Origin of the sequence: Subtercola sp. YIM 133946 (genome assembly GCF_036553535.1) — a bacterium.
Classification (GTDB): domain Bacteria; phylum Actinomycetota; class Actinomycetes; order Actinomycetales; family Microbacteriaceae; genus Subtercola.
Window position 1 is genome coordinate 1 of record NZ_JAZHPE010000016.1, and the last position, 57,671, is coordinate 57,671.

47 protein-coding genes (1 of these 47 running past the window's edge) are annotated in these 57,671 nt (G+C 70.3%); 31 read left to right on the forward strand and 16 right to left on the reverse strand.

Annotation, left to right across the window (positions count from 1 at the left end):
• Positions 1-253 precede the first annotated feature (253 nt).
• The gene (locus tag V3W46_RS05250) at positions 254-1,831 is read right to left on the reverse strand and encodes a long-chain-fatty-acid--CoA ligase (protein WP_331782046.1); all 1,578 of its coding nucleotides are present in this window, start codon (positions 1,829-1,831) and stop codon (positions 254-256) included.
• Positions 1,832-1,941: 110 nt separating this feature from the next.
• Here V3W46_RS05250 and V3W46_RS05255 point away from each other — a divergent pair, with 110 nt between their 5' ends.
• The 3 genes from V3W46_RS05255 to V3W46_RS05265 are packed head-to-tail and all read left to right on the forward strand — an operon-like array spanning position 1,942 to position 7,719.
• Positions 1,942-3,234 carry an O-acetylhomoserine aminocarboxypropyltransferase/cysteine synthase family protein gene (locus tag V3W46_RS05255; RefSeq protein WP_331782047.1) on the forward strand — a complete coding sequence of 431 codons (1,293 nt, stop codon included), beginning with the start codon at positions 1,942-1,944 and terminating at the stop codon, positions 3,232-3,234.
• Positions 3,234-3,845, forward strand: coding sequence for a CoA-binding protein (locus V3W46_RS05260; RefSeq protein WP_331782048.1), 612 nt, complete (start codon positions 3,234-3,236; stop codon positions 3,843-3,845). Before V3W46_RS05255 ends, V3W46_RS05260 begins: the two co-directional genes overlap by 1 nt.
• Positions 3,846-3,894: 49 nt before the next feature.
• Positions 3,895-7,719 (forward strand): AfsR/SARP family transcriptional regulator, encoded by a 3,825-nt coding sequence (locus V3W46_RS05265; protein WP_331782049.1) that lies wholly within the window; start codon positions 3,895-3,897, stop codon positions 7,717-7,719.
• A gap of 21 nt (positions 7,720-7,740) precedes the next feature.
• On the opposite strand, the gene V3W46_RS05270 is transcribed toward V3W46_RS05265, so the two are convergent.
• Entirely contained in the window at positions 7,741-8,568 is an 828-nt protein-coding gene (locus tag V3W46_RS05270; protein ID WP_331782050.1) for an ABC transporter permease, read from the reverse strand.
• Entirely contained in the window at positions 8,565-9,668 is a 1,104-nt protein-coding gene (locus V3W46_RS05275) for an ATP-binding cassette domain-containing protein (protein WP_331782051.1), read from the reverse strand. The genes V3W46_RS05270 and V3W46_RS05275 overlap by 4 nt, the downstream gene beginning before the upstream one ends.
• Before the next feature lie 191 nt (positions 9,669-9,859).
• On the opposite strand from V3W46_RS05275, the gene V3W46_RS05280 reads away from it, so the two are divergent.
• The gene (locus V3W46_RS05280; protein WP_331782052.1) at positions 9,860-10,783 is read left to right on the forward strand and encodes a sulfurtransferase; all 924 of its coding nucleotides are present in this window, start codon (positions 9,860-9,862) and stop codon (positions 10,781-10,783) included.
• A gap of 147 nt (positions 10,784-10,930) precedes the next feature.
• On the opposite strand, the gene V3W46_RS05285 is transcribed toward V3W46_RS05280, so the two are convergent.
• Positions 10,931-12,742 carry a thioredoxin domain-containing protein gene (locus V3W46_RS05285; protein ID WP_331782053.1) on the reverse strand — a complete coding sequence of 604 codons (1,812 nt, stop codon included), beginning with the start codon at positions 12,740-12,742 and terminating at the stop codon, positions 10,931-10,933.
• Positions 12,743-12,823: 81 nt separating this feature from the next.
• On the opposite strand from V3W46_RS05285, the gene hrpA reads away from it, so the two are divergent.
• The 3 genes from hrpA to V3W46_RS05300 all read left to right on the forward strand — a co-directional run bounded on the left by hrpA (position 12,824) and on the right by V3W46_RS05300 (position 19,192).
• Positions 12,824-16,873, forward strand: coding sequence for an ATP-dependent RNA helicase HrpA (hrpA, locus tag V3W46_RS05290; RefSeq protein ID WP_331782054.1), 4,050 nt, complete (start codon positions 12,824-12,826; stop codon positions 16,871-16,873).
• 45 nt (positions 16,874-16,918) lie between these two features.
• Complete coding sequence (locus V3W46_RS05295) at positions 16,919-18,127, forward strand: MFS transporter (RefSeq protein WP_331782055.1); 1,209 nt, start codon at positions 16,919-16,921, stop codon at positions 18,125-18,127.
• A 240-nt stretch (positions 18,128-18,367) separates the two neighbouring features.
• Positions 18,368-19,192, forward strand: a complete 825-nt coding sequence (locus V3W46_RS05300; RefSeq protein ID WP_331782056.1) for an aldo/keto reductase — start codon at positions 18,368-18,370, stop codon at positions 19,190-19,192.
• Between the two features lie 95 nt (positions 19,193-19,287).
• Here the strand turns inward: V3W46_RS05300 and V3W46_RS05305 are convergent, their stop codons facing one another.
• Positions 19,288-20,271 carry an aldo/keto reductase gene (locus V3W46_RS05305; protein ID WP_331782057.1) on the reverse strand — a complete coding sequence of 328 codons (984 nt, stop codon included), beginning with the start codon at positions 20,269-20,271 and terminating at the stop codon, positions 19,288-19,290.
• Positions 20,272-20,401: 130 nt separating this feature from the next.
• On the opposite strand from V3W46_RS05305, the gene V3W46_RS05310 reads away from it, so the two are divergent.
• From V3W46_RS05310 to V3W46_RS05335, 6 genes are all read left to right on the forward strand, one after another.
• Positions 20,402-20,830 (forward strand): transferase, encoded by a 429-nt coding sequence (locus V3W46_RS05310; RefSeq protein WP_331782058.1) that lies wholly within the window; start codon positions 20,402-20,404, stop codon positions 20,828-20,830.
• A 157-nt stretch (positions 20,831-20,987) separates the two neighbouring features.
• The gene (locus V3W46_RS05315; RefSeq protein WP_331782059.1) at positions 20,988-21,668 is read left to right on the forward strand and encodes a Pr6Pr family membrane protein; all 681 of its coding nucleotides are present in this window, start codon (positions 20,988-20,990) and stop codon (positions 21,666-21,668) included.
• Positions 21,669-21,878: 210 nt separating this feature from the next.
• Positions 21,879-22,397 carry a hypothetical protein gene (locus V3W46_RS05320; protein ID WP_331782060.1) on the forward strand — a complete coding sequence of 173 codons (519 nt, stop codon included), beginning with the start codon at positions 21,879-21,881 and terminating at the stop codon, positions 22,395-22,397.
• Between the two features lie 40 nt (positions 22,398-22,437).
• Positions 22,438-24,141 (forward strand): histidine kinase, encoded by a 1,704-nt coding sequence (locus V3W46_RS05325; protein WP_331782061.1) that lies wholly within the window; start codon positions 22,438-22,440, stop codon positions 24,139-24,141.
• Positions 24,138-25,028 carry a response regulator transcription factor gene (locus V3W46_RS05330; RefSeq protein WP_331782062.1) on the forward strand — a complete coding sequence of 297 codons (891 nt, stop codon included), beginning with the start codon at positions 24,138-24,140 and terminating at the stop codon, positions 25,026-25,028. Before V3W46_RS05325 ends, V3W46_RS05330 begins: the two co-directional genes overlap by 4 nt.
• On the forward strand, positions 25,021-25,461 hold the full coding sequence (locus tag V3W46_RS05335; RefSeq protein ID WP_331782063.1) for a MarR family winged helix-turn-helix transcriptional regulator: 441 nt from the start codon (positions 25,021-25,023) through the stop codon (positions 25,459-25,461). The genes V3W46_RS05330 and V3W46_RS05335 overlap by 8 nt, the downstream gene beginning before the upstream one ends.
• Before the next feature lie 196 nt (positions 25,462-25,657).
• Here the strand turns inward: V3W46_RS05335 and V3W46_RS05340 are convergent, their stop codons facing one another.
• The 4 genes from V3W46_RS05340 to V3W46_RS05355 all read right to left on the reverse strand — a co-directional run bounded on the left by V3W46_RS05340 (position 25,658) and on the right by V3W46_RS05355 (position 29,577).
• The gene (locus tag V3W46_RS05340) at positions 25,658-26,419 is read right to left on the reverse strand and encodes an SOS response-associated peptidase (protein WP_331782064.1); all 762 of its coding nucleotides are present in this window, start codon (positions 26,417-26,419) and stop codon (positions 25,658-25,660) included.
• 127 nt (positions 26,420-26,546) lie between these two features.
• A complete protein-coding gene (locus V3W46_RS05345; RefSeq protein WP_331782065.1) occupies positions 26,547-27,788 on the reverse strand; it encodes a glycoside hydrolase family 3 N-terminal domain-containing protein in 1,242 nt (413 codons plus the stop codon).
• Complete coding sequence (locus V3W46_RS05350) at positions 27,785-28,396, reverse strand: gamma carbonic anhydrase family protein (RefSeq protein WP_443069936.1); 612 nt, start codon at positions 28,394-28,396, stop codon at positions 27,785-27,787. The genes V3W46_RS05345 and V3W46_RS05350 overlap by 4 nt, the downstream gene beginning before the upstream one ends.
• Positions 28,393-29,577 carry an acyl-CoA dehydrogenase family protein gene (locus V3W46_RS05355; protein ID WP_331782066.1) on the reverse strand — a complete coding sequence of 395 codons (1,185 nt, stop codon included), beginning with the start codon at positions 29,575-29,577 and terminating at the stop codon, positions 28,393-28,395. The genes V3W46_RS05350 and V3W46_RS05355 overlap by 4 nt, the downstream gene beginning before the upstream one ends.
• A gap of 58 nt (positions 29,578-29,635) precedes the next feature.
• Between V3W46_RS05355 and V3W46_RS05360 the strand changes: the two genes are divergently transcribed.
• Together V3W46_RS05360 and V3W46_RS05365 are read left to right on the forward strand one after the other, a co-directional pair.
• Positions 29,636-31,417, forward strand: coding sequence for a glycoside hydrolase family 15 protein (locus tag V3W46_RS05360; protein ID WP_331782067.1), 1,782 nt, complete (start codon positions 29,636-29,638; stop codon positions 31,415-31,417).
• A 13-nt stretch (positions 31,418-31,430) separates the two neighbouring features.
• On the forward strand, positions 31,431-32,279 hold the full coding sequence (locus V3W46_RS05365; protein WP_331782068.1) for a DUF72 domain-containing protein: 849 nt from the start codon (positions 31,431-31,433) through the stop codon (positions 32,277-32,279).
• Between the two features lie 177 nt (positions 32,280-32,456).
• Here V3W46_RS05365 and V3W46_RS05370 read toward each other — a convergent pair whose 3' ends face one another.
• The 3 genes from V3W46_RS05370 to V3W46_RS05380 are packed head-to-tail and all read right to left on the reverse strand — an operon-like array spanning position 32,457 to position 37,100.
• Entirely contained in the window at positions 32,457-34,730 is a 2,274-nt protein-coding gene (locus V3W46_RS05370) for a transglutaminase family protein (RefSeq protein WP_331782069.1), read from the reverse strand.
• Positions 34,727-36,058: a DUF58 domain-containing protein gene (locus tag V3W46_RS05375; protein WP_331782070.1), complete on the reverse strand. Its 1,332-nt coding sequence runs from the start codon at positions 36,056-36,058 to the stop codon at positions 34,727-34,729. Before V3W46_RS05375 ends, V3W46_RS05370 begins: the two co-directional genes overlap by 4 nt.
• Before the next feature lies 1 nt (position 36,059).
• Complete coding sequence (locus tag V3W46_RS05380) at positions 36,060-37,100, reverse strand: AAA family ATPase (protein WP_331782071.1); 1,041 nt, start codon at positions 37,098-37,100, stop codon at positions 36,060-36,062.
• Positions 37,101-37,271: 171 nt separating this feature from the next.
• Here V3W46_RS05380 and V3W46_RS05385 point away from each other — a divergent pair, with 171 nt between their 5' ends.
• The 5 genes from V3W46_RS05385 (at position 37,272) to V3W46_RS05405 (ending at position 41,926) form a co-directional block, all read left to right on the forward strand.
• Complete coding sequence (locus V3W46_RS05385; protein WP_331782072.1) at positions 37,272-37,610, forward strand: DUF7882 family protein; 339 nt, start codon at positions 37,272-37,274, stop codon at positions 37,608-37,610.
• A 9-nt stretch (positions 37,611-37,619) separates the two neighbouring features.
• Positions 37,620-38,603 (forward strand): bacteriorhodopsin, encoded by a 984-nt coding sequence (locus V3W46_RS05390; protein ID WP_331782073.1) that lies wholly within the window; start codon positions 37,620-37,622, stop codon positions 38,601-38,603.
• A gap of 120 nt (positions 38,604-38,723) precedes the next feature.
• Entirely contained in the window at positions 38,724-39,788 is a 1,065-nt protein-coding gene (locus V3W46_RS05395; protein WP_331782074.1) for an ABC transporter ATP-binding protein, read from the forward strand.
• A complete protein-coding gene (locus tag V3W46_RS05400) occupies positions 39,788-41,455 on the forward strand; it encodes an ABC transporter permease (protein WP_331782075.1) in 1,668 nt (555 codons plus the stop codon). The genes V3W46_RS05395 and V3W46_RS05400 overlap by 1 nt, the downstream gene beginning before the upstream one ends.
• Positions 41,456-41,926 (forward strand): GbsR/MarR family transcriptional regulator, encoded by a 471-nt coding sequence (locus V3W46_RS05405; RefSeq protein WP_331782076.1) that lies wholly within the window; start codon positions 41,456-41,458, stop codon positions 41,924-41,926.
• 98 nt (positions 41,927-42,024) lie between these two features.
• Here V3W46_RS05405 and V3W46_RS05410 read toward each other — a convergent pair whose 3' ends face one another.
• Together V3W46_RS05410 and V3W46_RS05415 are read right to left on the reverse strand one after the other, a co-directional pair.
• A complete protein-coding gene (locus V3W46_RS05410) occupies positions 42,025-42,402 on the reverse strand; it encodes a DUF202 domain-containing protein (protein WP_331782077.1) in 378 nt (125 codons plus the stop codon).
• On the reverse strand, positions 42,399-42,746 hold the full coding sequence (locus V3W46_RS05415; RefSeq protein ID WP_331782232.1) for a YidH family protein: 348 nt from the start codon (positions 42,744-42,746) through the stop codon (positions 42,399-42,401). Before V3W46_RS05415 ends, V3W46_RS05410 begins: the two co-directional genes overlap by 4 nt.
• Positions 42,747-43,329: 583 nt before the next feature.
• Between V3W46_RS05415 and V3W46_RS05420 the strand changes: the two genes are divergently transcribed.
• The 6 genes from V3W46_RS05420 (at position 43,330) to V3W46_RS05445 (ending at position 49,783) form a co-directional block, all read left to right on the forward strand.
• A complete protein-coding gene (locus tag V3W46_RS05420) occupies positions 43,330-44,268 on the forward strand; it encodes an MTAP family purine nucleoside phosphorylase (RefSeq protein WP_331782078.1) in 939 nt (312 codons plus the stop codon).
• Positions 44,265-45,785, forward strand: a complete 1,521-nt coding sequence (locus tag V3W46_RS05425; protein ID WP_331782079.1) for an NAD-dependent epimerase/dehydratase family protein — start codon at positions 44,265-44,267, stop codon at positions 45,783-45,785. The genes V3W46_RS05420 and V3W46_RS05425 overlap by 4 nt, the downstream gene beginning before the upstream one ends.
• A gap of 199 nt (positions 45,786-45,984) precedes the next feature.
• Entirely contained in the window at positions 45,985-46,749 is a 765-nt protein-coding gene (locus V3W46_RS05430) for a glycosyltransferase family 2 protein (RefSeq protein WP_443069941.1), read from the forward strand.
• Between the two features lie 126 nt (positions 46,750-46,875).
• Complete coding sequence (locus V3W46_RS05435) at positions 46,876-47,613, forward strand: TIGR04282 family arsenosugar biosynthesis glycosyltransferase (protein WP_331782081.1); 738 nt, start codon at positions 46,876-46,878, stop codon at positions 47,611-47,613.
• Positions 47,610-48,356, forward strand: a complete 747-nt coding sequence (locus tag V3W46_RS05440) for a class I SAM-dependent methyltransferase (RefSeq protein WP_331782082.1) — start codon at positions 47,610-47,612, stop codon at positions 48,354-48,356. The genes V3W46_RS05435 and V3W46_RS05440 overlap by 4 nt, the downstream gene beginning before the upstream one ends.
• A 155-nt stretch (positions 48,357-48,511) precedes the next feature.
• Positions 48,512-49,783 (forward strand): LCP family protein, encoded by a 1,272-nt coding sequence (locus V3W46_RS05445; RefSeq protein WP_331782083.1) that lies wholly within the window; start codon positions 48,512-48,514, stop codon positions 49,781-49,783.
• Between the two features lie 102 nt (positions 49,784-49,885).
• Here the strand turns inward: V3W46_RS05445 and V3W46_RS05450 are convergent, their stop codons facing one another.
• Both V3W46_RS05450 and V3W46_RS05455 read right to left on the reverse strand, forming a co-directional pair.
• A complete protein-coding gene (locus tag V3W46_RS05450; RefSeq protein WP_331782084.1) occupies positions 49,886-50,341 on the reverse strand; it encodes a hypothetical protein in 456 nt (151 codons plus the stop codon).
• Positions 50,341-51,786, reverse strand: coding sequence for a molybdopterin-dependent oxidoreductase (locus V3W46_RS05455; protein WP_331782085.1), 1,446 nt, complete (start codon positions 51,784-51,786; stop codon positions 50,341-50,343). Before V3W46_RS05455 ends, V3W46_RS05450 begins: the two co-directional genes overlap by 1 nt.
• A 39-nt stretch (positions 51,787-51,825) precedes the next feature.
• On the opposite strand from V3W46_RS05455, the gene V3W46_RS05460 reads away from it, so the two are divergent.
• The 5 genes from V3W46_RS05460 to V3W46_RS05480 all read left to right on the forward strand — a co-directional run.
• The gene (locus V3W46_RS05460; RefSeq protein WP_331782086.1) at positions 51,826-53,289 is read left to right on the forward strand and encodes a glycosyltransferase 87 family protein; all 1,464 of its coding nucleotides are present in this window, start codon (positions 51,826-51,828) and stop codon (positions 53,287-53,289) included.
• A gap of 125 nt (positions 53,290-53,414) precedes the next feature.
• Positions 53,415-54,086 (forward strand): hypothetical protein, encoded by a 672-nt coding sequence (locus V3W46_RS05465; RefSeq protein ID WP_331782087.1) that lies wholly within the window; start codon positions 53,415-53,417, stop codon positions 54,084-54,086.
• Positions 54,087-54,186: 100 nt separating this feature from the next.
• On the forward strand, positions 54,187-54,948 hold the full coding sequence (locus tag V3W46_RS05470) for a dienelactone hydrolase family protein (protein WP_331782088.1): 762 nt from the start codon (positions 54,187-54,189) through the stop codon (positions 54,946-54,948).
• A gap of 220 nt (positions 54,949-55,168) precedes the next feature.
• Positions 55,169-56,824, forward strand: a complete 1,656-nt coding sequence (locus V3W46_RS05475) for an ABC transporter substrate-binding protein (RefSeq protein ID WP_331782089.1) — start codon at positions 55,169-55,171, stop codon at positions 56,822-56,824.
• Between the two features lie 50 nt (positions 56,825-56,874).
• Positions 56,875-57,671, forward strand: the 5' portion of a protein-coding gene (locus tag V3W46_RS05480) for an ABC transporter permease (protein ID WP_331782233.1). 247 nt of this gene lie beyond the right edge of the window; 797 of the gene's 1,044 nt are visible here — the first part of the coding sequence; it begins with the start codon at positions 56,875-56,877; its stop codon lies beyond the right edge, outside the window.

Genomic DNA, 57,671 nt, shown 5'->3' on the forward strand with positions numbered 1-57,671 from the left:
CACTCATCGCCGCTCTGTCGCTCGCCGCGGTCGACCTGCTCACCTGAGCCGACACACGAGGGGTTTCGATACGCAGCTGCGCTGCTACTCAACCAACGGGCGGGGTCAGCCGCCAACCGGAGCCGACACACGAGGGGTTTCGATACGCAGCTGCGCTGCTACTCAACCAGCGGGCGGGGTCAGCCGCCGACCTGAGCCGACACACGAGGGGTCTCGATACGCAGCTGCGCTGCTACTCAACCAGCGGGTGGGGTCAGCCGCCGACCGGAGCCGACGACTCTTCGCGGGCGACGTAGGCGGCCACGAGCTCGCGCTTCAGAATCTTGCCCGACGGGCCGAGCGGCAGCGTCTCGACGATCTCGATGTGCCGCGGGTACTTGTACGCCGCCACGTCTTCGCGCACGAACTCGGCGAGTTCGTCGGCGGTCGCCGCCGCTCCGGCTGCCAGTACGATCGACGCCACGATCTCCTGCCCGTGGGTTTCGTGCGGCACGCCGTACACGGCGACCATGGCGACCGCCGGATGCCCGGCCAACACCTCTTCGACCTCACGCGGGTACACGTTGTAGCCGTTGCGCAGGATCATGTCTTTGGTGCGGTCGACGATGGTGATGTAGCCGTCGTCGTCTCTGCGCCCGAGGTCGCCCGTGCGGAACCAGCCGTCGACGATCGCCTTGGCGGTGTCGCCTGGCCGGTTGTGGTACCCGTTCATCAGGTTGTGGCCGCGGATGACGATCTCGCCGAGCTCGCCGCGCGGTAGCATGACGATGCGGTCGGCCGTCTCGGCGTCGGCGATCTCGACGTCGACGCCCCAGATGGGCGTTCCGACGGTTCCGGGGCGGGGTGGCACGCCGACCATGTTGAAGGTGGCGACCGGCGAGGTCTCGGTGAGGCCGTAGCCCTCGTGGATCTCGGTGCCGAACACTTCCCTGAAGCGGTCGATGACCGCGACGGGGATGGCTGCTCCACCCGAGATGCCGTAGCGCAGCGGCGGCCGGTCGGGGGTGCGGGTCGCGGCGTCGAGCAGGGCGAAGTACATCGTCGGCACGCCCATGAAGATCGTGCAGCGCTGCTCGTTCATCACCTGCAGCGCCGCGTCGCCGCTGAACTTCGGCACCATGACGATGGTCGCACCCGCCCTGAAGACGGTGTTCATGGTGCAGGTCTGCCCGAACGTGTGGAACAGCGGCAGCGCCCCCAGCACCCGGTCGCCCTCTGCCATGTCGAACGTCGTCATGAGCGACACGTTCACCTGCTCGACCAGGGCGAAGTGCGAGCCCTCCGCGCCCTTCGGGGTGCCGGTCGTGCCGCTCGTGTACAGAATCGTGGCCGTGTCGAACGGCCCGCGCTGCACATACGACTCGATCGGTACGGATGCACGTGCCTCGTCTTCGAGGCGGGGCGGCAGCTCGGGGCTGGCCTCGGGCATCAGCACGCTGATCACGGGCACCTCCGCGAGGGCGGCGCCCTTCGCCCCCTCGGCCAGCAGCGGAGCGGCGCACACGAGCAGCTCGGCGCCGCTGTCGCGCAGCACGTACTCGATCTCTTTGCCCTTCAGCAGGGCGTGGATGGGCACCACGACGCCGCCCAGGGCCAGCACGGCGTAGTAGACGCGCGGAAAGTCGGCGACGTTCGGAATGAGCATGGCGACGGCCGTGCCCTCCTTCACCCCGCGGTCGCGCAGTGCGCCGGCGTACTGCCTGGTCTGCTGCCAGAGTTCGGCGTACGTGGTCTCGGTGTCGCCCACCACGAGGGCGACGTTGTCGGGGGTTCTCTGGGCCGCCTCAACCAGGATGCTGGCTACAGAAACGGTGGCAAATCCGGTGCTCATCGGGGGCTCTCTTCGGTCGACGTTGACGTGTTCGTAGTTTAGCTTTCGTTTATTACAGAATGGGGCGGCCCGGGGCGGGGGCTGGCGAACGCTCAGGTAGCGTTGGGCTCATGGCAGATCGCGAATACGGCTTCAGAACTCGGGCAATCCACGCAGGCAACATTCCCGACGAGGTGACAGGTGCCCGCGCCCTGCCCATCTACCAGTCGTCTGCGTTCGTGTTCGACGACACGGCCGACGCGGCGGCCCGCTTCGCACTGCAGAAGTACGGCAACATCTACAGCCGGCTCGCGAACCCCACGGTCGCCTCGTTCGAGGAGCGTGTCGCGAGCCTCGAGGGCGGCCTCGGGGCTGTCGCGACCGCCTCGGGTCTCGCCGCGCAGTACATCACCTTCGCCTCGCTCGCCGGTGCCGGCGACCACATCGTGGCCTCGGCCAACCTCTACGGCGGCTCGATCACCCAGCTCGACGTCACGCTGCGCCGGTTCGGCGTCGACACCACCTTCGTGCAGAGCTCAGACCCGGCCGACTACGCGGCGGTCATCACCGACAAGACCAAGCTGCTCTTCGCCGAGACCGTGGCGAACCCCTCAGGCGAGATCGCCGACATCGAGGGGCTGGCCGAGGTCGCCCACGCCCACGGCATCCCGCTCATCATCGACTCGACCATCGCTACGCCCTACCTCAACCGCCCCATCGAGTGGGGCGCTGACGTGGTCATCCACTCGGCCACCAAGTTTCTCGGCGGGCACGGCACGACGCTCGGCGGTGTCGTCGTCGAGAGCGGGCGGTTCGACTGGCACAGCGACCGCTTTCCGCTGTTCGGCCAGCCGGTGCCGAGCTACGGCGGCCTGCAGTGGTCGGGCAACTTCGGCGAGTACGCGTTTCTCACCCGGCTGCGCGCCGAACAGTTGCGCGACATCGGCCCCGCGCTCGCCCCGCACTCGGCCTTCCTGCTCGCGCAGGGCGTCGAGACGCTGCCGTTCCGCATGCAGGCGCACGTCGACAACGCCCGTATCGTGGCCGAGTGGCTCGATGCAGACCCGCGTATCGAGTTCGTCAACTGGGCTGGGCTGCCCGGGCATCCGCACTACCAACGCGGCCTGAAGTATCTGCCGAAGGGGCCCGGTTCGGTGTTCAGCTTCGGGGTGAAGGGCGGTCGGGATGCAGGGCGCACGTTCATCGAATCGGTCGACCTGGCGAGCCACCTGGCGAACATCGGCGACGCGAAGACCCTGGTCATCCACCCGGCGTCGACCACGCACGCCCAGCTGAGCGAGCAGCAACTGCTCGACGCCGGCGTTCTGCCCGGCGTGGTGCGCATCTCGGTGGGAATAGAAGACCCCGACGACATCGTTTACGACCTTGACCAGGCTTTGACGAAAGCAACGGAGGGCAAGTGATGTCACTGACCATCGATTCTGCGAACGCAACCGGTTCGGCTGCCGACGACGACCTCATCACCGCCCAGAACGCCAACGGGCTGACCTGCTCGGTGCCGTCGAGTTCGCCGCTGGCGAAGCTGCTGAAGTCGCAGCGCACGTGGGTGGGCCCGAGCGCGAAGGAGCGCCTGAAGATTCTGCGCGCGGCCAAGTCGGTCGCGATCGTCGGCGCCTCGCCCAACCCGGCGCGCTCGAGCTACTTCGTGGGCACCTACCTGCTGTCGTCGTCGAACTACCGGGTGTACTTCGTCAACCCGAATGCCGACGAGATTCTCGGCCAGAAGGCCTACCCCGACCTGGCCTCGCTGCCTGAAGTGCCCGACATCGTGGATGTGTTCCGCAAGGCCAGCGACATCCCCGAGGTCATCGACGATGTCGTCGCCGCCGGTGCGAAGACGGTGTGGGTGCAGCTCGGCATCTGGAACGAGGAGGCCGCGCTGTACGGCGAGAGCAAGGGCCTCACCGTGGTGATGGACCGCTGCATCAAGGTGGAGCACGCGCGATTCCACGGCGGCCTGCACCTGCTCGGCTTCGACACCGGCCAGATCAGCGCGCGCAAGCAGCTGCGCTGAGCCGGGCTGCCGGGCGGGAGCTGTCAGCCCACCGGGTTACCATCTACAGGTGACGTTCACCGCCGCTTCTGAGGCGCCTTCCCCCCTGCGGGTCGCGCTGCTCGGCCCCGTCGAGGTCGAGGCACAGTCGGGCGTGTTGATCGAGCCCACCGGCGTGCTGGCGAAGCGGTTCATCGCTCTGCTCGCGCTGGCCGCGGGCCGCACGGTGTCGACGGCCACCATCGTCGATGAGCTCTGGAACGACCGCCCACCCGCCAGCGCCCGCGCCGCGCTGCAGACGCTCGTATCGCGCCTGCGCGGGGTGTGCGCCGAGGGGCTCATCGCGACCTCGCCGTCGGGGTATCGCCTCGCCTGCAGCCTCGACCAGGTCGACCTGCTCCAGGCTGAACGGATGCTCGCCGACGGCCCCTCGGGCGAACGACCCCGCCCCACCCTCCCCCAGCTGCGCGCCGCGCTCGCGCTCTGGCGCGGCGAGGCCGGCGCCGACGTCGCCGACGGCGAGCTGGGGCGCGAGCTCGCCGACCGCGCTGCGGCGGCACGACAGGCACTCAACCGCCTCTACGCCGACCGACTGTCGGCGGCCGGGGAGCATGAGCACGCGATCGGTGTGCTGCGCGGGCTTCGCGCCGAGCATCCGTTCGACGACACGATCGTGCTGCGCCTGCTCGCCGCGCTCGTCGCCGCCGGCCGCCCGGGCGAGGCGCTGACCGAGTTCGAGGCGCATCGGCGCACGCTGCGCGACCAGCTCGGCGCGACGCCGAGCGCCGACGTGCTGGCGGCGCACGCGGCACTGCTGCGGGCATCTGACGACGACGGCGGCGGCGACGCGGCGGTGGGGTCGCGGGCGACGGGCGGGCGAGCATCGGGGTCGGGGTCGGCGTCGGGGTCGGGGTCGCGACCGCCGGGGTCGGCGTCGGGGTCGCGACCGCCGGGGTCGGCCGACTCGGCTGACGACGGTGACGCTCATGGCGGCGGGGGCGGCGGGGGCCGAGATGGCTCGGGCGCGGGTTCGGGCGCCGCTGCAGGGTGGGGACCGGATTCCGTCCCTGCGACGGTGTCGGGTTCGGCTTCAGTGTCGGGTTCGGGTTCGGCCGCGGGTTCGGGCGCGGGGTCTGGCTTGGGTGCGGGTGCGGATCTGTCGGTGGGCGCGGGTGCGGATGCGTATGCGGGCCAGGTGACGGGAACAGGCGTGGGCCTGGGCGTTGGTGCAGGCGTTGGCCCGGTCGTCGGCGCGGGTGTGGGCGCGGGCGGCGTGGGCTCGGTCGTGCGGCCGCCCCTGCGGCTCGGCGTCAAGGCGCAGCCCAACGCGCTGATCGGCCGCGACGACGACCTGGTCGCGCTCAACACGATGGTCGGCGAGGCGCGGCTGGTGACGATCCTGGGGGCGGGGGGCCTCGGTAAAACCCGGCTCGCCCAGGCGCTGGCGGGCGATGAGGCGCGGGGCCAGACGGCCGTCGTGTTCGTCGAGCTGGCCAGCGTGCGCAGCCCCGACGACCTGCTCGTTGCGATCGGCAGCGCCAGTGGGGTGCGCGAGGCGCAGACGGCCACCCGGCTGTCGGGGCTCGTGAACCGCGACGACCTCGAGACCCGCATTATCACTCGGCTGTCGGAGCAGCGCACACTGCTCGTACTCGACAACTGCGAGCACATTGTCGATTCGGTTGCGGTGTGGGCCGCCCGGGCCCTCGAGCGGGTGTCGACGCTCGGCATCGTGACGACCAGCCGCTCGCCGCTGCAGATCGCGGCAGAGCGGGTGTACGCGCTCGGTCCGCTGCGCAGCGGCCCCGGCGAGCGCGCAGCATCCGCATCCGCACCCGCACCCGCATCCGCTCCCTCACCCGCACCCGCACCCGCACCCGCAGACGAAAGTGCAGTCGGCCCCGCCGTGCAGCTGTTCTACGAACGGGCCCGTGCGGCACGGCCATCCGTCGTTCTGCACCGCGAGACGGTCGAGCGGCTCTGCGACCGCCTCGACGGCATGCCGCTGGCCATCGAGCTCGCCGCCGCGCGGGTTCGCTCGATGACCGTCGACGAGATCGAGCGCCGGCTCACCAACCGGTTCTCGCTGCTGACCGGCGGCGACCGCACCGCGCCCGAACGGCACCAGACCCTGCTGGCCGTCATCGACTGGAGCTGGAACCTGCTGAACGACGTCGAGCGTCAGCTGCTGCGCCGCCTGGCGCTGTTTCCCGACGGGTTCAGCGAGAGTGCGGCCGAGGCGGTCACCGGCATCGACCCCGTGACCGACGTTCTCGACGCCCTCGTCAACCAGTCGCTTGTCGCCGTCACCGAGAGCGAATCGACCGGCATGATGCGGTACCGCATGCTCGAGACGGTTCGCGAGTTCGGTCAGATGGCACTCATCGACGCCGGCGAAGACGACACCGTGACGGCGGGCATGGCCCGCTGGGCATCGGCCTTCTCGCGTACGATGACCCCGCGGCTCGATGGGGCGACGCAGATTCCGACCTTCCGACTCATCTCTGAAGAGCACGACAACCTCGTCGACATTCTGCGCCGGGCCATCGACAGGCGTGACGGCGAGAACGCGACCTTCGTCTTCTCGCTGCTGTGCGCCTACTGGACCATCCGCGGCGCGCACTGGGAGGTCGTCGGCTTCGGCACGGCCTTTCTCGACGCGACGCGCGGGTACAACCCCGAGCTCGCCACCGGCACGGGCGATGCCGCAGCGGATGACCGGCACACCCTCGACGCGGTCGAAGCCCTCGTGCGATGCCTCGCCATGGTGGGGGCGGTCGGCATGTTCGGCGACCTCCGCACCGGAGCAACCGCACGCGCTCGTCTGCAGAGACTCACCCGCATCGACGAGGTGGGCAACGAGCGCATGCGCATGGCCGCCCGTTTCGTTCTGAGTGTCGGCAGCGAGAAGGCCCTGATGGCGCTCATGCTCGAGGCCCGCTCGACCAGCGATCCGATGACCTCGTCATACGCCTGGCTCACCAGCACGCAGTATGCCGAGAACGCCGGCGACATCGGCGACGCCCTAGACTACGGCGCGCGCGGCTTCGACCAGGCGATGCTGGCCGACGACCTGTGGACGCAGTCGATGATGGCCTCGATGCTCGCCCAGCTGCACAGCCAGTCGGGGCACCCCCGCGAGGCCCTGCGCTGGGCCGGGCGTGCGCGGGAGGGGCTCGCGGTGCTGAAGGCCGACGACGACCTGCAGCAGCTCGAGTGGCTGATCGCGATGAACCAGATCATGGTCGGCGACACCAGTGAGGCGAGCGCGGCGATCCGCTCGCTCACCGAGCGCACTGTTTCGCCCGAGGGAACCGTCTCTCCCGACATGTTCTCGCGCGACATGGTGTCGATCGGATGGTCGGGGCAGGCCGAGATCGACCGCATGAACGGTGACGTGGCGTCGGCCCTCGTGAACTTCCACCGGGCGCTCGACTTCTTCGCGTCGCCGCGCGAGCGAAGCTCCCCATGGTTCCTGATGCTCGGCAGCGTGTACCTCTCGGCCATCACGTTCGACGGCGTCGACGACCCCGACGAACTGGGCCACGCGCGCCGGTTCGCTGCGCGGTTGCGCTCGCGCATCCTGGCCACCCACCGGGTGAAGCCACGGTTTCTCGACCTGCCGGTGCTCGGCTGCGCACTCATCGGCCTGTCGGCCTGGCTGCTGCCCGCGCACCCCGGGGAGGCGCTGCCGATGCTGGCGCTGGCCGAGCGGCTCGGCTCGAGGCAGGATTCGCCGGCGCTGTATCGCGAGCTGCATTTCGCCCGGGCATCCGCTCTGTGCGGGCCCCAGGCCGTGGCCGACGCCCGGGCAGAGGTCGTGGGGCTCGACCCACGCAGAAGCGCGGCCCTGGCCTTCAGTCTGCTGAAGGAGAGCCGCGCTCTGCGCCGGTGATTCCGGTGCCGATGCGGTCTGTCACGCCTTGCGCATGTAGGCCCGAACCGTGAGGGGCGCGAACACCACGACCACGGCGATCGCGCCGACGAGTGCCCACAGCGCGTCGTAGCCGATCGCGCCGTTGTTGGTGAGGTCGCGCACCGCGGTGACGAGGTACGAGACGGGGTTGATGTTCACGAACCACTCGAGCCAGCTCGGCATGGTGTCGGCCGGCACGAACGCGTTCGACAGGAACGTCAGCGGAAACAGGATCATCATCGAGATGCCCTGGACACTCGAGGCGCTGCGGCCGATCATGCCGAAGAACGCCCAGATCCAGCTGATCGCCCACGAGCAGACGATGACGAGCAGGGCTGCGCCCAGGATGCCGCCGATTCCGCCGGCCGGGCGGTAGCCCATGATGAACCCGGTGATGAACGTGATCGTGGTGGCGATGGCGTAGCGCAGGGTGTCGGCCAGCAGGGCGCCGGCGAGCGGCGCAATGCGGGCGATGGGCAGCGACTTGAAGCGGTCGAACACGCCCTTGTCCATGTCTTCGCGCAGTTGTACACCGGTGACCACCGAGGTGGTGATGACCGTCTGCACCAGGATGCCCGGGATGATCAGGGGCAGGTAGTTCGCCACGCTGCCCGAGATCGCCCCACCGAAGATGTAGGTGAACATCACGGTGAAGATGATCGGCTGCAGGGTGACGTCGAACAGCTGCTCTGGGGTGCGGCGCACCTTGATGAGGCCGCGGCCGGCCATCGAGAGGGCGTTCGAGACGCTCTGCTTGAACGTGACATGGTTGCGCAGGTCGCGGCCCGCTCCGGGCACGATCGTGGGGCGCAGGGTGAGTGAGCTCATGCGAGCACCTTCGCTTTCGGGGAGGAGGAATCGGGGTCGGTGGGGGTGGTGGGGCCTGCGCCGGTGGGCGGTGTGCCGGAGGAGCTCTCGGAGCCGTCGGCCCCGGCGGCATCCCGAGCCCGCTGTTCGGCGTCTTCGGCCTCTTCGTCGGCGACGGAATGGCCGGTGAGCGAGAGAAAGACCTCGTCGAGCGTCGGCTTCTGCACCGACAGTTCGCGCAGCTCGATGCCACGCTCACGCAGCGCGAGCAGCAGGTCGGTGACGTCTTCGACCCGCTCGAGCGGGGCGGTGAGGCGCGAGCCCTCGGGCGAGACGACGGCGGTGGAGCCGAGCACCCGTTCGATCAGCTCGCGCGCCGTCTCGACCTCTTTCGTGTCGGCCACGCGCACCTGCAACGACGACGAGCCGACCGAGGCCTTCAGGTCGTCGGGCGTTCCTTCGGCGACGACCGTGCCGCGGTCGATCACGGCGATGCGGTCGGCGAGCTGGTCGGCCTCGTCGAGGTACTGCGTGGTGAGCAGCACCGTCGACCCCGTGGTGACGAGCTCGCGGATCGTCTCCCACATCTGCGCGCGGGTGCGCGGGTCGAGGCCCGTCGTGGGTTCGTCGAGAAAGATCAGCGGGGGCTGGGCTATGAGGCTGGCTGCGAGGTCGAGCCGCCGCCGCATGCCACCCGAGAACTGCTTGAGCGGCCGCTTCGCGGCCTCGGTCAGGCCGAACTGTTCGAGCAGCTCTGACGACTTGAGGCGGGCTGCCTTGCGCGAGAGGCCGAGCAGGCGTGAGAACAGCACGAGGTTCTCGGTGGCCGAGAGGTTCTCGTCGACCGAGGCGTACTGACCGGTCACGCCGATGAGCTGCCTGACGATCTGCGGCTCGCGCTGCACGTCGTGCCCGAAGATGGTGGCCTCGCCGCCGTCGAGTTTGAGCAGGGTGGCGAGCATGCGGATGGTCGTGGTCTTGCCGGCGCCGTTCGGGCCGAGCACGCCGTACACGGTGCCGGTGGCGACCTGCAGGTCGACGCCGTCGACCGCGCGGTTCGTGCCGAAGAGCTTGACGAGGCCGTGGGCCTCGACGGCCCAGTCGGAAGGTTGTGAAGTCATGTGAGTGCCTTTCTGAAGCGGTTCACTTGCTTGATGGCTCCACTCTGCGGCAGCCCGCTCACGCGGCGCTGACGTGCCGCTTACATGGGCCCACACGGGTCACGTGACGCTGACATGAGGCTGTTACCCGATCGTGACTCTCTGTTGCAATACACAGCCCAGTGTCGTCGGCCGCGGCTAGCGTTGAGCACGTGACCACCTCACCTGCCACCCTCACCACTGCGCCGATACTGGTGTCGCCCCTCGTGTCGACCCAGTGGCTGTGCGACCACCTCGGCTCTGACGCCCTGGTGGTTCTCGACGCCACGGTGCTCTCGGTCACCGCCTTCGACGGCCGGCAGGCGTGGTTGAGCGGCCTCGACGACTACCTCGTGACCGGTCACATTCCGAGTGCCGTGTTCGCCGACCTCCTCGAAGAGCTCTCTGACGTATCGGCGCCGTTCGGGTTCACGCGGCCGTCGACCGCGCGGTTCGAAGAAGTCGTCACCGCCTTCGGCATCACCAACGGAACGACGGTCGTCGTCTACGACAGCGCGCAGGGTCAGTGGGCGGCCAGGCTCTGGTGGCTGTTCCGGGCGTTCGGCTACGACCAGGTGGCGGTGCTCGACGGCGGCCTCACGAAGTGGAACGCCGAAGAACGACCAGTCGAGACCGGCTACACCGAGCCGGCTCCGGCCGCCGACCCGTTCTTCGCGACCGAGCAGCCGCACTCGTGGGTCGACAAGTCGTTCGTCGAGTCGGTGCTCGACGGGCGAACGGATGCCCTGCTGCTCTGCGCACTGGCTCCGCGAGAGTTCTCGGGCGAGGCCGGGCGACGCTCGAGGCCCGGGCACATTCCCGGCAGCGTCAACGTGTCGGCGACCCGCCTCATCGACCGTGAGACGAACAAGCTGCTGCGCCGAGACGCCCTGCGGGTCGCCTTCGAGCAGATCATCGACGAGGCGCTGGCGGGCAGGCGGGTGGTCGTCTACTGCGGCTCGGGCATTCTTGCCGCGTCAGACGCCCTGGCGCTCACCCTGCTCGGCGTGCCCGACGTGTCGATCTACGACGGCTCGCTGGCCGAGTGGGTGGCCGACCCGGCCGCGCCTGTCGTCGCGACGGTCGCCGCACACTGACGCTGGGTCGCCTCACGCCTCACGCCTCACGCCCCCGCTTCCCGCCTGCCGCCTCCCGCCTCCCGCCTCCCGCCCTTCACCCTGCCCGCTCGGCCCAGGGTGGCCCGCAGCGGCAGGCTTGCGGGCGGCCCCGGTGACGCGGCACCGTCAGTCGGCGGCGGCCTGGCGCAGGCGGTAGAGCTGCTCGAGGGCGGTGCCGAAACCGATCGGGCGCGACAGGGCGTCGGCGGCCACCGGGGCCAGGGCGCGCACGGCGAGATCGGCGTACCGGCCGTCGCCCGTGGTGCCGGCGAGGTCGATGGCAGCCGTCGCGAGCGCGCTCACCCCCGACGGGTAGGCGCCCTCTGATACGTCGCCCTCGATGACGAGGCCGCGCGCCGCCAGCACCGGGTCGCCTCCACCCGGAACAGCGAACACCGACCGACTCGCGCCCGGCGCCTCCGCGACTCCACTCGAGGGCGCATCGCCTGCGCCCGTCGAGGCTGGCGAGTCGGCAGCAGCCGCGTCGGCGACGCCCGGCGAGGGCACTGTGTCGGAAGCGGCCGGGGTCGGGACGGTCACTGCGTCGAGGAGGGCTCGGCCGAGGGCGGCGTAACGGGGGTCGCCTGTGACGGTGGCCAGACGGCCGAGGGCGGTGGCGAACATTCCGTAGTCTTCGAGGGTCGCACGGGCATCCGAGGTTCGTTCGCCGAGGGAGGCGCGCAGCAGGGTGCCATCGGCGCGGCGGTGCCGGGCGAGCAGGTACTCCGTCGCGGCCACGGCCGCCGCGACCCAGCGCTGTTCGCCGAACACTGCGCCCGCGCGGGCGAGGGCCGCGATGGCGAGACCGTTCCAGCCCGTCAGAATCTTCGCGTCGAGCTTCGGGGCGGGCTGGAAGGCCCGAGCGGCCGCGTCGAGCGCGTAATAACCGCCCTCCGATTGGCGGCCGTCGACCAGGCTCTCTGAGTCTTGCGCCGACGCGAAGCCGCCACCGTCGATCTGCAGAACGTCGAGGAGGAAGCCCGCGACTCCGGCCGCCGCCTGCGCTGCCCACGGTTCTGCGGCCGGCTTCGTGGCGGCTGTCGTGTACACGTCGAGCAGCAGCGCGTTGTCGTAGAGCATGCGTTCGTAGTGCGGCTCGCTCCAGTTCGCGCGGGTGGCGTAGCGGAAGAATCCGCCCTCGACGGGGTCACGCAGGTCGGAGGCCGCGATCTTCTCCAGCGTGCGCAACGCCAGCGGGGCATCCGCCGTGCTGAGAAAGCCGAGCACGGGCGCGACGGGGAATTTCGGGGCGCCGCCGAACCCGCCGTTCACGGTGTCTTCGTACGCTTCGAGCTCGGCGATGACCCGATCGAACTCCGCGCGGCTCGGCACCGGGTCGCGCGCGTCGTCGGCGGCATCCGCACCACCCGCGCCACCCGCACTGATCGCGGCGTTCGGATCGTCTGCGTTGCCTGACGGAGACCCGGGGTGCGCCGGGCGCGGGGCCGACAGCGCTTCGACGATGGCCGCCGCCGACTGCTCGACGTCAGAGCGCCGCAACCGCCACGCCTCGATCACCGCGTCGAGCACCTGGCTGAACGAGGCGACTCCCTGCACGGGCACCGGGGGCGAATAGGTGCCCGCGAAGAACGGCCGGCCCTGCGGCGTGACGAACACGTTGAGAGGCCAGCCGAGGTTCTGCGTGAAGGCGGCAGCGGCTGCGAGGTAGAAGGCATCGACCTCCGGATGCTCTTCCCGGTCGACCTTGACGGCGACGAACTGCTCGTTCAGCCGCGCCGCCAGCACCGGGTCGCTGAAGCTCTCACGCGCCATCACGTGACACCAGTGGCACGTCGAGTAGCCGATCGACACGAGAACGGGAACGTCTCGGCGCACCGCCTCGTCGAAGGCCGCCTCGCCCCAGGGGAACCAGTCGACCGGGTTGTCTGCGTGCGAGCGGAGGTACGGACTGATCGCCTGCGCGAGTCTGTTGGCCATGGTGACCAGCCTGCCACGGCTCACCGGGGAGCGGTCTAGCCGGGTACCACGCCGCCGGTCTCGGTCTACACTGAAGGGCTGATGATTCCCACCTCGATCTTCTTTCCACCGGAGCTGCCCGTCAGCCAGTTGCGCGACGAGATCGCCCGCACCATCGAGGCGAACCAGGTGGTCATCGTGGCCGGCGAGACGGGGTCGGGCAAGACCACCCAGCTGCCGAAGATCTGCCTCGAGCTCGGCCGCACCAGCATCGGGCACACCCAGCCGCGCCGCATCGCCGCCCGCACGATCGCCGAGCGCATCGCCGAGGAGCTCGGCCAGAGCGTCGGCGAGCTCGTCGGCTACCAGGTTCGGTTCACCGACAAGGTGAGCGCCGACACCCGCATCAAGCTGATGACCGACGGCATTCTGCTGAACGAGATACACCGCGACCGGCTGTTGCTGAAGTACGACACCATCATCATCGACGAGGCGCATGAACGCAGTCTCACCATCGACTTCCTGCTCGGCTACCTGCGGCAGTTGCTGCCGCAGCGCCCCGACCTGAAGGTGATCGTCACGTCGGCCACCATCGACCCCGAGAGCTTCTCGCGGCACTTCGGCGGGGCGCCCATCATCGAGGTGTCGGGGCGCACCTACCCGGTCGAGGTGCGCTACCGCCCGCTCGTGGCCGACAGCGAGCCGAGCGACGACGTCGACGACGACGACGCCGACACCGACACCGACTCCGACTCGGAGGCGGGCACCGGCGCCGACGGCTCGCGCCGACGCCCCGGCCAGGCCCGTGCCGCCGCCGACCGCGACCCGCTCGATGCCGTGAATGAGGCGCTCGACGAACTGGCCCGGGAGAGCGACGGCGACGTCTTGGTGTTCTTCTCGGGCGAGAACGAGATCAGAGACGCCGAGGAGTCGATTCGCGGGCGCCTCAACGCTGGTGGCGGAGGCGCTCTGGGCAGCGCGACCGAGGTGCTGCCGCTCTACGGGCGGTTGTCGTCTGCCGACCAGCACAAGGTCTTTCAGAGATCGAGCACCCCGGGCATCCGGCGCCGCATCGTGCTGGCGACCAACGTGGCCGAGACGAGCCTCACGGTGCCCGGAATCAGGTATGTGATCGACACCGGAACCGCCCGCATCAGCAGGTACAGTGTGCGTTCGAAGGTGCAGCGGCTGCCCATCGAAGCGATCTCTCAGGCGTCGGCGAACCAGCGCGCGGGGCGCAGCGGCCGCACGAGCGACGGCATCTGCATTCGGCTCTACAGCGAAGACGACTACCTCAGCCGCCCGCGGTTCACCGAACCCGAGATTCTGCGCACCAATCTCGCCGCCGTCATTCTTCAGATGATCTCGCTCGGGCTCGGCGACATCGCCTCGTTTCCGTTTCTGCAGCCACCCGACTCGCGCGGCATCAAAGACGGCCTCGACCTGCTCGGTGAGCTCGGTGCGATCAACGCCGCCGGCTCGGGTGCCGACAGGCCGAGGCGCGGAGCGCGTGGAGCGCTTGAAGCGCGTGGGAGCAGCGGCGCGCCGGCAGACAGCGAGACGTCGGCAGGCACCGTGTCGACACCGGACGCACCCACATCCGCGGCTCCGACACCGGGCGCGCCGACACCGGACGCGCCGACACCGGGCGCGCCGACGAACGTTCCGACCCTCACCCGCGTGGGCCGCGACCTCTCGCGGCTGCCCATCGAGCCACGGTTCGCCCGCATGGTGATCGAGTCGAAGAACCACGCCACCAGCCGCGAGGTGATGGTGATCGTGGCCGGTCTCGCCGTGCAAGACCCGCGGGAGCGCCCGCTCGAACGCCGCCAGCGCGCCGACGAGCTGCACGCCCGGTTCGCCGACCCGTCGAGCGACTTCCTGAGCCTGCTGAACCTCTGGAACTACCTCGAGACGAAACAGTCCGAGCTGTCGTCGAGCGCGTTTCGACGGCTCTGCAAGGCCGAGCACCTCAACTACCTGCGGGTGCGCGAGTGGCAAGACGTCTACCGGCAGCTGCGGCAGCTGAGCCGGCCACTGAAGCTCACCATCGGCGAGCCGTCGGTGAACCCCGACGGCATCCACCGCTCGATTCTGTCGGGCCTGCTCTCGCACATCGGCCTGCGCGACACCGCGAAGAAGGAGTACGTCGGCGCCCGGCAGACCCGGTTCAGCATCTTTCCCGGCTCGACCCTGTCGAAGAAGCAGCCCGAAGCGGTGATGAGCGCCGAACTGGTCGAGACCAGCCGCCTCTTCGCGCGCATGAACGCGGCCATCGACCCGTCGTGGGCCGAGCCGCTCGCGGGCGACCTCTGCAAGCGCAGCTACTCTGAACCGCACTGGGAGAAGAAGCAGGGCGCGGTGGTCGCGTTCGAACGGGTGACGCTCTACGGGGTGCCGATCGTCGCCCACCGCCGCATCCAGTTCTCGCGCGTCGACCCGGCGTACGCCCGTGAACTGTTCATCAGGCACGCCCTCGTCGATGGTGAGTGGGAATCGCAGCACGCCTTCGACCGCGCCAACAGGCGTTTTCGCACCGAGCTGGCCGAGATCGAGGAACGCAGCCGGCGGCGCGACCTGCTGCTCGACGACGAGGCGGTGTTCGAGTTCTACGACGCCCGCATTCCGCGAGACGTGAACACGGCCCGCAGCTTCGACGGCTGGTGGAAGAAGGCCCGCCACGACTCTCCCGAGCTGCTGACCATGACCGCCGACTCGCTGGTGCCCGGCGGTGCCCCCGAGGTCGACGAAGAGAAGTTTCCGACCACGTGGCAGCAGGGCGACCAGAAGCTCGCGCTCAGCTATCGCTTCGAGCCGGGCACCGACGACGACGGCGTGAGCGTGACGGTGCCCCTCGCGCTTCTGCCGCGCCTGGAACCGAGCGGGTTCGAGGCGCAGGTGCCGGGTCTTCGCCTCGAACTCGTGACAGCGCTCATCCGCTCGCTGCCGAAGAACATTCGCAAGAACTTCGTGCCCGCCACCGACTGGGCCGCCAGACTGCTGGCCGCGATGCCCGAGACGACCGCCCCGGCCGATTCGGCGTCGTTTCTCGACGAGCTCGCCCGCACGATGTCGCGCCTCGCCTTCACACCGGTCGCCGCCGGCGACTTCGATCGTTCGCGCATTCCCGCTCACCTCTCACTCTCCTTCAGGGTCGTGGATGACCGGGGCAAGACCCTCGCCGCCTCGAAGAACCTCGAGGAGCTGCAGGCCCGCTACCGTTCGACGGCTCGTGAGAGCGTCGCCCGGGCATCCCGTCAGGCCGCCGACCCCATCGAGCGCGCCGGCCTCACATCGTGGGACTTTACGGAACTGCCGCGCTTCATCGACACGAAACAGCCGGGAAGTGTCATTCGCGCGTATCCGGCGCTTGTGGAGGAGAAGTCGCAGGTGTCGATCCGCCTGATGAGCACGCAGCAGGAGGCCGACCGGCTCACTCCCCTCGGTGTGCGCGCGCTGCTGGTGAAGAGCGTGCCGTCGCCGGTGTCGTACGTGCGCGAACATCTCACCCAGAACGAGAAACTGATTCTGGCGACCAGCCCGTATTCGAGCATCCAGGCCCTGTTCGACGACTGCTTTCGGGCGGCCGCCGACACGGTCATCCGCTCGCACCACGCCGACGGGCTCGTCTTCACCCGCGCCGACTTCGAGACGGTGCGCGACGACTTCTCACGCAGGAGCGTCGACCTGATGTATTCGACGGTGGCGACGGTCGCCGCGAGCCTCGGCAGGGCCCGTGACGCCGAACGCGCCCTCAAGAACGCCACGAGCGTCTCGCTGCTGGCGGCGCTGACGGATGCCCGGTCGCAACTCGCGGCCCTGATCTTCGCGGGCTTCATCTCGTCGACCGGCACCGAGCAGCTGAAGAGCTATCCGCGTTACCTCAGCGGGGTGGAACAACGCATGCAGAAGCTGCCCGACGCCCCCGCCCGCGACCGCGCCTGGCTCACCGAGGTGCAGACCGCCATCGCCCGGTACGAGGCCGCCGGCGGAACGCTGCCCCTGCCGGCCGAGCCCCTGGTGACGCTGGGCCCGACGCTCGTTCGGGCGAGGTGGATGCTCGAAGAGCTGCGCATCAGCCTCTTCGCGCAGTCGCTCGGCACCGACGGGCCGGTCTCGCTGCAGCGCATCCAGAAGGTGCTGGCCTCCTGACCGGGGGACGAACCACACCGTCTACCCGGTACACTTGATCGAGTTGTGAACAGCTATACGAACCTCCTCAAGACCCGCGGCGTCGGTCGCATCATGGCCGCCCAGTTGCTGGCGCGGTTTCCGTTCGGCATGCTCTCGCTCGCCTTCCTGCTGCACATCCAGCGGGTGCACGACTCCTATGGTTCGGCCGGCCTCGTGCTCGCCGCGCTGTCGATCGGGCAGGCGATCGCCGGCCCGCTGACGAGCCGGCTGATGGGGCGCTGGGGCATGCGGCCGGTGATCACGTCAACCATGATCGTCTGCGCCGTGGCCATCAGCACCATTGCGCTCGTGCCGATGAGCATCCCCCTCACCATGGTCGTGGCGTTCGCCGCCGGGCTCACCATGCCGCCCATCCAGCCGGCCGTGCGCACGATCTACCCGAAGATGGTCAACTCGAAGCAGCTCACGCCGCTGTTCTCGCTCGATGCGTCGGCGCAGGAGATCATCTGGGTCGTCGGGCCGGTCATCACGACCTTCACCGCCACCCAGGTCGGCACGGTCGAGGGCATTCTGCTGGCCGTGGCGTTCCTGATCGGCGGTGGGGCGTGGTTCATCTCCAGCCCCGAACTCGGCCGCGTGCGCATCCCCCGCAGCCGCAGGCGACTGGGCGCGGTGCTCACGAAACCGCCCGTCTTGCTCGCAACGATCGTGGGCTTCCTGCTCGTGGCGACGTGCGCCGCGGTCGAGGCCGGGGTCGTGGCGACCTTCAACCACGACGGCGCAGAGTCGGGCGTCGTGCTGGCCGTCTTCGCGGTCGGCTCGCTCGTGGGCGGGCTGGCGCTCGGCCACCTGCAGATCGGGCCGTGGGCGCTCGCCCAGCGCATGCTGATCGTCGTGGTCGGCATCGGCATCTCGGCGCTCTCGCTGAACGTCTGGTGGCTCGGCGTCTTCCTGTTCATCGCGGGTATCGGAATCGCGCCGGCCCTCGCCGTGATGTTCTCGATCGTCTCGGCGAGCGTGCGCTTCAGCGACACAGCGGAGGCGTACGGCTGGGTCGGCACCGGTCAGCTCATCGGCGCCGCCGTCGGGTCGGCCCTGGCCGGGTTCATGATCGATTCGAGCGGGCCGCAGGGCGCATTCGTGGTGGCGAGCCTGCTGGCGCTGCTGGGCTTCGTCGTTCCGGTGCTCGGCCGCCGCTGGCACCCCGACCTGCGTGGGCGCGACGCCAGCCCCATCGCCGACACCGAACCTGTCGCCACCGTCACGGGCTAGGGGCGCCGGCGCCGGACGACGCCGGCTAGCGGCACCGTCACCCACCCGCCCGAAGAAGTGCACCGAGGAAGGGCCGGGGTGCCGACAGCCCGAACGGGTTCCTAGCCCATCTGCCGGCACCCCTCGGGCCCGAGCTCGACCCGGTGCCTCAAGTCGAGCTTGTCTCACATACTATCCGCGATCAGCAGCTCGGGCATCCACCCAGAACAGGGCACACCCACGGCCCTCGATAATGGAAGCATGATCTTCGCACCGACCATCGCCCTGAACGACGGCGCGCGCATCCCGCAGCTCGGGTTGGGCGTCTACAAGGCGACCGACGAGCAGGCCGAGAACGCCGTATCGGTAGCCGTCGACCTGGGCTACCGGCACGTCGACACCGCCACCCTCTACGCCAACGAGACGGGGGTCGGCCGCGCGGTCGCCGCCAGCTCGGTGCCGCGCTCTGAGCTGTTCATCACCACGAAGGTCTTTCAGGATCGGCACGGCTACGACGAGGCGCGCCGATCGTTCGACGAGAGCCTCGTGCGGCTGGGGCTGGAGTACGTCGACCTCTTTCTGATCCACTGGCCCGCGCCGGCGCAGAACCTCTACGTCGAGACGTGGCGGGCGCTCGAGAAGATCCAGGCCGACGGGCTCGCGCGGTCGATCGGCGTGTCGAACTTCCACCCCCACCACCTCGAGCGGCTGGCGAACGAGACGAGCGTGGTGCCGAGCATCAACCAGGTCGAGCTGCACCCGTGGCTGCCGCAGCGCGAGACGCGGGCATACGACGACGCGCACGGAATCGTCACCGAGGCGTGGTCGCCGCTCGCCCGCGGGCGGGTGCTCGACAACCCGGTGCTCGACGAGCTGGCGGCGAAATACGGCAAGACGCCGGCGCAGATCGTGATCCGCTGGCACCTCGAGCTCGGCAACGTGGTGATTCCGAAGTCGGTGACGCCGTCACGCATCGCCGAGAACATCGACGTGTTCGACTTCGCGCTCGACGAATCCGACCTCGCGCGCATCGCGACGCTCGAGACCGGCGAGCGCACCGGGCGCGATCCCGACTTCAACGGCTGACGCGCGCGGTTGCCCGCGCCTGACCTCACCGACCAAGGTGGGCGGATGCCCGCTCCCCTCCGCTGGCGGAGCGGGGCGGGTGCTCCCGCCCGACCTCACCAGCGCGCGTGGAGGCTCGCCCTGAAGTACCGGTCGTAGATGTCGCGCACGCCGTCGTCGAACCGCGCCCCGAGCGGCGGTAGCGACCCGGCGGCGGCGTTGGCCTCGGCCTGGCCGGGATTGCGCGCCCCCGGAATCACCGAGCTGACGCCGGGTAACTGCGCCACCCAGGCCAGGGCGGCCGCCGACGGCGAGACCCCCTCAGGAACCAGCTCGGCGAACTCCCGCGCCGCCTTCACGCCGCTGTCGAAGTCGACCCCCGAGAACGTCTCCCCCACGTCGAACGCGCTGCCGTCGCGGTTGAAGGTGCGGTGGTCGTTCTCGGCGAACACGGTCTGCTCGGTGTACTTTCCGCTCAGCAGCCCCGACGCCAGCGGCACCCGGGCGATGATGCCCACCCCGGCCGCGCGCGCCGCCGGCAGCACCTCGTCGAGCGGCTTCAGCCGAAAGGCGTTCAGGATGATCTGGATCGTCGCCGTGTCGGGCCGGGCGATGGCGGCCAGCGCCTGCTCGGTCGTCTCGACACTGAAACCGTAGTTCGCGATCGCCTCCTCAGAGACGAGCGTGTCGAGTGCGTCGTACACCTCGTCGCTCTCGAACACCGCGCTGGGCGGGCAGTGCAGCTGCACCAGGTCGAGCGTCTCGACGCCGAGGTTGCGGCGCGAGCGGTTCGTCCAGGCGCGAAAGTTGTCGAGCACGTAGTTCTCGGGCAGCTGCTCGACTCGCCGGCCCATCTTGGTGGCGACCGTGATGCCATGCCCCGGGTTCTCGGAGAGGTACCGGCCGATGAGCTGCTCGCTGCGCCCGTCGCCGTACACGTCGGCGGTGTCGAAGAAGGTGACGCCCGACTGCACCGACGCATCGAGAACGGCGAAGGCATCCGCCTCTCGAACATCACCCCAGTCTGCGCCGAGTTGCCAGGTGCCGAGCCCGATGATCGAGACGGTGCGGTGAGTTCGGCCGAGTTCGCGGTAGTGCATGACCCCAGCCTAAGCCGCGGCGCGGGTGGCGGGTCGACCACTCTGCTCGGAGTGCGCACTCCGAACCACACTGTGGGAATCGACGACGCCCTTTCGTTGTTGTGTGTAGCAAGGGTACAAGGAGACACAGTTGAGCAAGATTTACGTAGAGATCGAAAACGAGTTCGGCGAACTGGCACGGTACAAGCACCACTCCAACGGTCGCGGTTTCATTTCGGCGACGTCGGTCGTGCATCCGACCGCCTACATCGAGTCGTCGGCGTACGTCGAACCTGAGGCGCACGTGGGCCAGGGGGCATGGGTCGGCGCCGGCAGCTGGATCGACCGCGGCGCGGTCGTCGGCGCGGGCGTGTTCATCGGCGCGGGCGTGCATGTGGGCCAGGAGGCCCGCATCGGCCGCGGCGCGAAGATCGGCAGCCACACCAGCATCGGTGACCGGGCCGTCATCACCGACCAGATGCACGTCGCCCACGACACCACCATCGCCGACGGCGAGCTGGTCACCCGAACGGCGTCGCGCACCGGCTCTGCCGAGAGCGGTTTCGCCAAGGCGGCCTGAGCCGCACGGGTGGCCGCGCAACGGCACCCCGCAGCCACGCACGGGTAGCCACACAACGGCACCCCACAGGGCAACCGGCCGAGGCGGCTCGCTGCCCGAACACGCACACCACCGGATGACCGCAGGAGGCGCGTGCCACAGCCCTAAGCTGTGACACATGCGCCTCCTGTTCGTCATTCTGCGCGCGGTGGTCGCCGTGGCGATCGCCGTGGCCATCGTCGCCCAGCTGCTGCACTCCATCGAGTTTCTGCAGGGCCAGGCAGGGTTCGACCCCGCCTTCTTCGTCACGAACTTCTTCAGCTTCTTCACGATCGACTCGAACGTCGCGAGCGTCGTCGTTCTGCTGGCGGGCGTGGTGATCGCACTGCGCCGCGGCGACCGGCCCGACCCGCTGCTGTACACCACCGTGCGGGCGTGCGTCGTGACGTACATGGTGACGACCGGCATCGTCTACAACCTGCTGTTGCGCGGCATCACGCTGCCGCAGGGGCAGACGCTCGAGTGGGCGAACGAGATCGTGCACGTGATCGGCCCGATCTACCTCCTGCTCGACTGGCTGTTCGCTCCGGGGCGGGTGCCGCTGGGGTACCGGCGGCTGTGGGCGATCGTGTCGTTTCCGATCGTCTGGGTGGTGTACACGCTCATCCGGGGGCCGCTGGCGGTCGACGGGATGACCGGCAGAGCCTGGTACCCGTATCCGTTCCTCAACCCGGCCACGTCGGCCAACGGGTACCTGTCGGTGACGTTCTACGTGATCCTCATCGCGCTGGTGATCTGCGCGCTGGGGGTCGGTGTGATCTGGGTGTCGCGCCGGGGTGCGGCGGTCGCGCGGCGCTGAGGTCCCGACCACGGAGCTGAGGTCCCGACCACAGAGCTGAGGTCCCGACCACAGAGCTGAGGCCCTGACCGCAGGGCTGAGGCCCAGACCGCGGGGCCCGCGAGTCTCCACCCGGTCGCGGGTGCCCTCGCTCGAGACGCCCGAATCTCCACCCGCGGCTCCACCCCAGGGTGGTGCCGGCCAGTGACGCCGACGACGAGCATTGCTGTCATGAACATACAGATTCTCGTCAACGCACTCGTCATCATCGTGCTGGTGGGGTGGATGGGCCTCCACCAGGTCAACTGGCGCCCGGTCGAGATCGCCCGCATGTGGCGCGGTCCGCTCGTCTTGGGCGTCATCGGCGTGGTCACACTCGCCAACGGCAACGACCTCGGCAACCTGAGCACCTTCGACGTCGGGGTGCTCGTCTTCGAGATCGTCGTCTCGCTCGCGGTCGGAGCGATCATGGGCGCGATGGCGAAGTTCCGGCCGATCACCGCCGCCGGAGTCGCGATGGCGCACGACGACAGCGGTGCGACCCTCGAGAGCCGCACCGGCTGGTGGGGCTTCGCGCTCTGGGTGGGCTTCATCGCTCTGCGCATAGGCGTCGACGTGGGGGCCGGCGCGATGGGGTCGCAGATCGCGTCGTCGACCGCGGTCATCCTGATTCTGCTGGCCGCCAACCGTGCCGCGCGGTCGGCCGTGTTCGCCGCCCGCATCGGGCGCCTGAGCACCGTCTCCGCGTGAGCCGGCCGCGCCGGCGCAGGCACTGCACGAGAATGGAGCGATGAACCCGCCCCTGCGCACCGGATGGTTGAGCGTGCTGCTCAACCTCTTCGGCGTCGCGGTGGTGACGTATGCGCTGTTCGCCTCGTACACCGGTCTGCTCGGGACGGGGCGGCTTGCGCTGGGGGTGGTCGGGCTCCTGGCCTGGGTGGGCGTCGTGGTGGTGTCGGTCGTCGAGACGAGGAGCGGCTCGGCCGGGGGCTCGGGGGCAGTACCGGCTGGCGAGCGTGAGGCTGGGGCGGGCACAGTTGCGGGGTCGGCAGGAGCACGGAACGCCGAGCGTCCGGTGGGCCGGACGGGAGCGGGGAGCTGGCTGCTGCCGGTGCTCTGCGCGGTGATGGCGGTGTGCGGCGCGTTCATCGCGGCTCCGACGTTCGGGCTCGGCGTCGCCCTCACGGTAGCTGCACTGTTGCGTGTGATCGGTACCCCGCGATGGCCGCTCTGGTGGGGCGGCGCACTCACACTGGCCTCCCTCGCGCTGGTGGCTCTCGGAGCCATCGTCGGGCCGGCCGACGGCGACGCGCTCACCGCATCGCCGTCGGGCATCTCGGCCCTCGGACTGCTCGCCATCGAGGGCGGAATCGTCATCGCTGCCCTCGGCGGGCTCAGCCGCCGACAGCTGCGTCTCGCCGACTCGCAGGCCGAGGCCCTGCGCGAGGAACGCCTGGCCGCACGGGAGAAGCTCGCGGCGCTCGATGCGCTCGCGCAGCGTCAGGAGATCGCCCGCGAGATCCACGACCTTCTCGCCCACAGCCTCGGCGGGCTCGTCATCCAGCTCGACGCCGTCGACGCCCTGCTCGAGGCGGGCGAGACCGCGGCGGCCGAGATCCGGGTGCGCGACGCGCGCAAGCTCGCCGCGTCTGGTCTGAACGAGGCGCGTCGGGCAGTGGATGCTCTGCGGGAGCCGATTGCAGCACCACCGGTCGCGGCCGACGCCCTCATCGCCGGCATCGAAGACCTGGTCGCGGCCGAGCGCCGGCTCGGCGCCGCCGTGAGGCTGCACGTAGGTGGGGTGCTGGCTGGAACAGAGACGACGGCACGGGCAGCGACAGGAGCGCGGGTGGAGACGGGGGCGAAGGCAGGCGCCGGGGTGGAAACGGACGCGAGAGCAGCGACCGGGGCTGAGATGGGCGCGGAAGCAGGTGCTGGCGCGGAGACGGGTGTACGAGCAGCGACAAGCGCCGGAGCGGAAACGGACACGAGGGAAGCGACCGGCGCGGAGGCGTTGGTCATGTCGGGAGACGCCGCCGCGGCACTGCGGCGCGCCGTGCAGGAGGCGCTGACGAATGCCCGCAAGCACGCCGCCGGGGCTGCGGTCGAAGTCGAGGTGACCGCGGGCGGGGGCGGCGACGGGGCATGGGTGCGAGCCATTGTGAGCAATCCGCTCGGCGGCCCGCTCGACGCGCTCGGCAGCACCGGCGCTGCCCACGGGCTGTCCGGCATGCGTGAGCGGTTCGACCGCCTGCCGGGTGCGCGGCTGGTGGTCGGGGCATCCGGAGGCCGGTTCGTGGTCGACACTCAGGTGCCCGCCCACACGGAGGTCGGGGCATCCGGAGACCGGTTCGTCGTCGACGCCCAGGTGCCCGCCCACCCGGAGGTCGGGGCGTTCGGAGGCCCGTTCGTCGTCGACGCCCAGGTGCCCGGCCGCGCGGAATCACCCGCAGCAGACGCGCCTACGGCCGGGTCTGAGAGGCTGGGATCATGACGACGAACCCGATCCGTGTGCTCGTGGCCGACGACCAGGCCATCGTGCGCGACGGGCTGGTGACGGTGCTGTCGCTGCTGCCCGACATCGAGATCGTGGGCGAGGCGGCCAACGGCGAAGAGGCCGTGCGCCTGGCGGCACAGCACTCCCCCGACGTCGTTCTGCTCGACCTGCGGATGCCCGTGATGGGCGGTGCCGAGGCGACCGGCCTCATCGTGGCGAACCGTCCGCAGACCGCCGTGCTCGTGCTGACCACGTTCGCCGACGACGCGTCGATCGCGGGGGCGCTGAGCGTCGGGGCCCGCGGCTACCTCACGAAAGACGCGTCGAGGGGTGAGGTGGCGGCGGCCATCCGGGCGGTGGCGACGGGACAGACGACGCTGGCCCCCGAGATCGCCGCGCGCGTGATCGGCAGCTTCGCCCCGCCGCCGCCGGCCGACGGAGCGGCCGAGGGCGTGGGTGCCCCGGCGGGTGCGGGCGCGCGGGCCGACGCGGGCGCCCCAGCGGCTACGGGCGCGCGGGCCGACGCGGATGCCCCGGCGGCTGCGGGCGCCCGGGCCGACGTGGGTGCACCCACGGCCGCGAGTGTGGATGCCTCAGCGGCAGCGGGCGCGGGTGCGCTGCCGGGCATCCGGAGCCGGTTCACGCAGCTCACGCAGCGGGAGGCCGAGGTGCTCGAGCTGATGGCCCAGGGGCTCAACAACACCGAGATCGCGGCGCGCCTGTTCGTGAGCGTTGCCACTGTGAAGACGCACATCAACTCACTGTTCGCCAAGCTGCAGCTGCGGGATCGTGGGCAGGCGATAGCCCTGGCGCGGGAATCCGTCGACACTCGCCCCCCGCATGACCCACCACATGCTCGCGGTGTAGGGTCGAAAAATGCCTGAGACCGAGTTGAATCGCGACGAAGTCGCCGAACGCCTCACCCTGGTGATCAGCAGGTTGAGCCGGCGCATCCGCCCCGTCGGCGACGAGCTGAGCCACGGGCTGCTCTCGGCGCTGTCGAGCGTGAAGAACTCGGGGCCGATCAGGCCGAGCGATCTCGCCCGGCTGGAGCACGTGGCCGCGCCGACGATGACGCGCATCGTGGCCGATCTCGAGAACCGCGGCCTGGTCGAGCGAGCGCCAGACCCTCTCGACGGCCGCTCGTTTCTGCTGCGCACCACGCCCCGGGGGCTCGATGCGGTGGCGGATGCCCGTTCCGCGCGCACTGCGCGGGTGCTAGCGATGCTCGCCGAGCAGTCCGACGACGAGCTGTCGCTCATCTCGGCGGCGCTGCCCGCCCTCGAAGACGCAGCCGTGAGCGCAGTCAGCGCCTGACGGCCCGCTCCGACGTCGCCCACCCCCGACAGCCCGGCCCGACGTCACCCACCCCGACAGCCCGGCCCGACGTCACCCACACCGACAGCCCGGCCCGACGTCGCCCACCCCCGACGGCACGCCCGCGCCTCGTCGGCGCCCGTTGCAGCACGGGCGCAGGCTCGAGCAGCAGAGACTCCGAACTGCGCGTGGCCCGCTAGCCCGCGGGCGGTGTCACGGCGATCTGGTCGATGAGGGCCGCGTCGGCCGGGTCGAGGGTGCGCGAGTTGTTCACCGTGCGGGCGACCGGATACGTGGTGATCGAACGCGCCACGGCGAGCGAGCTGCGGTCGAGCGCGGCGATCACCGGGTCGGGGTCGGTGATCTTGGCCGGATCGAGCCAGGGGCTCCACAGGTCGGGCGTGAGAAAGACGGGCATGCGGTCGTGCACCTCACCCGACGCATCGGCCGCCTCGCGGGTGACGATGGTGAACGTCACCTTCCACTCGTCGTTCTCTTTGCGCACGCTGTAGAGGCCGGCCGCGGCCAGCACGTCGGTCTCGCCGTGGATGAAGTACGGCTGCTTGCCGTCGGCCCACTGCTGCCATTCGTAGTACCCGATCATCGGCACGATGCACCGATGTGAGGCGAACGCACTGCGGAACATTCCGTTCGTCGCCACGGTCTCGAGCCGGGCATTGATCGGGGCAGGCCCCTTCGGCTTCGACCAGGCCGGCTTCAGCCCCCACTGCGCCAGCTCGATCTCGCGCTCGGCTTCGTCGCTCACACCCGCACCCGCACCGGCACCCGCACCATCAGCCGGATCGCTCGATCGGGGCGCCCGCTGCCGGATGATCGGGGCATCGTCGGTGGGTGCCACGCTGTAGCTCGGACGCCACTCCTGCGGGTCGCCGCCGCGCGCGACGAACTCGAGAATCAGGTCATCGGTCTCTTTGTTCATGGCGAACCTGCCGCACATGGCTGCCCTCCTCGGTGTTCCCCTCGAGCCTACGACCCACCCCCGACACGCACACCCTCCCGCGTGCGCCGCCCGCGACGCGGTCGAACACGGCACGTCACCCGGCGAGCACGGCACGCCACCCGCCTTACTGGCCCGGGTGGCTCCGCTCCCACGCGGCCCGCTGCAGCGTGAGCACCCGCACCACCGAGGCGTCGATCTGCTGCTGCGGGATCTGCCCCGACTGCACTGCCGCCGCGATCGCGGCCACCAGCGGAGCCATGTCGACCGCGCTGTTGTAGAGCAGCAGGTCGTTGCCGGCCGCGACGGCCTGAACTGCGTTGGCCGCCTGGTCGGCGTACTGCGGCTGCCCCGAATCCTGCAGCATCAGCATGTCGTCGGTCACGGCGACCCCGGTGAACTCGAACTGGTCGCGCAGCACCTGGTGCCAGCGGGCCGACAGTGAGGCGGGTGCCGCATCGACCGACGAGTACACGAGATGGCCGAACATGACCAGCTCGGCACCGGCGGTGATTCCCGCGGCGAAGGGTGGGGCATCCCGAGCCTGCCACTGGTCGAGGCTCAGGTCGGTGGTCGGGATGCTCGAATGCGAGTCGGCCTCGGTCTCGCCGTGACCCGGAAAGTGCTTGAGCGTACTGAACACGGTGCCGTTCTCGGCACCCACCGACGCGGCGACCCGCTGGCTCGCCGCGTCGGGATCAGTGCCGAGCACCCGGTCGTAGATGAACGAAGCAGGGTCGTTCGTGACGTCGGCCACGGTGCCGAAGTTCACCGAGACCCCGGCCTGGTCGAGCAGCGCCGCGCGCTGGGTGAAGGCGTCGGCGGTCGCCTCGACCGGCATCGACTTGAGCTGGTCGGCTCCGGGAAAGGTGTCTTGGCCGAGGCGGGCGACGTCGCCGCCCTCTTCGTCGATGGAGATGAGGGGGTCGAGGCCGGGCGTCAGCCCGACGCCGGCCAGCTGGGCCGCGAGAGCCTCGGCCGACCCTGGAACGTTGCTGCCGAGCAGGAGGAAGCCGCCGGGGTGGTTGGCCTGCAGGTAGGCCTGCATCGGGGCAGGGTCGGTGCCGCCGACCTGCACCATGAACATGGTCGAGATCTCGTCGGTCAGGCTCATCGAGTGCATGCGCGTCGTGGCATATATCGTGTCGAGCTCGGCGGGGGTCGGCAGGTAACGCGTGGGGGCAGGGCTGGGCGCGGCTGTGATCGGTGGCTTCAAAGCTCCGGCCGAAGGGCCCGAGGGAGCAGCAGATGGCGCACCCGAGGTGGCGTTGGAGCCGCCTGCTCCGGGCGACCCGGCACACCCCGCGAGACCGGCGAGGGCGAGGGTGGCGAACAGCAGGGTCGCAGCGCGAGCGCGGCGAACGATCATCCGGTGACCCCGCTGGAGCCCGCCGCGCCGGGCGCGTCGGCCGCTGCAGTCCCGTCGACACCCGCCCCGCCGGAACCAGCGGCGGCGACAGCCCCACCCGGCAGCGCCCGGTGTCGCGCCGACAGCGCAACGTAGGTCGCCGCGTTGCGGCGCACCCCCGCACGCTCGTCGGCCGTGAGTTCGCGCCGCACCTTGCCGGGCACGCCTGCAACGAGCGAACCGTCGGGAATGACGCTGCCCTCGAGGATGAGTGCACCGGCGGCGACCAGACACTCCGCACCGACGATCGCGCCGTTGAGCACGGTGGCGTTCATTCCGATGAGGGTGTTGTCGCCGATGCTGCAGCCGTGCACGACCGCGCCGTGGCCCACGCTGACGCCTTCGCCGATGACCGCCGGGAAGCCCGGGTCGCCGTGCACGACCACGTTGTCTTGCAGGTTGCTGCCGGCGCCGAGCGTGATGCCCACGGAGTCGGCACGCACGACGGCACCGTAGAAGATGCTCGCCTCGGCTGCGACGGTGACCTGCCCGATCACCGTCGCCGAGGGGGCGACCCACGCGGCGGAGTCGATGGCGGGCGTGTGGCCGTCGAAGGTGACGATGCTCATGACACGGGCCCCAACCACGCGTTGGCGACGGTGGAGTGCGCTGACTCGCCGTCGGAGGGATGGAAGATGCCGGCGACCACGTCGCGGTACAGCCGGCCGAGCTCGCTCGACGAGGCGAGCGACGAGCCGCCCGAGACGCGCAGCGCCTGGTCGACCACGAATCGCGCGTTCTCTGTCGCCCGAACCTTCAGGCCGACGAGCCGCGGAAACCACTGCGCACCGTGGTTGGCCAGCTCGTCGACGTCGCGCGCGAGCGCGTCGAGCTGCGGGTAGATGCCGTCTTGCGCGATCGCGGCCTCGGCGACCTTCCAGCGGATGTCGGGGTCGTCGCTGTACGGCCGCCCGTCGTTCTTCATCGATGTGCGCCGCTTGGCTGCCTCGACCGCGAGCTCGAGCGCCCGCTCGCCGATTCCGGTGTAGACCGCGGCGAGCAGAACTTCGAAGTTGGCGAAGATGGCGAAGATCAGCGGGTCGGCCACCGGCCCGGCGGGCAGCTTGCGGAAGACCCGGTCAGGCGGCACCTCTGCGCCGTCGAGCACGGTCGTCGAACTCTGCGTGGCGCGCATGCCCAGCGTGTTCCAGTCGTCGAGGATACTGTACCCGGGCGTCTCGCGGGTGATGAACCCGTGCACCAGCAGCGGCGCCGCCGGGTTGCTGTCGTCACGGCCGAAGATGCCCAGCCTTGTCCACGCTGGCGAGAGCGACGTGAAGATCTTGGTGCCGTAATACCGGTACGAGCCGCCCGGCTGGGGTTCGGCGCGGGTGCGCGAGCCGAACAGCACGAGGTCGTTGCCCGCCTCGCTGTTGCCGAACGCGAACACCTCGCCCTCGGCCGCCTCGCGCAGCAGCCAGAAGAGCGAGTCGTCGCCGCGGTCGAGCAGCGTCTTCGCCACCCCCGTCCACACCAGGTGCATGTTGATCGCGAGCGCAGTGGCCGGCGCCGCCGTCGCCAGCCGCAGCTGTTCGCGGGCCACCCGTTCGAGGCCGAACCCCAGGCCGCCGACGCTGGTGGGAGCGAACATGCGCAGGTAGCCGACCTCCTTCAGCTCGGCCAGGTCTTCGGTGAAGAACTCGTTGGCGGCGTCGTACCCTGCGGCACGCGAACGGATGCGCTGCAGCAGCTCATCGCTGACGATGCTGCTGGCGCTGGTCAGGAGGGAGGATGCGGGGTCGAAACTCACCGGTCAAGCCTAGGCGGAGAATAAGAGAAGTAGCAGGGTGCCGGGGCAAGATGGTGACATGCCGCTCGCCATCGAAGACTACGCACTCATCAGCGATTGCCACACCGCCGCCCTGGTGGGCCGCGATGGCAGCATCGATTGGCTGTGCCTGCCCCGCTACGACTCACCGTCGACCTTCGGAGCCCTGCTCGGTGACGAGAACAACGGCCGGTGGATGATCGCCCCGACCGACCCGAAGGCACACGCCCGGCGCGAGTACACGGGCAACACTTTCATTCTCGTCACCATCTGGACGACGCCGACCGGCGTGGTGGAGGTCACCGACTTCATGCCGCACGGCGACCGAAGGGCTGACGTGGTGCGCCGCGTTCGGGGCGTCTCGGGCAGCGTCGACATGACCGTCGACCTGCGCATGCGGTTCGGCTACTCGACCGCCATTCCGTGGGTGCGGCAGATGAAGGAGGGCCACGGCCGCGACACCGTGACCTCGCTGATCGCCATCGCGGGGCCCGACGCGCTCATCTTTCGCGGGCCCGAGCTGACGGCGCGCAACCATTCGCACGGCCGCGAGTTCACCGTCGCCGCCGGCGAGATCGTCGACACGGTGATGACCTGGTTTCCGTCGCACCGCACTCCCCCGCCGGCCGCCGACGTCGACCGCGTGCTCGCCGACACGACCGACTGGTGGGAGACGTGGGGCTCGAACAGCACCCACGACGGGCCCTACAAGGCTGCGGTCCTCCGTTCGCTGCTCGTGCTGCGCGCCCTGACGCACGAAGACACCGGCGGAATCGTGGCGGCCGCGACCACCTCGCTGCCCGAGTCGTTCGGCGGCCAACGCAACTGGGACTATCGCTACGTATGGCTGCGCGACGCGTCGCTGACCCTGTCGGTGCTGCTCGACCACGGCTTTCGCACCGAGGCCGACGACTGGCGGGCCTGGCTGCTGCGAGCCATCGCGGGCGACCCCAACGACCTGCAGATCATGTACGGCATCGCGGGTGAACGCTGGCTGCCCGAACGCGAGATCGACAGCCTGCCCGGCTACGAGGGCGCGACGCCGGTGCGCATCGGCAACGGCGCAGTCGGGCAGTACCAGGCCGACGTCATCGGCGAGGTGATGGTGGGCCTGCACAAGGCGCGCATCGCCGGCGTCGACGGCAATCTCGACGCATGGGCCCTGCAGCGCGCTCTGCTGACCTTCACCGAGCAGAACCTCGACCGCAAAGACTCGGGAATCTGGGAGATCCGCGGCGAGAACCAGTACTTCACCCATTCGCGTGCGATGATCTGGGCCGCCCTCGACCGGGGCGTCAAGGCCGTCGAAGACTTCGGCATGCGCGGCCCCGTCGAGACCTGGCGCACCCTGCGCGACCAGGTCTGCGCAGAGATCGACGAGCACGGCTTCAATACCGAACTCAACACGTACACGCAGGTGTTCGACGGAACGGCCGTCGATGCCTCGCTGCTGCAACTCGCCCAGGTCGGCTTCTGCGCCTACGACGACCCCCGGATGCTCGGCACCGTCGCCGCGCTCGAGAAGCAGTTGATGCACGACGGCCTGCTCATGCGCTACCGCACCGAGACGGGGGTCGACGGGCTGCCCGCCGGCGAGCATCCGTTTCTCGCCTGCTCGTTCTGGCTCGTCGAGCAGTACGCCAAGACCGGGCGGGAAGACGACGCCCGCGACCTGATGGAACGTCTGCTCGCGCTGCGCAACGACGTGGGGCTGCTCTCGGAGGAATACGACGTGCAGGGCGGCCGCCAGGCCGGCAACACCCCGCAGGCGCTCTCACACCTCGCACTGGTGCGGGCCGCCGACGCACTCACCAAGCCGTGAGCGGGCGCCGACCGTGAGCACGTCGTTCGTGGGCATCTCGGGGTGGCGCTACCCGCCCTGGCGCTCGACGTTCTACCCGAAGGGCCTGCCCCAGGCGCGCGAACTCGAGTACGCGGCCGAGCGGCTCGACTCGATCGAGATCAATGGCTCGTTCTACTCGCTGCAGCGCCCGTCGAGCTACCTGCGCTGGAAGGCCGAGACGCCCGACGACTTCGTGTTCTCGGTGAAAGGCGGCCGCTTCATCACGCACATGCTGAAGCTGCAGAACGCCCACCAGGCACTGGCCAACTTCTTCGCCTCGGGCGTGCTGGCGCTGGGCGAGAAACTCGGTCCGTTTCTGTGGCAGCTGCCCGAGCGCGTGACGTTCGACGCCGAGGTGCTCGAGCAGTTCTGCGCCCAGCTGCCGCAGACCCGCGCTGCGGCCCTCGAGCTCGGCCGCGACAAAGACGCCCGCATGAACGACCGGTTCTGGCTCGACGACGGCCCCGACCATCCACTGCGGCACACGCTCGAGGTGCGGCACGACAGCTTCGACGACCCGGACTGCTTTCGCATTCTGCAGCGGCACGGCGTCGCACTCGTCGTTGCCGACACGGCCGGCCGCTGGCCCATGCTGCGCGAGACCGGCCTCGCCGACTTCGTGTACGTGCGGCTGCACGGGGCCGATGAACTGTACGTGAGCGGGTACACCGAAGAGGCCCTCGACGCCTGGGCCGATGAGGTGCGCGGGTGGATGACCGGCGCCACCGCCCCCGACGCCACTCCGCGCGACGTGTACGTCTACTTCGACAACGACACCAAGGTCAGGTCGCCCGTCGACGCGATGGCGCTGCGCGCGCGGCTCGCCGCTGGCCCGGCGTGAGGGCGCACGGTGGCTGCCGCGGGGCGGCGGGTGCGGCGCTGGGGGTGCGGGGCGGCGGGTGCGGGTGGCAGGTGCGGGTGGCGGGCGCAGGTGGCGGGCTCGGGTGGCGGGCTCGGAGCGGCTGATGCAGGATGGCGGGCGCGGGGCGACTGATGCGGAGTGGCGGTCTGTGGGTGCCTAGAGGGCCCGGATGCGCGCCCAGAGCGAGAGCGGCACGAACAGCGCCCGCCGGTCGTCTGCCGTGCTCGCCTGCGCGCTGATGGCGGTGATGATGGCGCGAACGTCGGCGACGAGCTCGGCGCGGCGTTCAGGCGAGAGGTCACCGGCTCCGCCGCGGGCGAACTGCTCATGCTCGAGCACCGCCAGCAGATCGGCGACGGGCTTGGCGGGCATGTGGTACAGGTGCCCGATGCGCCCGGCGAACATGCGGGCGGTCTCGCCCTGGGCCGCGTCGAACCGGTAGTCGCTCGCGGTGTCGCTGATCTCCTGCCAGCCGAGCGTCGCCGGGTCGGGGGCGTTCAGCATCTGCCGGAGCCGGCGGCGGCGGCGCAGCCGCCGCACCAGGGCCGGGCTCAGCGCCAGCAGCACGGCCAGCACCACGATGACCAGGGCGATCAGCCAGGCGCGGCCCTGCGCGGCGGCCTGAACCTGGGGGTCGAGCACCGGGTTCGCTCCCACGTCGGTCTCTGCCTGCGACTTCGGGGCGGTCGGAGCAGCGGTGTTGCCGGCGCTGTCGCGCACCGGTGCCGCCGCCGAGATGGCCGCGTAGTTCGACAGCGAGTAGGCCGGCGGCACGAGCCCGATACCCGGGGTGGGCTCGAATGAGAGCCAGCCGACGCCCGGAAACCACAGCTCGGGCCAGGCGTGCAGCTGGTCGCTGTAGACGTTGTAGGTGGTCGTTCCGTTCGGCTGCGCGGAGGTCGCGTTGCCCGGGTGGTAGCCGATCGCGATGCGCGACGGGATTCCGAGCGTGCGCGCCATCACCGCCATGGCCGACGCGAAGTGGATGCAGTAGCCGCTCTTGGCCGACAGGAACGTCGCCACCGCGGCGAAGTTGCCGCCGTCGTAGTGCCCCTCGACCGGCGCGGTGGTCGAGTAGGTGAAGTCGCCCGAGGTGAAGAAGCGCTGCAGGGCGACGGCCTTGTCGTAGTTCGACGTCGCGCCCGAGGTGGCGCTTCGTGCCGTGTTGCGGATGAACGGCGAGATGTCGCTTGGCAGCGCGACGTAGGCCGCCATGTCGTCGGGCACCGTCGTCGAGGCCGACTCGAGCTGCGCGGCGGTCGGCAGCACGTCGAGGCTGGTCGCCTGGTACTGCTGCCCGTCGGAGTTGTTGTCGAGGCTCGTCAGGGTGAGGCTGCCCGGGGTCACGTTCCAGGTTCCGTCGAGGCCGGTGACGTCGGTCACCGGGTAGGGCAGCGGCAGCCAGTCGCTGCGCAGACCACTCACGTCGAACGTGGTGGTGATGGGCGTCGTCGCGACGTCGGCGGCCAGGCCGACCGGAGCATCGATGCCCGCATCGAGCGCGTGCGAGGTGTCGGTGGCCTCGGGCTGCCAGGCCGTGTCGGTGAAGTCGTCGATGTCGACCAGCTTGAGATACAGGCTCGAGGTCGAGGTCGTCGTGTACGACAGCGAGAGCACGGGATTCGTTCGGCGCAGATCGAGGCCGAGCTGGATGCTCGGGTCGACGCCGCTCGAATACACCGACGGCAATTGAGCGGCCACGGGCTGGTGGAACGACTCGGGTGTGAGGCCGGGGGTCACCGCCGGCAGCACCACGGCGAGGAGGACGGCCAGGGCGCCGGCCACGACGGCGCGCGCCGCGTGCTGGCCCGACCTGACGGCCGAACGCAGGGCGCGCGGCTCGGGCAGGCGTGCTCCGATGCCGAAGCGCGCCGCCAGCCAGAGCAGCAGCAGGTACACGGCGGCGATGAGGGCGAAGAGGCCCGTGTCGAAGGCCTGCTGGTGGATGGCGTAGGGCACCGAGAGAATCGCCAGCGGCACGAGGCCGGCGAGGGCGGGCATCCGTACCGCGAAGATGAGAGCATCGGCCAGCAGGGCCAGCAGTCCGAACGACAGCCCGAGCAGGGCCACGATCGACGCGACGGGGTCGGCCGGGATGCTCTGCACGGCGATTGACGCGCCCGCGTCGGCGAGCGCCCGGCGCACGGTGCGAATGGTGTCGAAGCTCGGGATGAAGCCCAATAGGGCCTCGGCGGGAGCGAACATCACCGTCATCGTGATGGCCCAGGCGATGAACGCGGCGATCGAGGGAACGATGGCGGGCACGGGCAGCAGGCGCACGAAGGCCGCCACGGCGACCACGACGAACACCACGAACGCCGTGCTCCACCACCACCCGTCGCCCGACAGCAGCGCACCGATACCGCCGAGCGGCAGCGTCAGCAACAGGAAGACGAGGGGCGCCAACGCGGCCTCACGAGCCCGGGTCACAGCACGAGCCGTTCGCCGTCGAGGTTGCCCCAGGCGGCCGACGGCGGCTCGTCGGAGGCCACGCACTGGGCGATCCAGCCGGCGGCCTCGAGGGTGTCGCGCAGGGCCAGCGCCCAGTCTGGCGGTTCGGGGGTGTCGGTCTCGACCACGATGATGGCCACGGCGCCGGCGGCGAAGCGCGCGGCGGCGGCCAGCGATGCGGCGGAGGCGGCGGAGAGATTGCCGACGACCGCGAAGACGGGCGGCAGGTCTGCCCCCGCACCCAGCGCGGGGCCGAGGGCGGCGCGGAAGTCGACCGTCTGGGCATCATCGAGACCGAGCTTGGCTGCGTGCAGCAGCAGGTCGTAGCCGCCGCCCTCGGGCTCGAACCGGTCGGCGTCACCCGTGGTGTGGTCGAACAGCCGCAGGTGGAAGCCCTCCCCGAGCAGGTGCAGGGCGATGGAGGCCGACATCGAGACGGCCCACTCGAACTCCTCGGAGAACTCGGGCCGGCCTGACGACGCAGCTGTTGCGCCGGCCTCGGGCGTGCGGGCGTCGACGCCGTAACTCGAACGGGCGCGGTCGAGGATGACCACCGCATGCTGATCGTTCTGCTGGTCATCCTGCCGCACCATCAGCTCGCCGAACCTGGCCGTCGCCGACCAGTTGACCCGGCGCATCGAATCGCCGGTCTGGTACTTGCGCGAGATCACGTCGTGCTCGCCGCCCGCGCCGAGCCGGCGCGACTGGTGCGCCTGGCCCGAGCCCGAGGCGAGACGCACGGCGCCCTGCGGCAACGCGACCGTCGACGGGGTGACGAGCAGCTCATCGGCGGTGCCGATCTGTCTGCGCGCGACCGCCATGCCGAACGGGTCGGTGATGAAGAGCACGAGGGGCCCCACACTGTGCCGCCCACGGTGGCTGGCCTCGAGCGAGTAGCCGAGAACGGTCGGCTGCGGGGTGTCGGTGATCGAGCTGCGGTACGCCGGCAGGCGCGGCATCGGGGTCGGCGCGACGCCCTCGAGCGGGGCGGAGACAGCGTCGGCCCACGACACGGCGGGGCCCGGCAGCCGGCCCCAGTTGCGCACGATGACGCTCACCAGCACGTCACTGCCCGCCGCGGCGAGCTCGGGGGCGAACCGGCGTTCGACGGTGAACGGCAGGCGATACAGCGTGACGCCGACGGCCGCCAGCACGGGCAGCGCCACCACGAAGATGCCCACGAACGCGAATTCGCGCCGCTGCAGCACCTCCATCGCCACGAACAGGGCGACTCCCACCGCGACGAACGCCCAGCCGCGCATGGTCAGCCGCGGCAGAACCCGCAGCACCTGCCGCACGCGTCGCACGTCAGGCCTTCCGCGCCGCCACCAACGGCACCGGGGTGCTGGCGACGATGCGGCGCAGCACGTCGTCGACCGCCCGATGGGTTCCCGACGAACCCGGCTGGTGACCAGAACGGGTGTCGGCCAGCGAACGCCTGGTGAGCAAGACGCGGTGCGCCAGAACCGGGATGACCAGCTCATCGATGTCGTCGGGCAGCACGAAGTCGCGCCCCTCGAGGGCCGCGCTCACCTTCGCCGCGCGCACCAGGTGCAGCGTCGCGCGGGGGCTGACGCCGAGCCTGATGTCGGGGTCTCGACGGGTGGCCTGGGCGAGGTTGACGGCATACTGCTCGACCGCCGGTGAGACGAACACCGTGCGTGCGGTCTCGATCATGCGCATCAGCTGCTCGCGGCTGACCACCGCGTCGATCTGGTCGAGCGGGCTCTGCAGTTCACGGTTGTGCAGCATGGCGAGTTCGGCACGGGCATCCGGGTACCCCATCGATACGCGCACCATGAACCTGTCGCGCTGCGCCTCGGGCAGGGCGTAGGTGCCCTCCATCTCGATGGGGTTCTGCGTGGCGACCACGCTGAACGGGGCGTCGAGAAAGTAGGTCTGGCCGTCGATCGAGACCTGCCGCTCCTCCATGCACTCCAGCAGTGCCGACTGGGTCTTCGGTGAGGCGCGGTTGATCTCGTCGGCGATGACGATGTTGGCGAAGACGGCACCCGGCTTGAACTCGAATTCACGTTCGTGCTGGTTGTAGATCGACACCCCTGTCACGTCGGAGGGCAGCAGGTCGGGGGTGAACTGGATGCGGCTGACCGAGCAGCCGACCGAGCGGGCCAGCGCCTTGGCGAGGGTGGTCTTGCCCACCCCGGGAACGTCTTCGACGAGCAGGTGCCCCTCGGCCAGCAGCACGACGAGCGAGAGCCGGGCGACCTCGCCCTTGCCGTTGATGACGCGCTGGAGGTTGTCGAGAATGGCGGCCGAGAGACGGCCGAAGTCGGCCAGGTCACCACTGACCGACCGGCCCGACGGTTGCTCGTCTACGAGGTTGGTCATTGTGCTCAACTTTCGATGTGTGCGCACGATTGTAACCCGCCAATCTGCGTGGGCGGCCGAAGATTATCGGGCGGGAGCTGCCGGGCACAAGTCCCCCCTCGGCCCGGGGCGGGCGGGTCGGTGGGGGGCCCGTGGTTCGCGTAGCTTAGAGGGTATGAAGGCAACCAGCTAGTGGGTCTCCTGCTCTACGGCAGCCCCAGCATCGAGATCAGCTTCGACGACCGGGCACTGCAACACCTGCAGATCGTCATCACGGCGAAGCTGCGCCGACGCGAGAGCTTCGTCTTCTCGTGGAACGACTCGGCCGACATCGGCAGCGGGCGCAGTTCGATCTGGCTCGACCCGTCGAGCACGCTGTACTACCGTTACTTCGGCTCGCGGGTTCCGGCGATCAACCGCGAATGGATCGACGTTCTGATGGAGTCGGCGAACAGCGGCAGCGGGTTGTTCTTCCTTCCCGAGCCGGGCACCGCCGGGCATCCTGCCCCCACCCAACGACCCCGAGCATAGGACGACGCCGTGGCACCCTGGCAAGCGACCCTGACTCCCGCCGAATACCAGCTGGTGTTCTACTTTCTGACGGTGGCCGCTCTCGCCCTGTTCGCCGGGCTGGTACGTGGCATCGTGACGCAGAGCGAGGTGGGCTCGCGATTCCGGCCCGCCGTCATCGCCCGCCTGTCGATCACGGCGGTGGCCACCCTCACCTACCTGCTACTGATCCTCACCTTCGCCTCGGCCTACAGGAAGACGCCGGGCGGCTACGTGCCGGGCGACGCGGCCGAGTCGCTGTGGTCGCTGAGGTACATGGAGTGGTCGGTGAGCGTTCCGCTGCTCTGCCTCGAACTGCTCGCCGTGTGCACGGTGATCGGGGCGGGTGCCCGGCGCACGCAGTTCGCCGCGGGCGGCTCGGCGTTCGCCATGATCTTCACCGGGTTTCTCGGCGCGATCGTCATCAACGGCGGCACCGACCGGGCGACGCTGCTCACCTTCGGTGCCATCTCCTGCGTGTTCTGGGTGCTGACCAACATCATTCTCATCAGGGCCGTTCGCCGGTCGCTGCCCGGGGTGACGCCGCGGGCGGCGGGCTTGATGCGCAGCGCCACGATTCTGCTGCTGGCGGGCTGGGTTGTCTACCCGGCCGTGTTCCTCATCCAGGTGTACGGGTCGGGCGGCGGCTGGGCTGCCACCATGCAGATCGCGCTCTGCAGTGCCGACGTTCTCGTGAAGATCGGGTTCGGCACGCTCATCCAGCGCGTGGCGAAGCTGCGCACGGCCGAAGACGTTCGTGCGGGTGACGACGTGCATCCCGAGTCGATCTGGATCTCGTCGGAGAAGCAGTCGGATGCGGGGCAGCCGCTCGAGGTGCATCTCGCCCGGGGCGCCGAAGTGCACCCCCGGCAGGCGCGACCGCCGATGAGCGCGGCCGTGGCGTCGACTCAGCCCGACGTGCCGCCCGGCGCCGACCGGGTCGACGTCGCCGACGACGACGGGCTGCCGCTCTAGCGGTGCCGCTGGCCGCTGGCGGTGTCGGCTTCGCCGCTGGCGGTGTCGGCTTCGCCGGCGCTCCACGACCGCACCTTCACACTATTCACAAATTTGTGAAATGAGCGTAGTGTGCCGCGCATGGGCACAGGCACTATCGCCATCGAGACGCAGTCGCTCGAGAAGCACTACGGTCGGGTGCGGGCACTCGACGGGCTCGACCTGCGGGTCGCCGAGGGCGAGGTGCACGGTTTTCTGGGGCCGAACGGGGCCGGCAAGTCGACGACCATCCGCGTGCTGCTGGGGCTGGCCCGTGCCACCGGCGGGTCGGCGCGAGTCTTCGGGCGCGACCCCTGGCGCGATGCGGTGCAGCTGCACCGGGGCATCGCCTACGTGCCGGGTGATGTGAACCTGTGGCCGAACCTCACCGGGGGCGAGGCGGTCGACCTGCTCGGCCGCCTGCGCGGGTTCGGCGGGGGCTCGGCCGCGGCGGTTCGGCGGCGCCGCGACGAGCTGATCGAGGCGTTCGAGTTCGACCCGACGAAGAAGGGCCGTGCGTACTCGAAAGGCAATCGGCAGAAGGTGGCGCTGATCGCAGCACTGCAGACACCCGCCGACCTGCTGATTCTCGACGAGCCCACCTCGGGCCTCGACCCCGTGATGGAGGCCGTGTTCGGTCGCGAGATCGCCCGGGTGGCGGCCGAGGGCGCCACCGTGCTGCTGTCGAGCCACATCCTGTCAGAGGTCGAGCTGCTCTGCGACCGGGTCAGCATCGTGCGGGCCGGAAAGACGGTCGAGACCGGCACACTCGCCGACCTGCGGCATCTCACCCGCACCGAGGTCTCGTTCGCCAGGGGCGGGCTGACGGATGCCCAGCTGGCGTCGTTGCCGAACGCCCACGATCTGCGCACCGAGGTGGGCCGCGGGGTCGCCGAGGTGGGGCGCGGGGTCACCGAGGCGAGCCGTGGGGTCGCCGAGGTGGGCCGCGGGGTCACCGAGGCGCAGGGTGCGCGCGTCACGGCCGACGGCAGCGCGGCCGACGGCGCGACCGACGAACGCGCCGCACGCCGGGTGCACTTCACGGTCGACAGCGACGACGTGGCCTCGGTGCTGCCTGCTCTCGGCGCCCTCGGCGTGACCGGGCTCACCATCACGCCGCCCTCGCTCGAAGAGCTCTTCCTGCGGCACTACGGCGACGACCTCTGATGAGCGCCGGGCGGGCTGGGCGGCTCCAGGTACTGGTGCGGCAGCGGCTGCGACGCGATCGGGCGCAGCTGCTGATCTGGGTGCTCGGCACGGGCGTGCTCGCGGCGGGGTCGGTGGCGTCGGTGGTCAAGACGTACGGCACGCCGCAGGATCGGGCGGGCATCCTGCAGGTCGCCGTGGCGAACCCCACGATTCTGGTGCTGCGGGGGCTGCCCGACGGAACCTCCACCGGCGGGTTCGCCTTCTTCGAGCTGTTCGCGTTCCTGGCGGTGCTCGCCGGGCTGATGAGCACGTTCCTGGTCGTGCGCCACACCCGGGCAGAAGAGGAGACGGGGCGTGCCGAGCTGATCGCGTCGACGCCGGCCGCCCGCACGCTGCCGACGGTGGCGACCGTCATCGTCGGAGTGCTGGCGAACGTGGCGCTCGGGGTGGTGGTGGCCCTCGCGTTCCTGACCATCGGGGTGGGCTCGGGAACGAGCGGCGCCGACGTGGCCGGGTCGCTGCTCACGGGGGCGGCGCTGGCGGGCGTGGGCATCTTCTTCGTCGGCGCCGCACTGCTCGTCGCCCAGGTGATGCGCACGTCGCGCGGCGCGAACGGCGTCGCGGCCGCACTCGTCGGGGCGGCGTACCTGCTCGCGGGCATCGGCAACGCCGTCGGGGCGCTCGGTGGCGCCACCGGCGCGGCCGGCATCGACGTGACGAGCGCGTGGCCCAGCTGGCTATCGCCCATCGGCTGGGGGCACCAGGTGCACCCCTTCACGACGGCGAACGCGCTGCCACTGCTGCTCGACCTGGCCGGGGCGGCAGTGCTGGTCGCCTCGGCGTTCGCCGTGCAGGCGTCGCGCGACAGTGGTGCGAGTCTGCTCGGTGCACGGGCCGCACGGGCATCCGCTCGCCGCCTGCTCGCCTCACCGCTCGCGCTGGCGTGGCGGCTGCAGTGGCCCACCATCGTGGGCTGGGCGGTCGGCGGCGCGGCCCTCGGTGCGCTCGTCGGCGCCCTGGGGCCCGCGGTGCAGTCGGCGGTGAACTCCGATGCGGCGGCGCTGCGGCAGATCGGCGGCGGCGACCCGAATGCCAGCATCGTCAGCCTCTTCGTCAGGGCGGTCTTCTCGATCATCGGCGTGCTGGCGGCGGGCAGCGCGGTGCAGGCGGTGATCCGGCTGCGGCAGGAGCAGACCGCAGGCACGGCCGAACTGGTCTTGGCCGCGCGGGTGTCGCGGGCGACGTGGATGCTCGGCTACCTGATCGTCGGAACCGTGGCGGTGATCGTGGTGCTCGGGTCGGCGGCGCTGGTCGCAGCAGCGCTGCTCGGGGCAGACGCCGGGCCGGCCGGAGCCACGCCGGGCTCAGCCACTGCGGGCGACGTGTTCGGTGCGGCCCTCGCGCAGCTGACCGCCGCGCTGCTATACCTCGGCGGCCTCGCGCTGGTGTTCAGCCTGGTGCCACGGGCGACCATCGCCGTCGGCTGGGGCGCGCTCGCCGCCGGCACCGCACTCGGGCTGTACGGTGCGCTGCTGGGCATCCCGCAGTGGCTGCGAGACGTGTCGCCGTTCGCGCACTCCCCTGCGGCGGCCTCAGACTGGAGCGGTGGATACTGGATGCTCGCGCTCGCGGCACTCGCCGCGGCGGGGGCGGCGGCGGTCATCCGTCGCCGGGAGGTGGTGTGAGTGGCGCGCGACGACGAGGCGGTGACGGGGTTCGTCGAGCAGTCGGCGGCGACGCTCACGAATGCGGGGTTTCCGAAGATGCCGGCGCGGGTGCTGATGGCGCTGATGGCGTCGGAGGAGGGCGGGCTCACGGCGGCCGCCCTGGCCGACCAGCTCGGAGTGAGCGCAGCCGCGATCTCGGGCGCGGTGCGCTACCTGCAGACGACGGGAATCATTCGCCGGGTCGCCCAGTCGGGCAGCCGCCGCGACCGCTACGAGCTGCCCGACGACCCTTGGTACGCCGCGTCGGTGAACCAGAACCCCGTGTACCTGCTGCTCGCGGCGTTGGCCGACCAGGGGGTGCGGGCGATCGGCGATGCGGCGTCGGCGGCATCGCAGCGCATCGATGAGATGGGGCGGTTCTACCGCTTCATGAACGACCGCATGCCCGCCCTGCTCGAGGAGTGGGAGCGGCTGCGGGCGCAGCAGTAGGGGGTGTGGCGCTTGGCGGCGCGGCCCAGCGGCGCAGGTGTGGCACCCGGCGGCGCGGGGCAGCGCACGGCAGTGGAGTGCGGCCCGGGCAGCGCGGCTCAGCGCAGGGCGGCGAGCAGCACGTAGACCGACGCCAGCGCGCCAGCGGCGAGCGCGACCAGCATCATCGCGAGCAGCATCGTTCCGCTCGACGTGAGCCGAGGGCCCCGCGGATGCGCCGCCGTCGACGTGAGCGACGCGTGCGCCCGGCGGTACCTGCGGTCGGCCGACACGAGAAAGCAGGCCGCCGCGGCGAGGCCGAGCATCCCGAGCGCATACGAGCCCAGCCCGAGCACGGTGCTCAGCACGCGACTCGCGGCGAGCGAGCCGAGCGCGAGTGAGAGCGCCGTGCGTCGCCAGGCCAGGGCGGTGCGCTCGGCCTGCAGCCCCCTGTCGAAGGGGGCATCGCCGAGCGAGCGCGCCGGGCTGCCGGTCACGCCGATCCGCTCGCGAACAGCAAGCCCAGCACCACGAGCAGGCCTGCGAGTATCACGGCCAGGCCGAGCGGGCCGGCCAGCACCGGGGCGGGCAGCGGGCGGTTGGCGCGCAGGGCCTTCTCGGTGCGCATCCAGCCGAACCAGGCCTGCACCGGGGTCAGGATGCCCGCCACGATGAGCACGAGCGCGGCGACCAGCCGGAACCCGGGGTTCAGCGGCAGGCCGAACGCCTCGAGCGCCACCCCGGCGGCGAGGAGGGCCAGCGAGGTGCGGATCCAGGCGAGGAACGTGCGCTCATTCGCCAGCGAGAACCTCGGATCGGGCTCGTCGCCCACCCCGAACACGCTCGCCGGAAACCGCCGCGGCCCGCGCTCTGCCGCGGTGTCGCCCTCGGCGGCAGCGCCCGCAGTGGCGGCGCTGCCGGGGGCCGCGTGCTCGGCAGTGACGTCGCCCTCGGCCGCGCCCCCGGTGCTGTCGTTCCCGGTGACCGCGCCTCCAGTGCTGTCGTTCCCGGTGGCAGCGCCCAAGGTGCTTTCGTTGCCGGTGGCAGCGCCCGCTCGGGCTGCGCGCTCGGGACCGGCACCGTCGGCGGCCGCACCGGTCGCCGCGTTGCCGGCAGGCGCCCCGCCCTCGTTCGCCTGCTCACTCACGATGCCATCACCCTCCCATTGTGGCCCGTGCGCCCGCCCACCGCCTCCCGCGCACCCATCCGCCGCGTTCCGAGCCTCGGCACGCTGCCCTCTGCACACCCACCCGCCGCGTTCGGCGCACCCACCCGCCGCCGAGAGCCGCCTCCCGCGCACCCACCCCCGCCGCGTTCCGAGCCCCCACCCGCCGCCACGAGCTGCCTCCCGCGCGCGTAACGCACCGGCGGTGGGCCGAGCAACCCTCCGCGACCGGATGCACGGCGGCTGTTACCGTGGGCCTATGCCTGACGCCCCCACCGCGCCCCCGACCAGCTCCACCGACGCGCGCGCCAGCATCGGGGTCATCGGCGGGTCGGGACTCTACTCGTTGTTCGCCGAGGCCCGCAGCGTGAGCATCCCGACTCCCTACGGCGAGACATCGAGCCCCATCACCCTGGGCGAGCTCGGCGGGCGCACCGTGGCCTTTCTGACCCGGCACGGTGTCGACCACTCGAGCCCGCCGCACCTCATCAACTACCGCGCGAACATCTGGGCCCTCAAGTCGCTCGGAGTGAAGGCCATCATCTCGTCGGCCGCCGTGGGCGGCGTCAGTTCCGACTACCCACCGTCGACTCTCGTGCTGACCGACCAGTTCATCGACCGCACCTGGGGCCGCGCCGACACGTTCTTCGACGGGGCGAGCGTGCAGCACCTGGCCGCGGCCGATCCGTTCTGCCCCGAACTGCACGCCCGGGCCGGCGAGGCGCTGACCGCGGCGGGCGAGGCGTTCGCGCCGGCGGGCACGGTCGTCGTCGTGCAGGGCCCCCGCTTCTCGACGCGGGCCGAGTCGCTCTGGTACCGGGCGGCAGGAGCGCACACCGTCAACATGACGCTCGTGCCGGAGGTCACGCTCGCCGCCGAGCTGAACATGGGCACGGTGAACCTCTCGTTCGTGACGGATGCCGACGCCGGGCTCGCGCCGCTGCCGCCCGGTGCGGCGACGTCGAGCGCAGTGGCCAGCAGCGACGAGGAGGCCGTGTCGGCCGAGCTGGTGTTCCGGCGGCTGAAGGAGGCGCAGCCGCGCATCGTGGCCGCCATCGAGACGATCATCCGCGCCATCCCCGACGACTACGAGCCTCGTGAACTGATCCCCGCTTCCGCCGTCGCCGCCGTGCTCGCGCAGCCCGCGGCGCAGCCGACGCACGCCTCCACCCTCCCCTCCGCAACGGCGGGCGCGTGAGCGGCGCGGCCACCACCGACAGCCACCACGCGAGCGGCGACCGTGGGCTGCTGCTGGTCACCGGCGGAGCCGGCTTCATCGGCCGCGCGATCGTCTCCCAGGCGCTCGACGCCGGCTGGCGCGTGCGCGTGCTCGACTCCCTGCGGCCCGACGTGCACGCCCCGCGCCCCGCCGCCACCGCGGGTGTGAGCGACCCGGTGTTCGACGACCCCCGGGTCGACTTCCGGCTCGGCGACGTGACCGACGAGGCGGCCGTGACGGATGCCCTGCAGGGCGTCTCCGTCGTCAGCCACCAGGCGGCCAAGGTGGGCCTCGGGGTCGACTTCCTCGACGCCCCCGACTACGTGCACACCAACGAACTCGGCACGGCCGTGCTGCTCGCCGCCATGACCCGCGCCGGCATCGAGCGACTGGTGCTGGCGTCGTCGATGGTGGTGTACGGCGAGGGCAAGTACCGTCGGGCGGCGGCGGAGTCCGCGCAGGCACCCGTACGGGCATCCGGAGCCGGAGGGCTCAGCGGCGCCCGAGCCGACGAGCACGACAGAGCCAAGACCGACGAACACTGCGCGTCTGGAGCCGGCGAGCGCAGCGGGGTCGAATCGGGCAGCAGGACACCGGCCTTGACCGTGCGCCCGGCCGCGCGCCGGGTGGCCGACCTCGAGGCGGGGCGGTTCGACCCGGTCGACCCCGACACCGGCGAGGGGCTGGCGCCCGACTTCATCGTCGAAGACGATCCGCTCGACCCGCGCAACGTGTACGCGTCGAGCAAACTCGCCCAGGAGCATCTCGCGGCGGCATGGGCGCGCTCGACCGGGGGGCGCGTGGCGGCGCTGCGCTACCACAACGTGTACGGCCCCGGCATGCCGCAGAACACGCCGTACGCGGGGGTGGCGTCGCTGTTCCGGTCGGCGCTGCAGCGCGGCGAGGCTCCCCGCGTGTTCGAAGACGGCGCCCAACGCCGCGACTTCGTGCACGTTCGCGACGTGGCGAGCGCGAACCTGGCGGCGATCGACTTCACGGCCCGCCCGGGTGGCGCTGAGGTGGCGGCCGACACGGGCGGCGAGGCGGACGCGGCGGCCCACCCGGCCGGCGCTGACAGTACCGAGATGGCGGCCGACACGGGCGGCGAAGCGATGGGCCGACGCTCCGCTGAGGGCGCGCCCGACGCGTCTGCGTTCCGGGCGTTCAACGTCGGCAGCGGAGTCGTGCACACCATCGGCGACCTCGCCGCCGCCCTGAGCCGCTTCTCGAACGGGCCCGCCCCCGTGGTGACCGGCGAATACCGGCTCGGTGACGTGCGGCACATCACCGCGTCGTCAGACCGCCTGCGCACCGAGCTCGGCTGGGCGGCCACCGTCTCATTCGACGACGGCGTGCGCGAGTTCGCGACCGCTCCCCTGCGCGCCGCGGTCGCTGCCGCACCGACGACGACGCCCGCACCCGCGCCGCCATCCCCACCCGAGCAGACATCCCACGACCCGGCGCAGGCGCCCGCTGCTCCCGCGAGCGCCGGCTAGGCTCCGGATGCCCGACCCGACCCTTCCCCAGCCCGCCGGCGCTGCCGGCTCAGTGCCCGGGGCCAGCGCTGAGCCCACTTCCGACCCCGGCTTCCCCGCTGAGGCCGCCCCCGAGTCCGGCGCCGGCGTCGAGCCAGCTCCCGAGCCCGGTGCGGGCGCTGAGCCAGCTCCCGGGCCCGGCCCCGCCCACCTCGTCGACGTGGTGCTGCCCTGCCTCAACGAGGCCGCTGCGCTGCCCTGGGTGCTCGGCCGACTGCCGCAGGGATACCGAGCCATCGTCGTCGACAACGGCTCGACCGACGACTCGGCGGCGGTCGCCCGCGCGCATGGCGCGCTGGTGGTCACCGAGACGCGCCGCGGCTTCGGATCGGCTGCCCACGCCGGCCTGCTCGCGGCGACCGCGCCGGTGGTGGCCTTTTGCGACGCCGACGCCTCGATGGACCCGGCCGAGCTGCCCGCCATGGTCGCCCTCCTGGCGGCCCTACCCATGCCGCCCGACGACTCGCCCACCACACCGGCCTCGCCTCCCCGACCGGCTGCCTCGCGCCCCGTCCCGCACCCCAGCTCGCCAGCCGACCCGGCAGCGTCCACCCCGACGGCCGCCCTCGTGCTCGGCCGCCGCCGCCCGACCGCGCGCGGGTCGTGGCCTGTGCACGCGCGCCTGGCGAACGGCGCGCTGAGCCTGCTCATCCGGGTGCGGGCGCACGTGCGGGTGCGCGACCTCGGTCCGATGCGGGTCGCCCCGCGCGAAGCTCTGCTCGCGCTCGAACTCGCTGACCGCCGAAGCGGGTATCCGCTCGAGATGCTGCTGCGGGCATCCGCCGCCGGCTGGCGCATCGTCGAGGTCGACACCTCGTACGCGCCCCGGGTCGGCCGCTCGAAGGTCACCGGAACCCTGCGCGGCACCATCGTCGCCATCAACGACATGTCGAGGCTGCTCGCGGCGGTCAGGCGCGGGCGCTGACGCCCGCTTCCTGAGTATTCGCTCAGCGAACGCTGCAGAACCATCCGACGACACCTCCGCTCCGAACACATGCCGAGGGGCGCACGCAGAGCCCCTGTCGTTCGAACTGCCAGAGGCTGGCGACGGATGACCCGTTCCGCAGCAGGAGGCAGCAGCATGCTCACCATCGTCGTCATCGCCAAGGAGTGCGTTCCGGGTCGGGTCAAGACGCGGCTCACGCCCGCGCTGTCACCCGAGCAGGCCGCCGATGTCGCGTTCGCGAGCCTCACCGACACGCTCGAGACGGTTGCGTCGCTGGGGGCCGACCACCTCGTGCTGGCCTTCGACGGCGACCCCGCCAACGCCCCCGCCGCGGCAGACGGATTCGAGGTCGTGCAGCAGGCCTGCGGCGGGCTCGACAACCGTCTCGGTGCCATCTTCGACACCTGCACGGGCCCGACGCTGCTCGTCGGCATGGACACACCGCAGCTCACCGAGGCCGACCTCCGCTCAGCGCTGGCGGGGCTCGCCGGCCCCGATTCGTCGGGCGACGTCGAGACCCACTCGCACGCCTGGCTCGGCTTCGCCAACGACGGCGGATTCTGGGCCCTCGGCATGACCGACCCCGACGGATTGCTCATCCGCGGCGTGCCGATGTCGCGTGACGACACCGGCAGCCTGCAGCTGCAGCGCCTGGTCGACGCCGGGCTCGGCGTCACGCTGCTGCCCGAACTCGTCGACGTCGACACCTTCGCCGACGCGGTCGAGGTGGCCGCAGCCGCGCCCGACAGCCGCTTCGCCGCCGCCTTCGCCGCAGCCGTCAGCACGGCGCCCGCGTCAGCACGACCCACCGCCGCCCCCCGCAGCACGGCGGCCCGCGCATGAGCGCGACCACCACGTTCGGTGCGGGCGGCGGCGAGCCCTACGCCCGTGCCCTGCAGACGGCCGGCCTGCTCACTCTCGTTCCCGACTGCTGCGACGACCCCGACTGCAGCCACGGCACCGTCGCCGACCGCCGTCACGACCGCGGCGGCCCGGCGGGCGACGGCGGCCCGAGCGCCCGAACCGGCACCCTCGTCATGGACGTCTCGCGCTGGAGCGCCTCTGCCGACGCCACCGACATGAGCCTCATCGAGGAGGGCTCCGGCCCCCTGCTCGACGTCGGCTGCGGCCCGGGCCGCATGGTCGCCGCCGCCCTCACGGCCGGCTACTCGGCGCTCGGCGTCGACGTGTCGCAAGCCGCGGTCGACGTGGCACGGGGGGCGGGCATCCCGGCCCTGCGCGCCTCGGTCTTCGACCCACTTCCGCACGAAGGAGAGTGGATGACCGTTCTGCTCGTCGACGGCAACATCGGCATCGGCGGCGACCCAACCGCGCTGCTCACCCGCTGCGCCGAGCTGCTCGCCCCCGACGGCTGCCTGCTCGTCGAGACGGCGAACGACCCGCTCACCGATCGGTCGTTCACCGGCACGATCGTCGGCGACGAGGGCTACGTGAGCGACTCGTTCGCCTGGAGCGAGATCGGCAGCGAGGCGCTCGCCCGCCGGGCTCCGGATGCCGCACTCGCCGTGAGCGAGAGCTGGTGCCGCGACGGCCGCAGCTTCGTGCGGCTCTCGCCCCTGGGTTGACCGCGGCCAACGTCTGCACGGCGGCCTGACGGCAAAAACTGGGCATTGTCAAGGAATTTGCCCCGGGAGCGCCCGTTCTCACCGATTTCTCGCACCTCGTACGGCAACATGGTGGCAGCACCGACCGTAACGAGAGGGCATTCCGGCCGACGACCATGACTCAATCCCCATCTCCGATCAAGCACGGTCGACGACCTTCGCAGAGCCCCGTTGCCACGTTCTTCAAGATCGCGGTCGCTGTGGTCGTCGTCTTCGCCGTCAGCTCGACCTCGGTGGCGGCGATCGCCGTCTACCAGACGCTGAGCAAGATCGGCCCGGGCATCCAGCTCGCCGACCCCGACGCGACGACCGCCGCCGTTCCGAGCGTCGGCGCCATAGAGGGCGGCGTGAACCTGCTGCTGGTCGGCACCGACACCCGCACCGACCAGGGTGACAGCTTCAGCGACGCGGCGAACCAGGATGCCAGCTCGGGCGCCGGCAACAACGACGTCACGATGCTGCTGCACATCTCGGCCGACCACACCAACGCCACCGTCGTGAGCATTCCGCGCGACATGATCGCGCCGGTTCCCGAGTGCCCAGACCCGAGCGGCGACGGCAGCACCGTCGACGCCACCGATGGCGCGATGTTCAACACCACACTCTCGCGCGGCGGGTTGGCCTGCACCGTTCTCACGGTCGAGGCCCTGACCGGCCTGAAGATCCCGTATGCGGCCGAGATCAGCTTCGACGGTGTGATCGCCATGTCGAACGCCGTCGGCGGCGTCAGCGTGTGTCTCGCCAGCGACGTGGTCGACCCCTACACCGGTCTCGACCTCTCCGCCGGCGAGCAGACCCTGGTGGGCGACCAGGCCCTCGCCTTCGTGCGCAGCCGGCATGGTGTCGGCGACGGCAGCGACCTCGGCCGCATCAGCAACCAGCAGGTCTTCCTCTCGGCGCTGATGCGCAAGATCACGAGTGCCGGCGTTCTCGCCAACCCGCTGGCCCTGTACCAGCTGGCGAACGCAGCCGTGTCGAACATGCAGTTCTCGACGACGCTGCAAGACCCGACCGCAATGGTCGCCATCGCGCTGGCCCTGAAGAACGTCAGCCTCAGCGATCTGGTGTTCGTGCAGTATCCGGTGGTCAGCGACCCCGACGACCCCAACCGGGTCATTCCCGACGACACAGCGGCCGACGTGCTGAACACAGCGCTGCAGAACGACACCCCGATCTCGCTGACCGGCGGTGTGGGCCGGGCGGCCGAGGCCGACCCGACGTCTACCTCGACGCCGACCGACACGGCAGCGCCCACCGATACGGCGGCTCCGACCGACACCGCCGCGCCCACCGACACCGCCACGCCGACGCCCACGTCGGTGGCGCTGCCGACCAACGTGAGCGGCCAGACGGCGGCTGAGCAGACCTGTACGGTCGGCAACAACTGAGCCCACGGGCATCCACCCGACGCGGGGCGGGGCCGGGCCGGCGGGGTCGGGCCAGCCCCAGCGGCCGGGCCGGTGAGGCGGGGCCGGCCCGCCGGGGCCGGGTCAGCCCCGGCGGCGGGCCCGGCGCGTGTAGAGCAGGCACACCACGGCCGTGAGCACGGCGAGGGATGCCCAGAGCAACCCCAGCCGCAGCGCGTAGTCGAACGGCAGCACGGTGGTGTTGGGGCCCTTCGTCTTGGCGTAGATCTCGGGCACCACCAGCAGCGTCATGATGGCGCCCACAACGACGGCGCCCTGCACGATGACCAGCACGACCCGCGACACCCGACGCCCGGTGCGCCGCACCAGAACACTCACGCCCAGCACGATCGGTGAGAGAACCGCGTCGTGCAGGATGATCGCGCCGAGCAGCCACGTGGCCACCCCGACGATCGCGATCGGGCTCTGCAGCGTCACCAGTACGTATGCGCCGAGCAGCAGCCCGAGCACTCCCACGCCGATCAGCGCGGCGCGAACGCGGGCCATCCCCGGCGACACCGGTTCGGTCGTCTCGGTCATCACACCACCTCCAGCGAGCTCAGCCACTTGGTCTGCAGCACGCCGGGGCGGCCGGGCGCGATCATGCGCGCGGGATACCCGTGGTCGATGTCGAGAGTCTCGCCGTTCAGCATCAGCGCGACCAGCGTGTTCGGGTCGCCCACGTACTCCGGGCCCATCTGGGTGACACGATAGCCGCCCTCCTTCTCCAGGCTGGTGAGCGTGAGGGCGGCTGTGGAGCCCGCGCCGACCAGCGCCATCAGGCTCGTCAGCCGAACGCCGCTCCAGGTGGCCATCTGGCTCCAGCCCTCGACGCACGAGATGGGCAGATCGACCGTGGTCTGCGGCAGGGCCAGCAGGTCGGCTCGGCTGAAGCGCTGAGAGAACGTGCCGTGGGTGACGCTCAGCGCCCAGTTCGGGTCGATCGCGGTGTCGGTGACCTGGGCGGCCATGGCCGTTCGGTTCACGGGCACGGCCTGCGGCCCGATTCCCTTCTCGCGCGGTGCGAACACGTTCAGCGGCGCGAGGAAGGCGAACGACTGGCCGGCGGTCAGCAGCACCACGGCGCCCACACCGGCCGCAATGGTGGCGAGAAAGCCACGGCGGCTGAGGGATGATCGCACACGCGTGCGGGGTGCGGCCGCCATGTCGGGGTCGATCGGCTCTGCCGCCACTGGTGCCGACACGATCGACGCGGCCGCGATGCGCGGCTCGTCGAGCTCGTTCTCGGCGCGCACCGACGTGATCGGCGCGACCGCCACCCGCGGCTCGTCGAGCGACGGCGTCGAGTCGATCCAGCGGAAGAGCCTGCCCGTCAGCCCGGCGGCCTGCCGCACCCCGGGCGCGCCCTGCAACGGCGTCGGCACGGCATCGATGAGGGGGGCATCCACCAGCTCGCGCTCGTCGGCGGTCTGCGCCAGCTCGGGCCCGTAACCGTCGCCCTTTCGCCAGTACCGCGCGATGATCGGCAGCTTCACGCCGATGTGGATGGCCAGCGACCCGATGATGACGAACGACAGTGCGAAGTGCGTCTCACGAAAACCGAACGGCCAGAGGTAGAACTGGTAGGTGTTCAGCAGCCCGATCACGATCTCGACCAGAGACGCCCCGACGAACAGCGCGATCGACGCCCGCTCGAGCAGCCCCTTCAGCCCCGACACCGGCGGTGTCTGGAAGAGGTTCGGAAACACCGTGTAGAGCTTGCCGAAGATCAGCGGGAAGCAGGCGATGCCGGCCGTGATGTGGATGCCCTGCGTGAGCTGGTAGAGGTTCGTCGGCTGGGTCGGAAAGCGCATCCACGGCAGCGGCTGCTGCAGGAAGTGGCTGTAGAGGCCGGTCGCGAAGCAGAGCAGGAACGCCGTCGCCAGCAGCCTGCCGAGAACGACGGCGAGGCGCGGGTTGCGGGTGGGTGCGGCGACGGCGCGTTGCATGTTCAGAAGCAGACGTCGCACGGGCTGGTGCTGCATGCTTCCTTCTTCGGAGCGGAGGGGTGTTTAGATAGGGCCGTGCCTGATACCCGAGCGTTGGCCTCCACCGTCGCCACCGCCGTCGTACTGGCCGTGATGGCCGTTCTGACGATCATGTCAGTCAGCGCCCTCGGATTCTTCGATCCGGCCGACGCCGGCGGAATCGTGTGGTTCACCGTCGCGCTCTGGAGTCTCTTCATCGTGGCCGTTCTGGCGCTGAAGCGCGTGCCGGCGAGGGCGGCGATCGTACTGATCGTCGCTGGCTCGGCCGTTCTGGGCGCCGCCGCCCTGGCCGGCCCGCCGAACACCAGCTCGGATTCTGCGCGGTACGCCTTCGACGGCATTGTGCAGAACAACGGGGTGTCGCCCTACACCTCCGTGCCGGCCGACGACGCGCTGGCCCCGTTTCGTGAGCCGTGGTTGTTTCCGGCCGCCGTGAATGACAGCGACGGGCATCCGCAGTGCGCCGAGAGCGGGCGCGTCGCCCGAACGGTGTCGCTGCCGTCGTTCGAGGTGATCTGCACCACCATCAACCGGCCCCAGGTGCACACGATCTACCCGCCGGGCGCCGAGCTGTACTTCGCCGGGGTGCGCTTCACCGTGCCGGCGACGGCCGAGTACTGGCCGTTCCAGCTCGCCGGGGCCCTGGTCAGCCTCGGTGTCACCGTGACGCTCGTGCTGACCCTGAGACGCCGGCGCAAGAACGTACGCTGGGCGGCGCTCTGGGCATTCAGCCCGTTCGTCGCGACCGAGGCGGTGACGAATTCGCACGTCGACGCCCTGGCCGCGCTGCTGCTGCTGCTCGCCACGCTGTTCGTCGCACGCGGCGCCGTGGGCGACCGGATGCCCGGGCCGAACCCACCCGCTGCCCCGGGCGCCGGAGCGGCGGCGCTGTCGCGTGTCTCCACGGCCCGCACCATCGCGGGCGGCGTTCTGCTGGGCCTCGCGATCGCGGTCAAACTCGTGCCCGTCATCGGAGCCCCCGCACTGCTGCGGCGGCACCCGTTCCAGGTGGCCGTGCCCGCCGTGCTCACCTTCGCCGCCCTCTACGTTCCCTACGTCGTAGCGACCGGCATCGCCGTCATCGGGTTCCTGCCCGGCTACCTGGCAGAAGAGGGCTATGACGACGGCAGCCGGTTCGCGCTGCTCTCGCTGGTGGCACCGGGGCCCGCCGCCATCGTGCTGGCGGGCATCCTGCTGCTCGTCACCGCCGTGCTGGTCTGGCGACGCACCGACCCGGCCGAACCGTGGATGGGCCAGGTGGTGATGATCGGCACCACCCTGCTCGTGGTCACCCCGCACTACTCGTGGTACGCGCTGCTGCTGGTGCCGTTCGTGGCTCTCAGTGGGCGGTGGGAGTGGCTCGCGGTGCCGGCCGCCCTGACCGCGCAGCTGCTGGTGCCGACGCTCGCCGTCGCCCGCGTCTCGTTCGGTCTCGCCGTGCTGATGGTGCTCGCGGGCCTCGCGTATCGCACCTATAGAAGGCGGGTCTATCGAACCTGAATGCCAGCTGTGTGAAAAAACGGATTCCAACCCGATTCGGGAGCGAGGCCGAACTCATGGTGTCAGCAATCACCGACACCCACGGATCAGCTTCTCGCCGATTCACACAGAAAAGGATTCGACTCATGCGTAATTTCAAGAAAGCAGCAATCGCGATTGCTGCCTCCGGCGCCCTCGCCTTCTCGCTCGCCGCCTGCTCGTCATCGTCGACGTCGACGGCGTCATCGCCCTCGGCCAGCACCTCCTCCACCCCGACCCCCGTCGCCTCGATCCCGAACCTCACCGGTGTCGACACCGAGGTCACCGTCGACGCCGGCTTCCTCGCGGCGCTGAAGAGCCTCGGCCTCACCCCGGGCGTGCTCGGTACCGCCACGCTGTCGAGCGCCGGCGTGCTGGCCTTCCCGATCACGGGCGGCAACGTCAAGTACTACGACCCGAGCCAGAGCTACCGTCCGTACGTGCAGGGCAGCATCAAGCACGAGGGTTCGGGCCTGTCGCTCACCGGCGGCGGCATCGAGGTCGACCTGACCAACTTCACCGTCGACCCCGGCACCTCGAAGCTCTACGGTGACGTCTCGGCCAACGGTTCGCCGGTCGCCACGCAGGCCTACCTGTTCAACCTCGACGGTTCGACGCTGAAGCCCCTGCAGACCTCGGGCGACACAGCCATCCTCGAGGGCACCACGGTCTACGTGTCGCCTGACGCCGCCGCGCTGCTGAACAAGACCTACAGCACGACCGCCGTGACCGACAAGCTCGAGGTCGGAATCGCCAAGATCACGGTCAACACGAAGTAGTCTCGCCCCACCACAGCACGACGGGCCCCGCGCACACTGCGCGGGGCCCGTTTTCGTGTGCCCCGTAGACTCTTCTGGTTCCCGCGCGAAAGGCATTCCCGTGACAGAGCTCCGCCTCGGCACCGACGACGCTTCGTTCACCGCCTACCTGGCGACGCCCAGCCGCCCGCCACGCAAGTGGAAGGGAGCGGTCATCGTCATCCACGAGGTGTGGGGGCTGGTCGACCACATCAGAGACGTGGCCGATCGTTACGCCGCCGAGGGCTACCTAGCGCTCGCGCCCGACCTGATGGGTGACCTCGGCATCAGCGCCACTGTCGCCGCCGAGCTGCAGCAGTCGCTGTCGTCGGCCGACCCCGAGGTGCGCAACGCCGCGCAACCCCTGCTGCGCGAGTTGATGGCCCCCGTCGCCGTGCCGGCGTTCGCCGCAAGCGCGATCACGAAGCTCGTGCAGTGCGTCGACCACCTCGAGGGGCAGGCCGGGGTCGACGGGCGCATCGGCGTGGTGGGGTACTGCTTCGGGGGCAGCTATGCCTTCAGCCTCACCGTCGCCGACCCGCGAGTGCGGGCATCCGTGCCGTACTACGGCTACGCGAACCTGACCCAGCAGCTCATCGACGAGATCTCGTGCCCGATTCTCTACTTCGTCGGTCACGACGACACACCCCTGATGGATGCCCTGCCGCACCTCACCGCCCAGATGCGCCAGGCGGGCATCACCTTCCTGCCGGTCACCTACCCCGGGGCCGGCCACGCGTTCTTCAACGACACGAATCACGAGGCCTACCGAGCCGCTGCGGCGACGGATTCCTGGAAAAAGAGCCTCGTCTTCTTCGAAGAAGCTCTGTCTCACCTGAACTAGACGCATGAATCCTGTGTCTGCGCACATGAGGCGCTAGAAGATTGCGTTCATGTGCACAATCGTGCGAATTGGTCGAAGCCACCCCTACGAGGGGTTAATACTTTCTACACAGCAATGCGCTGCGGGGATCCACCACGATGCCTGCGCGCATTTTTTTGTTCGACACCCATCACGATTCGCGATCCTGTCGAGGCGAATCGTACTGAAAGAGGAGACGCGAATGCCGTCAGCCCCCCGGTCACACCTGCGCCCGCGCACCACTCGCCTGATCGGGGTGACCGCAGCAGTGGCGGCCTCCGCCTTCGTGCTCGCCGGCTGCTCCGGCGGCGGCAACAGCAGCTCGACCGGTGGCGCGTCGGCCAGCTCGATCACCATCGGCACCACAGACAAGATCACCACGATCGACCCTGCGGGCTCGTACGACAACGGCTCGTTCGCGGTCGAGAACCAGGTGTATCCGTTCCTGATGAACACGCCGCTCGGCAGCCCCGACGTCGCGCCCGACATCGCCGTCTCGGCCGACTTCACGTCGCCCACCGAGTACACCGTGAAGCTCAAGCCGGGCCTCAAGTTCGCCAACGGCGACGACCTCACCTCCTCTGACGTGAAGTTCAGCTTCGACCGCGTCGTCAGCATCGCCGACGAGAACGGGCCGTCATCGCTGCTCGGCAACCTCGTGTCGACCGCCGCGCCCGACCCCACCACCGTCGTCTTCACTCTCAAGACGCCGAACGACCAGACCTTCCCCCAGGTGCTCTCGAGCCCGGCCGGCCCGATCGTCGACGAGCAGGTGTTCTCGGCCACCGCGCTGACCCCCGACACCGACATCGTCAAGGCGCACCCGTTCGCCGGGCAGTACGACATCGCCAGCTACGACTTCAACAACACCATCCAGTACAAGGCGAACCCCAACTACCAGGGCCTCCTCGGGGCGGCGAAGACCCCGACGGTCAACGTGAAGTACTACGCCGAGGCCGCGAACCTGAAGCTCGACATCCAGCAGAACAACATCGATGTCGCCTACCGCAGCCTCTCGGCCACCGACATCGCCGACCTCAGCACGAACAGCAAGGTCAAGGTCGTCGACGGGCCCGGCGGCGAGATCCGTTACATCGTCTTCAACTTCGACACGATGCCGTTCGGTGCCACGACGACCGAGGCCGACCCGGCCAAGTCGCTCGCAGTCCGCCAGGCCGTGGCCGATCTGATCGACCGCCAGGCGATCGCCAGCCAGGTCTATAAAGACACCTACACGCCCCTGTACTCGTACGTTCCGGCGGGGCTCACGGGTGCGACCACCGTGCTCAAAGACCTGTACGGCGACGGCAACGGCGGCCCCAGCCTCGACAAGGCCAAATCGACCCTGGCCGCGGCGGGCGTCACCGGCCCCATCACGCTGAACCTGCAGTACGTCTCCGAGCACTACGGCCCCTCGTCGGCCGACGAGTACGCGCTGATCAAAGACCAGCTCGAGGCCAGCGGGCTCTTCACGGTGAACCTGCAGACGACCGACTACGTGCAGTACTCGAAAGACCGCACGAGCGACGTCTACCCGGAGTACCAGCTCGGCTGGTTCCCCGACTACTCCGACGCCGACAACTACCTGACGCCGTTCTTCTCAGCCGACAACTTCCTCGCCAACCACTACGACAACACCGCGGTGCAAGACGAGATCACGAAGCAGGTCGGCGAGACAGACCCCAACGCGCGCACGTCAGAGATCGAAGACATCCAGGCGAAGGTGGCGGCCGACCTGTCGACCATCCCCTACCTGCAGGGTTCACAGGTCGCCGTCGTCGGCTCGAACGTGAACGGTGCCTCCGACACGCTCGACGCGTCGTTCAAGTTCCGCTACGCGGCGCTGTCGAAGGGTTGAGTTCTGTAACCTCCGAGGCCGCCCCCGAGACCGCTGCTGAGTCGACAACGATTTTCAAGAAGCAGCGCACCGGGGGCGGCCTCGGCCGCTACATCGTCGTACGATTCCTGCTGATCATTCCGACGATCTTCATTCTGGTCACCCTCGTCTTCTTCTTGATGCGGCTGACCGGCGACCCGATCACGGCGGCACTCGGCGGGCGGCTGAACGCCACCCAGCTGCAGGAGCGCATCCACTCGGCGGGCTACGACCGGCCCATCCTGGTGCAGTACATCGAGTACCTCGGCCAGATCGCCACGGGCAACTTCGGCAACAGCATCAGCGACAACCGGCCGATCACCGAGATTCTGGTCACCTACGGGGCTGCCACTCTCGAGCTCGCGTTCTACGCGCTCATCGTGGCTTTCATCGTCGGCATTCCGCTCGGTCTGCTCGCCGCCTACTTCCGCGACAAGGGCCAAGACGCGGTACTGCGCGTGTTCGCCATCCTCTGCTACGCCACCCCGGTGTTCTTCGCGGGCATCCTGCTGAAGCTGATCTTCTCGGTGTGGCTGAATGTGCTGCCGGTCGCCGGGCGCGCGAGCACTGGCAGCGAGTTCGAGATGCAAGACCTGCCGCACACCACCGGTTTCTACCTCATCGACGCCTTCCAGACGGGCGATCCGGCCGTGATCAGCGACGTGCTGCTGCACGCGGTGCTGCCGGCCGTCACGCTGGGCCTGCTGACCGCCGGCATCTTCCTGCGTCTCGTGCGCACCAACGTCATCGGCACGCTGTCGACCGACTACGTGGATGCCGCACGTTCGCGCGGCGTCAGCGAGTACCGGCTCGTGCGCAAGCACGCGTA

What these genes read in the sequence shown, in the direction of transcription:
- V3W46_RS05250 (WP_331782046.1), bottom strand. Translation starts at nt 1,831, where the DNA reads ATGAGCACCGGATTTGCCACCGTTTCTGTAGCCAGCATCCTGGTTGAG.
- V3W46_RS05255 (WP_331782047.1), top strand. Translation starts at nt 1,942, where the DNA reads ATGGCAGATCGCGAATACGGCTTCAGAACTCGGGCAATCCACGCAGGC.
- V3W46_RS05260 (WP_331782048.1), top strand. Translation starts at nt 3,234, where the DNA reads ATGTCACTGACCATCGATTCTGCGAACGCAACCGGTTCGGCTGCCGAC.
- V3W46_RS05270 (WP_331782050.1), bottom strand. Translation starts at nt 8,568, where the DNA reads ATGAGCTCACTCACCCTGCGCCCCACGATCGTGCCCGGAGCGGGCCGC.
- V3W46_RS05275 (WP_331782051.1), bottom strand. Translation starts at nt 9,668, where the DNA reads ATGACTTCACAACCTTCCGACTGGGCCGTCGAGGCCCACGGCCTCGTC.
- V3W46_RS05285 (WP_331782053.1), bottom strand. Translation starts at nt 12,742, where the DNA reads ATGGCCAACAGACTCGCGCAGGCGATCAGTCCGTACCTCCGCTCGCAC.
- hrpA (WP_331782054.1), top strand. Translation starts at nt 12,824, where the DNA reads ATGATTCCCACCTCGATCTTCTTTCCACCGGAGCTGCCCGTCAGCCAG.
- V3W46_RS05300 (WP_331782056.1), top strand. Translation starts at nt 18,368, where the DNA reads ATGATCTTCGCACCGACCATCGCCCTGAACGACGGCGCGCGCATCCCG.
- V3W46_RS05305 (WP_331782057.1), bottom strand. Translation starts at nt 20,271, where the DNA reads ATGCACTACCGCGAACTCGGCCGAACTCACCGCACCGTCTCGATCATC.
- V3W46_RS05315 (WP_331782059.1), top strand. Translation starts at nt 20,988, where the DNA reads ATGCGCCTCCTGTTCGTCATTCTGCGCGCGGTGGTCGCCGTGGCGATC.
- V3W46_RS05320 (WP_331782060.1), top strand. Translation starts at nt 21,879, where the DNA reads ATGAACATACAGATTCTCGTCAACGCACTCGTCATCATCGTGCTGGTG.
- V3W46_RS05325 (WP_331782061.1), top strand. Translation starts at nt 22,438, where the DNA reads ATGAACCCGCCCCTGCGCACCGGATGGTTGAGCGTGCTGCTCAACCTC.
- V3W46_RS05330 (WP_331782062.1), top strand. Translation starts at nt 24,138, where the DNA reads ATGACGACGAACCCGATCCGTGTGCTCGTGGCCGACGACCAGGCCATC.
- V3W46_RS05335 (WP_331782063.1), top strand. Translation starts at nt 25,021, where the DNA reads ATGCCTGAGACCGAGTTGAATCGCGACGAAGTCGCCGAACGCCTCACC.
- V3W46_RS05340 (WP_331782064.1), bottom strand. Translation starts at nt 26,419, where the DNA reads ATGTGCGGCAGGTTCGCCATGAACAAAGAGACCGATGACCTGATTCTC.
- V3W46_RS05345 (WP_331782065.1), bottom strand. Translation starts at nt 27,788, where the DNA reads ATGATCGTTCGCCGCGCTCGCGCTGCGACCCTGCTGTTCGCCACCCTC.
- V3W46_RS05350 (WP_443069936.1), bottom strand. Translation starts at nt 28,396, where the DNA reads ATGAGCATCGTCACCTTCGACGGCCACACGCCCGCCATCGACTCCGCC.
- V3W46_RS05360 (WP_331782067.1), top strand. Translation starts at nt 29,636, where the DNA reads ATGCCGCTCGCCATCGAAGACTACGCACTCATCAGCGATTGCCACACC.
- V3W46_RS05380 (WP_331782071.1), bottom strand. Translation starts at nt 37,100, where the DNA reads ATGACCAACCTCGTAGACGAGCAACCGTCGGGCCGGTCGGTCAGTGGT.
- V3W46_RS05395 (WP_331782074.1), top strand. Translation starts at nt 38,724, where the DNA reads ATGGGCACAGGCACTATCGCCATCGAGACGCAGTCGCTCGAGAAGCAC.
- V3W46_RS05400 (WP_331782075.1), top strand. Translation starts at nt 39,788, where the DNA reads ATGAGCGCCGGGCGGGCTGGGCGGCTCCAGGTACTGGTGCGGCAGCGG.
- V3W46_RS05420 (WP_331782078.1), top strand. Translation starts at nt 43,330, where the DNA reads ATGCCTGACGCCCCCACCGCGCCCCCGACCAGCTCCACCGACGCGCGC.
- V3W46_RS05435 (WP_331782081.1), top strand. Translation starts at nt 46,876, where the DNA reads ATGACCCGTTCCGCAGCAGGAGGCAGCAGCATGCTCACCATCGTCGTC.
- V3W46_RS05440 (WP_331782082.1), top strand. Translation starts at nt 47,610, where the DNA reads ATGAGCGCGACCACCACGTTCGGTGCGGGCGGCGGCGAGCCCTACGCC.
- V3W46_RS05445 (WP_331782083.1), top strand. Translation starts at nt 48,512, where the DNA reads ATGACTCAATCCCCATCTCCGATCAAGCACGGTCGACGACCTTCGCAG.
- V3W46_RS05450 (WP_331782084.1), bottom strand. Translation starts at nt 50,341, where the DNA reads ATGACCGAGACGACCGAACCGGTGTCGCCGGGGATGGCCCGCGTTCGC.
- V3W46_RS05455 (WP_331782085.1), bottom strand. Translation starts at nt 51,786, where the DNA reads ATGCAGCACCAGCCCGTGCGACGTCTGCTTCTGAACATGCAACGCGCC.
- V3W46_RS05465 (WP_331782087.1), top strand. Translation starts at nt 53,415, where the DNA reads ATGCGTAATTTCAAGAAAGCAGCAATCGCGATTGCTGCCTCCGGCGCC.
- V3W46_RS05475 (WP_331782089.1), top strand. Translation starts at nt 55,169, where the DNA reads ATGCCGTCAGCCCCCCGGTCACACCTGCGCCCGCGCACCACTCGCCTG.